Below are 46,929 nucleotides of genomic sequence, written 5' to 3' on the forward strand. Positions count from 1 at the left end.
GGTTCCACAGGTCCAGCGCTGCGGTACCCGTCGGAGCCGGCGCGACGACGGGGCCGTAGACGTGACGGTCACCGTCGAAAATCAGCGTGGGAACCCCGAAGCCCCCGCGGGCGACGACGGCATCGTGATCGGCCTTCACCTCGTCGTGGGTCGTCGGGTCGTCGATGGCGGCCTGCACGACGGACGGGTCGAGACCGAGATCGGCACAGATTTGGGCGGCCACTTCGGGACGATGGGGCTTACGTGATTCCTCGTGCAGCGCCCGACCGGCTGCCTCGTAGAAGCGGTCGCAATCGCTCATCGACGAACGGCGCAGCATCGCCGCGACGCGCATCATGCCCCAGCCATAGGACCAGTCGCGTTCCCACGGGTGTTTCTTTCCCTCTTCGCGGTTGATCTCCTCGAGAGAGAAGAATCGCCAATCGATCTGCAGCGGCACGCTCTCGCGGACCGTTCGAATCCACTTCGACGTCTGGTACGCCCAGGGACACATCACGTCGAAGTGAAATGCGATCGAGACGGGCTCAGCTGTGGTCAACGAAAACTCCTCGACGGTTACGACCGCTGGGTTTGGCGGGTCCAACCCCGAGGATATGTCGATTCACGCTCAGCCGAGGACGACCGGGAGTTGTTGGAGACGCCGCCAGAACGGCATCGGATGGACCTTCAATTCGGAAAGGTCCACGGCCAGATGCAGCTCGGGGAATCGGGTGATGAGGTTGCCGATCGCGACGCGCGTCTCCATCCGGGCCAGGTTGGCGCCCAGGCAGAAATGGGGTCCCTTGCTGAAAGCGATGTGGTAATTCGGCGTGCGGGTGATATCGAAGACGTCCGGATTCTCGAACACGTCGGGATCCCGGTTGGCCGAGGCCAGCAACGGGATCACCATGGCGCCGCGCGGGATGCTGACGCCGCCCAACTCGACGTCCTCGGAGGCGTAGTTGGGCTTGGTGCCCCCGATCGTGCCCGTGTAGCGCAGGATCTCCTCGACAGCAGAGTTGATGAGTTCCGGTTCTTTGGTGAGCAGGTCCAGTTGATCGGGGTGGGCCAGCAGGGCCGCGACACCGTTGGCGATCAAGTGGTAGGTGGTCTCGTAGCCGGCCACCACCAGCGTGAACACCATCGCGACAACTTCGTCCTCGGACAAGCTGTCACCATCCTCACTCGCATGGATGAGCCCGGTCATGATGTCCTCGGCCGGATCATTGCGACGTCGCTGAATGAGTTCGCGGACGAAGTCGATGACCGGCTCCATCTTGGCCGCCATCTGCTCCATCCCGAACTCGACCATCCCGTTCATGACCAGGTTCATCCCGTCATGGAAACGGCCCCGGTCAGCTTCGGGCACGCCGACCATTTCACTGATCACCGTGAACGGGATGGGCAGTGCGTAATCCTCCAGCACATCGATCTGCTGTCCAGGACCGAACCCCTCGAGCAATTCGCGGCTGATCTGCTCGGTGCGATCGGCCAGCCGGGCTGTCGCCTTGGGCGTGAACGCCCGGCTGACCAGCTTGCGCAGTCGCATGTGCTCCGGGTCGTCCATCAGGATCATGCTGTCGGTGGCGATGAACTGCAGCGCCTTGGGAATGGGCAGCGGTTCAGAACTCTCCACGACACGGCGGAACCGCTGGTCGGTGGTGAGGTCTACGCAGTCTTTGTAGCGGGACAGCAGGTAGACATCCTGGCCTCCCATATACGCGAGCTGAGTTCGGAGCACTGGTGCATCTCGGCGCAACCGCTCGTAGGTCGGGAATGGATCAGCCACGAACTCCGGGCTGTCCAGCGCGATCGAAGCGCCGCTCGACGCATCCTGGGTCGTGCTCATCGTTGACTCCTTGCGCTCATGACGCCCAGCGCCGGACCTCAGAAGGGGAGAGACACCTGCAGTCGATGTGATTTCACAGTACAGTGAAAGTTGCAGGTTTCGTTACACCTGCCGGGCAGCGAGTCCATCCCCCGGCCCCGCCGAGATCGCCAAATCCACAGCGTGCGGCTATCGCCTCAGGATGTGTTTTCAGAGTACAGTGAAAGTTGTGAGTGTGACCAGCAGTGATGCCAACGATGCTGCTTCAGATGCCGAAATAGACGCCGAAATAATGGAATTCGTCGATCAGCTCGGCGGGTACTTCGAGTCCAACGGCTTGACCCGCCTGGCCGGCCGGCTGCTCGGATGGCTACTGGTCTGCGATCCCGAACGGCAGTCCTCCGAGGAACTCGCCGTGGCACTGAATGCCAGCAGCGGCGGAATCAGCACCAATGCCCGCATGCTGATCCAGTTCGGTTTCATCGAGCGACTCGGCATCGCCGGTGATCGCCGCACCTATTTCAGGCTGCGGCCGAACGCTTTCGCCGCCGGAGAGCGACAACGTCTGCGCACCATGGCCGACCTGCAGACTCTCGCCGACGTCGGATTGCATGCGCTGCGCGACGCCCCACCCCAACGCAGCCGGCGCATCCAAGAGATGCGGGAACTGACTGCCTACATGGAAGCCCTGCTGACGGACGGGTTGGCGAAATTCCACAGCCAGACAACCGGGGACGCTACGTGAGGATGTCGGCGATCTGGACCGACAGGCTGACAAAGACTTTTGGCGACGTCACCGCAATCAGGAACCTGAACCTCGAGGTGGTTCGCGGCGAGGTGTTCGGCTTTCTCGGACCCAATGGAGCCGGCAAGTCCACCACCATCCGAACCCTGCTCGACCAGATTCGGCCCACCGGCGGGCAAGCGGAGATCTTGGGGATGCGCTGCCATGTCGACTCGCTACAGATTCGCCGCCGCATCGGATATGTCCCGGGAGATCTGGCGTTGTATCCGAAACTTACTGGTGCGCAAACACTTCAATACTTTGCCCGGCTGCGCGGCGGGGTCGACGAACGATACGTCGACGAACTCGCCGAAAGGCTCGGCGCCGATTTGACCCGCAAGGTCGGCGACTACTCCACTGGCAACCGACAGAAGATCGGCCTGATACAGGCATTCATGCATCGACCGGACCTGCTGATCCTCGACGAGCCCAACGCCGGACTGGATCCGTTGATACAACGGGAGTTCCACACGATGGTCGACGAGGTGCGCGAGGACGGACGCACCGTGTTTCTGTCCTCACACACCCTGTCCGAAGTCGAACGCGTCGCCGACCGGGTCGGCATCATTCGCGAGGGCGAACTCGTCGTGGTCGAGCGCGTCGATGAGCTCAAGCGAAAAGCCATCCGGCGCATCGATTTCGAGTTCGCCACCGAGGTTCCCTCCAGCTTGTTCGACGGTGTGCCGGGCGTGCGCGGCGCAGTGGTGGACCATTGCCACGCACAGGTATCGTTCGACGGGTCTGTCCATGACATCCTCAAGGCCGCGATGACCTGTGAGGTCGTCAACCTCAACAGTCGGGAATCCGACCTCGAAGAGGTGTTCCTCGCCTATTACCGCACCGGGGTCGACGAGGGCGCCACCCCGGAGAAGCAAACGCACCATGTCTAACCACACGCGGTCTAACCAGACGCGCCATGTCTAAGCGAACGCGCCATGTCTAAGCGAACGCGCCGTGTCTAACGCGGTGTTGACCAAGGATCTGGCCGAGCGCCGTGTGCCGGTTCTGGCCGTGGGCGCGGTGTTGGCAGTCTTCACGGTCGCGGCACTGGCGATCAGTGCCGGCCTGCAGGAGACGATAGACGACATCAGCGAGGGCTTCCCAGACGTGCTGAATGCGTTCATCGGCGCCGATGTCCCCGGCGGCTACGTGGTCGCCGAGGTGTTCAACCTGATCGCCCCGTTGACCCTGGTGGCGTATGCGGTGTTGACCGGAGCCTCCGCCGTCGCCGGCGAGGAGGAAGACGGCACCATGGATCTGCTTGCCGCACAACCGGTCACCCGCCACACCATCCTCGCCGAAAAGGCCGGCGGTCTGGGGATCGCGCTCGCGTCGATCATGGTGCTCTTCGGGGCCGCCGCGGTCGCCAGTTCGGCCGTTCTCGACATCGGGGTGGCAACGACCGGCATCGTGGCGACCTGCCTCCATCTGTTCATGCTCGCGGCCACGCTCGGTTCGCTGGCCTTCGCCATCGGAGCGGCCACCGGCCGCCCCAGCCTGGCCGCCGGCATCGCCGGCGTTGTCGCGGCGATCAGCTACGTCACCAACGCCATGCTGCCCATCGCGGGTCTCGATGGTTGGACCCGGCTCAGCCCCTGGCATTACTTCGCCGGATCCGATCCGCTGATCAACGGCTTCAACCTTGTACATTTCCTGGTGCTGGCAGGACTCATCGTCGCCGCTCTCGCGGTCGCGTTCGCGACTTTCGAGCGTCGGGACCTGAAGGGATGACCACTCTCGAGAAGGCCCCGCACCGGCACCGCCGCCCCACACCCCCGCCGGCAGATCGGGGCAGGATGATCGGCGCGCTGCTAACCAAGTCCGTCGCCGACCGACTCACCCTGTGCTGGGTCGTCGGGCTCCTGATGATCGCCATGGGCGCATTCGTGGGTGCGCTGTACCCACCGCTGCGGGAGACGTTTGCCGGCCTGCCATCGGATTTCGCCGATGCTATCGGCAAAGCACTTCCCGGCGGGGATCTCACCTCGGGGATCGGCTTCGCCAACGCCGAATTGATGTCGATCGTCGCGCCTGTCGGGGTCATCACTGTCGCGGTGATCTCCGCCGCGCGCGCGATCGCCGGGGAGGAGGAGGACAAGACCCTTGGCGTGCTGCTCGCCGCACCAGTCGGGCGGCTGACGTTTCTGTTCACCAAGACGGTCGCGATGATGATCCACGTTCTCATCGTCGGCGTGCTGCTCGCCGTCGGAATCGTGCTCGCCAATCTGATCGGAGGCCTGGGAATCACTGCCCAGGGCGTCGTGGGGGCTACCGCGCATACCGTGCTGATCGGGATCTTTTTTGGGATGATCGCCATCCTCATTTCAGCCGCAACCGGTAACCGGCGACGCACCAGCGCGGCTACCGGCGGACTGGCTGCCCTCGCCTTCGCGATCAGCACTTTCCTGCCACTCTCGGACAGTCTCGCCGGCGGTGCCAAGGTCAGCCCCTGGTACTACTTCAACGCTTCCAACCCGCTGGTCACCGGCGCCAACCCGGGCCACCTTTCCGTTCTGGCGGTGATGACCGTCATCCTGATGGTGGCAGCCGCCGTCATTTTCTGCCGCCGAGACCTACGCGGCTGATGAACAAGAGATACCGGCGCCCAACCGGTGCGGCTACCGCAGTTACGTGGCGCGCTGCAGTCGCGGAGACAACCTGCCCGGCGAGATCTCAGCACCCACCTCGAGGTCATCGGCCAGCGCGTCGGCGCAGCGGACGAGACCGACGGCATCGATCCGGTAGGGCACCCGCCCGGACTCGCCGATACGTCCGGCAGCACGCTTCAGAACTGTTGCCGCGCCGCGGATGTTGCCCCGCTGAATGTGCGTGATACCCACGGCAAGCTGGGCCAGACCCTGCCAGAGCGACCGCTCGTCCTCGGGCGCACTCTTCCACGCTGCTTCCAGGACTTCGTGTGCGTGGAAAGCCAGGCCGGCGTCGAGGAGGTGCTGCGCGTATCGCAGATATCCCTCCGGCGACAGGTCGAGATCGTCGGGAATCCTCGGCACGCCCTCCACCCCGTAGGGCAGGGGTCGTCCCAGCGCATCCCGTTCTCGGCTGTTGCTGGCCCGTCCCGATCGATCGCGATCACGCTCAGCCATCTCGCCATGGTTGCACTTTCCACTCGTGCGGGTGCAGGTCTGCAGTCACTCCGTTAGTTGTAGTAACGTGCCGGGCATGGGCTCGCCGCAGGTGTGGATTCTTGGCGGATATCAGAGCGATTTCGCGCGAAACTTCGACCGCGAGGGGCTCGGCTTCGCAGAGCTGACCGGCGAGGTCACCGACGCCACCCTCGAATCGGCCGAGTTGGATGGCGCGGACATCGAGGTCGTTCACGTCGCCAACGCGTTCGGCGAGTTGTTCGCCCACCAGGGCCATCTGGGCGCGATGCCAGCCACCGTGAACGACGCGCTCTGGGGTACCCCCGCCACCCGCCACGAAGCGGCGTGCGCGTCGGGCAGCGTCGCGGTGCTCGCGGCGGCTGCGGACCTTCGGGCCGGCAATTATCGGACTGCGCTGGTCACCGGAGTTGAGCTGGAGAAGACGGTGCATGGCGATACCGCGGCAACGATTATGGGCGCTGCCGCGTGGACCGGCCAGGAAGGCCAGGACGCGAAGTTTCTGTGGCCGAACATGTTCGAGTCCGTCGCCGCCGAGTACGACCTGCGATACGGCCTCGACGAGACACACCTGCGCGCAATCGCGGCGCTCAACTTCGCCAATGCCCGCGCCAACCCCAATGCCCAGACCCGCGACTGGGCCATCCCCGAGCCCTTGCCCGACGACGAAGCGTCCAACCCCGTCATCGAGGGCCGGTTGCGCCGGTTCGACTGCAGCCAGATCACCGACGGTGGCGCCGGACTCGTATTGGTCAGCGATGACTGGCTGCGGGATCATCCAAAGGCCCGGCCGCTGGGCAGGATCGACGGCTGGGGACATCGCACCGTCGGCCTGGGCCTGCGCCAGAAGCTTGACCGCTCACGAGACGACCCCGCCGAGCAGTACGTCCTCCCCCACGTGCGCACCGCGGTCCAGGATGCCTTCGACCGGGCTGGGGTCGCCCTCGACGCCGTCGATGGGTTCGAGGTACACGATTGCTTCACCCCCAGCGAATATCTGGCCATCGACCACATCGGGCTGACCGGCCCGGGCGAATCGTGGAAAGCCATCGAGAACGGGGAGATCGAGATCGGCGGCCGCCTGCCCATCAACCCCAGCGGCGGCTTGATCGGCGGTGGACATCCCGTCGGCGCCTCCGGGGTGAGGATGCTGCTGGATGCCGCGCGACAGGTCAGTGACTCCGCGGGCAACTATCAGGTCGAGGGCGCAAAGACGTTCGCAACGCTCAACTTCGGCGGCAGCACCGCCACCACCGTCAGCTTCGTCATCGGGAGACCCCAGTGAGCCTTACCACCCATCCAGAGGTCGTCGGCAAGTTCCTGTCCACGCTTCCCGAGCAGGACGATCATCCCTACCGCACCGGACCATGGCGACCGCAGACTTCCGAGTGGGACGCCGATGACCTCACCGTCGTTCACGGCGAGATCCCCCACGATCTCGACGGCGTCTACCTGCGCAACACCGAGAACCCGCTGCATCCGGCGCTGAAGAACTACCATCCGTTCGACGGTGACGGGATGCTCCACATCGTCGGGTTCCGCGATGGCAAAGCCTTCTACCGCAACAGGTTTGTCCGTACCGACGCATTCTTCGAAGAGAACGAAGCAGGTGGGCCGCTATGGCCGGGAATCGGCGAGCCCGTGGAGCTGGCACGTCGAGACTACGGCTGGGGCGCAAGGACTCTGATGAAGGACGCGTCCTCCACCGACGTCGTCGTCCACCGCGGCGTCGCCCTGACCAGCCACTACCAGTGCGGTGACCTATACCGCACCGACCCGTGCACCGGCGAGGCCCTCGGTAAGGAAGATTGGCGCGGCGACTTCCCGTCCGACTGGGGCGTGTCTGCCCATCCCAAGGTCGACGAGCGCACCGGCGAGCTGTTGCACTTCAGCTACAGCAAGCAGGACCCCTACCTTCGCTACGGCGTCCTGAGCGACGGCGGCGAACTCGTGCACAGCGTCGATGTCCCGCTGCCTGGACCGCGGCTGCCGCACGATATGGCATTCACCGATAACTACGTAATACTCAACGACTTTCCGATGTTCTGGGATCCAACGCTCCTCGAGCAGAACATCCACCTCCCGGGCTTCCACCGTGACATGCCGTCCCGGTTCGCCGTCATCCCGAGGCGCGGCGACGTGTCGCAGATCACCTGGTTCGAGGCCGACCCCACCTATGTGTTGCACTTCCCCAACGCCTACGAGGATGGCGACGAGATCGTGTTGGACGGGTTCTTCCAGGGCGATCCCGAACCCGCCGACGACGGACTGGGCGACAAGTGGCGAAGGCGATTCCGATTCCTGGCCATCGACCGTATGCAGACCCGACTGCACCGCTGGCGCTTCAACCTCGTCACCGGCGAGGTCCGCGAGCAGCAATTGTCGGACAGCTTCACCGAATTCGGCATGATCAACTCCGCCTACGCCGCACGTGACTACCGCTACACGTACGCGGCGACCGGTAAGCCCGGCTGGTTCTTGTTTGACGGCCTGGTTCGCCATGACCTGAAGACGGGCGCCGAACAGCGCTTCTCCTTCGGAGATGGGGTCTTCGGCAGCGAGACGGCGATGGCCCCCCGTGTGGGAAGTACGGCCGAGGACGATGGGTATCTGGTAACGCTCACCACCGACATGGCCGCCGACGCCTCCTACTGTCTGGTGTTCGACGCGGCTCAGGTCGAGGCTGGGCCGGTGTGCCAACTCGCTCTTCCCGAACGAATCTCGAGTGGTACGCACTCGACCTGGGCGGCGGGGCCCGACATTCGCCGCTGGCGGGAGACCGACAACGCGGCCAGCGCGATCGGCCTCTAGTTGACGCAAGGCCCCAACGCCGTGGCCCGGATGCTCGAGGTACTCGGCGACGAATGGACTCTCCGAATCATCCAGCACGCGTTGCTGGGTGCGACACGCTACGGCGATTTCGCTACTGCACTGCCCGTTTCCCACTCGGTGCTGACCGGCCGGCTGCACGCGCTGGTCGCCGGGGAACTCCTCACCCGCCGTGAATACCAGACCAATCCCCCACGTTCGGAGTATCCGGTGACGGCACGGAGTCGGTCCCTGTGGCCGGTGCTGACGTCGATCTGGGAATGGGAACGCCGCTGGGTGCCCGGCCATACTCAGCGGCTGCCCGGAATGCGCCACGAGGCGTGCGGCAGCGACTTCGCGCCACAGATTACCTGCGAGGAGTGCGGGGCGGCGGTGACCGAGAAAGATGTTGTGGCGCAGTGGGGACCGAGCGGATCCTGGAAGCGCTCCGTTCCGTCCACCACGAACCGCCGGCGTTCAGGCAATCGCCGCGGCAATGCGGGGTTGCTGTTTCCACAGACGATGAGCGTGCTGGGTGACCGCTGGGCGTTCGCGCTGCTGGTCGCCGCGTTCGTCGGCGCCGCCAGGTTCACCGACTTCCAGTCACAGCTCAGCGCTCCTCCCGGCACGATCGCAGACCGACTGTCGGTGTTCGGCGCCGAAGGGATCCTCGTCAGTACCGCCGGCCGGTACCGGCTGACCGAAAAGGGCCGTGCCTTCTTCCCGGTGCTGGTCACCGCGCTGCAGTGGGCACAGCGGTGGTATCCCGACCGCGAAGGTCCCGCGGTGGAAATCACACATTCGTTGTGCGGCCGGCACTTCAAACCTGTTCTCGTCTGCGACCAGTGCACAACGGCATTGCGGGGCGCAAAGGTCGCTCCGATCTAGCGACCACCAACATTGATTCGGGCTAGCCGGGCCTGGTGTGCGCGCAGATCGCCAATCGACCGGATATCGCGATCTGCGTACACACCTGCAGATTCACTGGAAGCGGTCCAGACGGAACACCAGGTTGTTGCGCACCGAGAGCCACTCGATGTCCAGGATCGAATAGACGACGGTGTCGCGCCGCGACCCATCGGGCAGGATCTGCTGACTGCGCAGCACTCCGTCGAGTTTGGCGCCCAGCCGTTCGATGCCGGCGCGACTGTTCGAGTTGAAGAAGTGCGTTCGAAATTCCACCGCAACGCAACCTAACTCCTCGAAAGCGTGGCCGAGCATCAGCAATTTAGTCTCGGAGTTGACCCCGGTGCGCCGTGCCGCAGCGGCGTACCAGGTATAGCCGATCTCGAGCCGACGGTTGGGGCCGTCGACGTTGAGATAACTGGACGATCCGACCAGGGTGCCGTCACGGCCGCGCACCACGAATGTCAGGCCGGTATCTGGTTTCTGCATCGCGAGACGCATGTCGACCCAGTCACCAGCGGCTCCCGCCCGGGGCGCGGCGGTGAACCACAGCCTGCCCAACTCGCCATCGGCGGCGGCAGCCTCGATCTCGGGAAGATGTTCGCGGGTAAGAGGTTCCAGCGTCACCCAGCGGTCGCCGACCAGGGATACGGGCTCGACGAAGCCGCTCACGGCAGCCTCCCGGTGGACGGCGCCGTAGATCTCCAGGCCGCCATCATCGTCCACACGGACAACAACGCCGCCACCAGCGCGACGGCACCCGCGATGTAGAGGCCATAGCCTGCCACTACCGGCGGGTACACATACAGTCGGTAGAACCAAGCTGCCAGAACCACGAGCGTCACCGAAATCGACATCGCAGCAGCCGAAGCCATCCGCTCTGAGATGCCACGAGCCGCCATCGCACCGGCGACGATCAACAGAGATGCCAGCAAAACGACGAACTGCCCGACCCCGAACCCGGGAGGCGGCGCCGGCATGGCTCCAGCGATCCCGCCGATGGCACTGGCGCGCCCGCCTCCGTCGGCTGCGGAAGTCAGCCAGGGGAACCAGGCGCTCACGGCAACTATCAGTGCGCACAGGGCCACCAGCCAACCGGGGCGTACGCGAGCCATCCACAGAGCCTACTAGGGTGAATTCGGTGACCGATCTTCCCGAATTGGTGCGTCGCCTGGACCTGTCCCCACATCCGGAGGGTGGCTGGTACCGGGAGACATGGCGCAGCGACCTGACTATCTCGCAGTCAGCTCTGCCGCCGGACTACGCCGGATGCCGCAGCGCAGGCACCGCGATCCTGTTCTTGCTCATGCCGGGCCAGGAGTCCGCGTGGCACACCGTGCGAAGCGCCGAGCTCTGGCTGTATCACTCCGGCGGCCCGTTGCTCCTGGAGTTCGGGGCCGAGCGGGAATCTGCGAGAACCCATCTGCTCGGAACAGACATCATGGCCGGGGAGTGCCCTCAGCTCGTCATCCCCCCGGGGGACTGGCAGCGAGCGCGCCCGCGCGGCGACCAGCCTTGTCTGGTCAGCTGCGTAGTGGTGCCGGGATTCGATTTCGCCGACTTCGAGCTGGGCGCTCCCAGCGACTGAGCGCCTCGTCATCGCCGCTCCGGCGATTTCGGTGCATTTCGTCACGCTGTCGGTGACCAAATGCACCGAAATCGCGCTACCGCGGGGCGTAGCCGATTGCAGCCTTGGTCTCCAGGTATTCGTCGAAGCCGAAACCGCTCCATTCACGCCCGTTGCCGCTCCGCTTGTACCCGCCGAACGGGGCGTTCAGATCGAAGGCGTGATTGATCGCCACCGAACCGGCCCGAATCCTTCTGGCGAGCGCGCGAGCGGCATCCAGGTCAGCTGCCGAGACATAGCCGGCCAGGCCGTACTCCGTGTCGTTGGCGATATCGACGGCCTGGTCAAGGTCGGCGTAGCCGAGGATGCACAGCACGGGGCCAAAGATCTCCTCCCGCGCGATCGCCATGTCGTTGGTCACGTCGGCGAACACGGTCGGCTTGACGTAGTACCCGGTATCAAGCCCGTCGGGACGCCCGACACCGCCCGCGACGACGGTCGCACCCTGATCGATACCCTGCTGGATGAGCCCCTGGATCTTGTCGAACTGCACCTTGGATACGACCGGTCCGATCGACTTTCTATCGTCGGGATCGCCGACGACGACCCGTTCGGCGACCTCCCTGGCGATCGATGCGGCTTCGTCCATGCGCGAGTTAGGCACCAGCATCCGCGACGGGGCGTTACAGCTCTGACCGCTGTTCAGCATCATCGCCGTCACCCCGGCGGCCACGCTCGTGGCGAAGTCCTCGTCGTCGACCACGATGTTAGGGCTCTTGCCACCGAGTTCCTGAGTCACCCGCTTGACCGTCTCGGCCGCGTTCTTGGCCACGTCGACACCGGCGCGGGTCGACCCGGTGAAGGACACCATGTCGATATCAGGGTGCCTTGATAGCGCCACCCCGACGCCGGGGCCGTCGCCGTACACCAAATTGTAGACGCCCGCGGGAATGCCTGCGGCGTCGATGATCTCGGTGAAGATCTGTGCGGAGTACGGGGCCACCTCAGATGGCTTGAGCACCATGGTGCAGCCGGTGGCCAGCGCCGGGAAGACCTTGCAGGCAATCTGATTGATCGGCCAATTCCACGGAGTGATGAGCCCACAGACGCCGATCGGTTCCTTGACCACCAACGTGTTGCCGTGCTGTTCCTCGAACTGAAAGTTCTTCAGCACGTCGATGGCTGTGGCCAGGTGCCCCAATCCCATTTTCACCTGAGGACCCGCCGCCAACGACGCCGGCGCACCCATCTCCTCACTGACCGCCTCGGCCAGGTCGGAGGCACGCTTCTGGTATTCGTCGAGGATTGCAGCCAGCACCTCAAGGCGCTCCCCACGGGTGGACTGCGACCACTTAGCGAATGCCCTGCGCGCGGCCTCGACGGCTTTGTCCACATCGGCCGCACTACCGATCGCGATGTGACCGGACACTTCTTCGGTCGTGGGGTTCTCGACGTCCAGGGTCCTCGTGTCGAGGGGATCGACCCATTGGCCGTCGATGTAGAACTTCAGATAATCGCGCATGGCTCTCAACCTTCTCATCTTTGGCAGCAGCGCTACGTCTGGCGCATTACTCGCTGTCTTCTGCATACCAGGTCGGGAACTCGTCGTACTCGGACGTCTCCCAGGAAATGCCCCGCGGGTCGATACGGTGACCAGTCATGGGCGTCGTGGGCGATCCGGCCCCTGCAGTGAAATGCAACCGGCACCCGCTACTGCGACAGCGAACCTGATGCCGGAACAGCCGCGCTAAGCGCCTCCGGCCTCGGGTGGGGTGAGCCCGAGTTCCGCGAGCACCGCAACGGTATCGGCTCCGAGTTCTGGAGCAGGCCCTTGCACCTGGCCCGGGGTGCGTGAGAACCAGGTCGGCACACCGGGGAATCGCACCTCCCCTTGCGGTGTGTCCACGGTTTCGAAGAGACCCACGGCGTTGAGATGAGGGTCGTCGAACAAGGCGTCCGGAGAGTTGAGCGGTGCTGCCGGGATCTCCAGCTCACCGAACAGTGCCAGCCATTCATCGGTCGTCCGCTGCGCCAGGGTCTCGGCTAACAGCCCGTACACCGTGTCGATTTGGCGTGCCCGCGATTCCAGGGTCGTATACCGGTCCGAGGCCCATGGCGGTTGCACCGCGGCGATGAAGGCGTTCCATTGCTTGTCGTTGTAGATCAGCGCGGCGATGTGACCGTCCTTGGTGGGGTAGGGCCGCCGATTCGGCGCCACCGTGCGGGGATAGACGGCCGGGCCGAGCGGGGGGTCGAACATGGCGCCGTTGGCATGTTCGACCAGCATGAAGGATGCCATCGTCTCGAACATGGCAACCTCGACTTCCTGTCCCTCACCAGTGCGTTCTCGGTGAAAGAGCGCCATCGTCGTTGCGTACAGCGCGGTCAGTCCGACTACCTTGTCGGCAATGACCGTACCGACGTAGTCGGCCTCCCCGGTGAGTTGCTCTTGGACGTAAGGCAATCCACATTCAGCCTGGATCGTGTCGTCGTAGGCGGGTCGGTCGCGCCCGGGCCCCCGCCGGCCGTATCCGTAACAATTCGTGTAGACGATCGCCGGGTTGATTTTCGCGACGTCGGAGTAGCTGAAACCCAGTTTGGCGACGGCCCTGGACCGCATGGAGTGGATGAACACGTCGGCGCGTTCGATCAGCGCGCGCATCGCGACCTTGCCCGACTCCTCCCGCAGGTTCAGCACGACGCTGCGCTTGCCGCGGTTGACGTTGACGAACACCCCGCTCAGCCCCGGCACCGGTCCGACCGAAATGTGGCGCGTGTTATCGCCGTGTGGTGGTTCGACTTTGATGACCTCGGCACCCATGTCGGCCATGATCTGTGTGCAGTAAGGACCCATCACCATCGCGGTGAGGTCGACCACTCGGACTCCCGCCAGCGGTCCGCGCACCGATTCAGACATGGACCGTACCTACGGGAACACCGGCCGCGAGAGGCGGAAGGCGCCGTGCAGGCGCACGTCGACTGTCCATCGAGATCATGGTAGGTCACCGCGGCAGTTGCGTAACGCTGCGGCGGAACTCCATGGCTACTTCCGCCATGTCGTTACGCAACTCAGTTGGCTCGTTGCGCTCAAGTCGGAAGCTTCTGCGGAGGGACCTTCGCAACTTCTGCGGAGGGGGCTCCGCAATGGGAGGGCTCCACAATCCTTCACAATGGGGGGCTCCGCCCCATTCTTTTGCCGGTGAACGCTCCGTAACATGACGCTATGGCAGTCTTGGACTCCCCCATTCCGCGCTTTCACCTCGCGATGCCAGTCGACGACCTCGCCGCGGCACAGCGGTTCTACGGGGAGATCCTCGGTCTCGAGCAGGGCCGCAGCGCCGCCACATGGGTGGACTGGAATCTGCACGGCCACCAGTTCGTGACCCATCTGGCGCCTGACCGGATGGCGCCCGTTCACAACCCGGTCGACGGACACGACGTTCCAGTACCGCATTTCGGTCTGATCTTGAACATCGGGGAGTTCCACAAGATGCGCGACCGACTGCAGGACGCCGGTGTCGAGTTCGTCATCGAACCGCACGTCCGCTTCGCTGGTGAAGCAGGTGAGCAGTGGACGATGTTTCTTCTCGATCCCGCTGGGAATGCGCTCGAGTTCAAGGCGTTCGCCGACGACTCGCAGATATTCGCGTCTTAGGAGGCACAGACGATGCATGTGGTGATCGCCGGCGGACACGGAAAGATCGCACTCATTCTTGAGCAACTGCTCGCGCAACGCGGCGACAAGGTGGTGGGTCTGATCCGAAACCCGGCGCATTCGGCCGACGTCGAGGACGCGGGCGCCGAGGCCAAGGTGGTGGACTTCGAGGAGACAACCGCCGACGAGGTCTCCGCCCACCTGGGTGGTGCCGACGCGGTGCTCTTCGCCGCGGGGGCCGGCCCCGGAAGCGGCGCGGCGCGCAAAGAGACCGTCGATCGGGACGCGGCGATCCTGCTTGCCGATGCCGCACAGCAAGCCGGGGTCCGACGGTACGTGATGATTTCGGCCATGGGAGCCGACGCGGAGGCGCCCGACGATCTCGGCAACCCCGTGTTCGTCGCCTATCTGCGCGCCAAAGGTGCTGCGGACGAATACATCCGAAGGTGCGCGACGCTCGACGCGACGATCGTGCGGCCGGGCCTACTCCGTGACGAGCCCGGAACCGGGCGGGTGACGATTGCATCCGAGACCGGACACGGCAGCATTCCCCGCGAAGACGTCGCGGCGGTTCTGCTCGCAGTGCTCGACACACCAGCCACCGCCGGTCAGACGTTCGAGGTGATCTCCGGTGAGACCCTCATCGCTGAAGCCGTCTCCACGTCAGCCGCGAATCAGATCTCTGGTGACCACTGACCCACGGCGCACCCCAGCCCGCCACCGTGTTCATGAATGACGCCGCTCGTACCCGCGAGCGCGCACGCTCAGACTGCGCTCGCGTGGCATGAACGGGCTAGCGTTGTCCGGCGTCGCCGTCTGATCCGCCAGCGTCGGTGTTGTCCTGGACGGCCTTCCTGGCGGCCTCCTGGACCTTGTCGACGGTCGAAGCGTATTTGCCCTGCGTTTTCTGGTCGACCATGTCGCCGGCTTTATCGATCACCGTGTCGACCTTGTCGGCGTTGTTCGACAGCAAGTCCTTGGCCTTGTCAAGAAATCCCATGAGCACAATCATACCGCTCGCGCTGGCGCCACAATCTGCGGCGGTCACCGAGCAGGGCACCCTGCACCCACCAAATCACCTCGACGGCAACGGCACCTAGCAAGCCCATGCCCAGCGCTACCGACATGGTGACCAAATTGGACGTGTTCAGCATGAAAAGCTCACGGGCCATGGGGATGCTGAAGATGATGACATAGGCCAGAGCGGACACCGCGACCAGAGCCAACCGCCACCATTCGTAGGGCCTGGCCACCACCGCCAGTACCCACAACGCGGATACCAACAGCGTGATCAACGCCGCGGTAGACGCCTGCGTCTGTTCGATCTCGGTGGCCGCCCGACCTTGATACGCCAACAAGTAGGAGGTGAATGTCGCGATGCCGACGACGAGTCCCGATGGCAGTGCCGACGTCATCACCCGCCGCACGAAGCCGGGACGCGCGCGCTCTTTGTTCGGGGCCAGCGACAGGACGAATGCCGGGATGCCGATGGTGAACCAGGCCACGATGGTGACGTGAATCGGCTGGAAGGGAAAGAGCAGCGGGTCGGTCCCGAACCACCTGGCCGACAGCCCGGCCAACCCGACCAGCATGGCAAGCAGTACCGAGTAGACGGTCTTGGTCAGGAACAGGTTGGAGACGCGTTCGATGTTCCCGATGACGCGCCGACCCTCACCCACCACGTAGGGCAGGGTGGCGAACTTGTTGTCCAGCAGCACGATCTGCGCCACAGCGCGCGACGCCGAGCTACCCGAGCCCATCGCGACACCGATGTCGGCGTCCTTGAGAGCCAGCACGTCGTTGACACCGTCGCCGGTCATCGCCACGGTATGCCCGCGCGACTGCAGCGCGTGCACCATGGCACGCTTCTGGTCGGGCCGCACCCGACCGAACGTGGTGTAGTCCTGCAGTGTGTCGGCAAGCTGGTCGGGCTCGGTGGGCAGCTCACGCGCGTCCATGGTCTCGCCCTGCAGTCCCAGCGAACTTGCCACCGCGCCCACCGACACGGCGTTGTCTCCCGAAATCACCTTGACCGAGACGTGCTGTGTGGCGAAGTAATCCAGCGTATCTCGAGCATCGGGACGGATCCGCTGCTCAAGGACCACCAGCGCGGCCGGGGTGACCGCACCGGGCGCGGCGGGGTCGTCAACGTCCACGTCGATGGAACCGAGTAGCAGCACGCGCAAGCCCTGCGCACCGATCTGTTCGGCTTGTTCGGCGACCGCTGATCCTGAATCCAGGAGCACGTCGGGCGCACCGATCACCCAGTTACCGTGCCCGCCGTAGGAAGTGCCGCTCCACTTGGTCGCCGACTTGAAAGGCGCTGTGGCGGTGGCGATCCAGCCCGGCGGTGTGCGGTAAACCTCTGCGATGGCCGCCATGCTGGCGTTGGGGCGCGGGTCGTCGGCAGCCAACTGGGCAAGCGTGGCCGCCACGACGCCGATATCCGGGTCGCGTCCGTCCCGCCCGAGGTGCGCTCCGTCGACCTCCTTCAGATCGCTGATCCGCATTCCGTTCTCGGTCAACGTTCCGGTCTTGTCGGCGCACACTACATCGACGCGGGCCAGCCCCTCGATCGCCGGGAGTTCGTTGACCAGGCACTGTTTGCGGCCCAACCGGACCACGCCGACCGCGAACGCGATCGAGGTCATCAGCACCAGCCCTTCCGGGACCATCGGCACCAGCGCTCCGACCATGCGCAGCACGGATTCACGCCAGCCGGCGTTGGTGGTGAACAGCTGCGTGTAGATGATCAACGCACCGGCAGGAACCAGCAGGTAGGTGATGAACCGCAGAATTGTGTTGATGCCACTGCGCAGTTCGGATTTCACCAGGGTGAACTTGGAGGCCTCCTCGGCGAGTTGGGCGGCGTATGCTTCTCGGCCGACTTTGGTGGCCCGGTAGGCGCCGCTGCCGGCGACCACGAAACTGCCCGACATCGCCTGGTCATCGACATCTTTGGCGATCGGGTCGGCTTCACCGGTCAGCAGGGACTCGTCGATCTCGAGGTTGGCCTCCTCGAGGATCACTCCATCGACGACGATCTGGTCGCCGGGGCCCAGCTCGATGACATCGTCGAGCACCACCTCACTGGGCATGAGCGGGACGGTGCCGGATTGTCTGCGCACCAAGGGTTTCGCCTGACCGACGATGGCGAGTTTGTCCAGCGTCTGCTTAGCGCGCAACTCCTGGATGATGCCGATCCCACTGTTGGCGATGATCAGCAGGCCGAATGCGCCGTTGATCACCGAACCCGTGCACAGCACGATGATGAGCAGTACCCCGAGAATCGCGTTGATCCGGGTGAAGACGTTGCCGCGGACGATCTCCGAGACGCTACGCGCCGCACGGGTGGGTACGTCGTTGGTCAGGCCCTCCGCGACCCGCTGAGCAACGTCGGCCGGGGAAAGGCCAACGGCGAGTGCGGCACTCATCGGGTAAACGTCCCCTTGCCGCCCTGGTCGTAGTATTCCAACGTCAGCCAGTCGCCGTCGAACGTCGCCTTCGAGATCGTGCCCGGCGGCGCGTTCTCGGTGACCAGCGAGAACGTGAAGACCTCACCGTCCCAGTGCTTCAGCGGCACCACCAGCTTCGGTCCGAGTGCCAGCTGCAGGCCGCCGTCCCGCGCCGTCACTCGCGCGGGACCCCAGAAACCGTTGGCGTACTGACCTGCATAGCTCGCCAACGGCGCGGGCGGGGTGGGGTCGGCCGGCGGCTGCTTGCCGACGAGCGAGCCGAACGGTTGCTCCATCTCCTCGAAGGCTTGCGCGTAACGCGGATACCAGTCCTGGCGGACCTCCCCGAACTGGACCACATCGGCGAACTGCGCGGTCAGCGTCTCCGGCACCCCCGACGCTGTGCCGTTGGTCAGCGCCACAATCGCCACGTCGGCTGACGGCAGCATCAGGAAATTGGTTCCCGAACCTAATAGGAAGGCACCCGAATGACTGATCTGCATGCGGGCTGCGGCCGTCGTCCCCACGTTGAACCCATAGCCGTAGAAGCCGGACCTCATGGCCGGTTCGGTCGCGCGACCGGATACGACCTGCGGGGTCAGCGCGGGGAGCAGCGCCTCAGGGTCGACGATCTGTTTTCCCTCGTAGGTACCGTTCGCGAGCACCATGGTCAGCCAGTTGGTCATATCGTTGAGCGAACTGCTCACCCCACCCGCCGGTGCCTGAGCCTGCGGGTCGCGAACGTACTCGGGCCGGTACTGGCCATCAATGCGGATATGGCCGACGGCACGGTTGGGGCGCACGATGAAGTCGTCGAACCGCGAGCTTGTCACCGACATCCCCAGCGGCCGGTAGAGCACCTGCTCGCTGAGGTCTTCCCACGATTCATTCCTGGCAGTGGCGACGGCCTCGGCACCCGCCGTGAGCCCGAAGTTGGTGTAGGCATAGGAGGTCCGGAACGGGTCGAGCGGGAAGTCACGCAGCTTCTGCAGCACCAGGCGTCGGTCGTAGCCGAGGTCCTCCAGCAGGTCCCCCGCGTGGTCGGGCAGCCCAGAGCGGTGCGCGTACATGTCGCCGACGGTGACCATCTTCGTCACAGCGGGGTCCGACAACGCAAACCAGGGCAATTTGTCGACGATCGGAGTGTCCCAGCGGATCTCGCCCTCGCCCACCTGCTGCGCGACCACTGTCGCCCCCAGCGGTTTCGACAGCGAGGCCAACTGAAAGACGGTGTCGGGGTCGACCCGGTTGTCCGGCCCATCAGGCAGCTCCGTGTTCTTCACCCCGAAACCCTTGGCATACAGAGTTTCTCCCCCGTGTACGACGGCAACCGCCATGCCCGGGATTCCCGATTTGGCCATCAAGTCCTCGACCATGCCGTCCAGCGTGTCGACCGCGTTCTCGACGGCATTCTCGGGCAGCGCCTGCGCTGTCGCCAGCGGTGGTGGCGCTTCGGGGGAGGACTGACTCTCCGGCGGCGCCGGGACTATGGGGTCGCCAGACTCGGCTCTGTCGGCGCCGCACCCGGCGACCAGGGCGACCACCAACGCAAGCGCGGCCGCGCGGGCCGTTGGGTTCATGATCAGCACCGTAACGCGTCGCGCCGGTCTACATCCGCCACCACGGGTCCAACGTCGACTCGACAGCATCCCGCCCACCCAGGACCCGGCCACCCGGTATCGGTACCGCGATACGTACCCGCTCCGCTTCCGCCGCGGCACAGAGACGTTCGGCCGGTTCCGCCCACGGGTGTGGCGCCAATCGGAACGTGGCCCAGTGGATCGGCATCAACAGGCCGCTGTCGGCGTCGGCCAGATCGAGGTGAGCGCGCACGGCGTCCTCGGGATTCATGTGAATGTCGGTGAACGCCGGATGGTAGGCGCCGATCGGCAGCAGCGTCAGGTCGAAGGGGCCGTACTCGGCGCCGATCTGGGCGAAACTCTTGGTATAGCCGGTGTCCCCGCCGAAGAACGCGCGGTGCGTCGGTCCGGCCACCACCCAGGACGCCCACAGCGTGGCGTCGCGGGCGAACAATCGGCCGGAGAAATGTCGTGCGGGTGTGCAGATCAGCGTCAGCTCACCGATCCGGTGACTCTGGTACCAATCGAGTTCGATGATCCGACTGTCGGGAATTCTCCATTTGCGCAGATGCGCGCCGATCCCCAGCGGTACGACGAAGGGTGCGCGCTGGGTGCGGGCCAGGGCGACGATCGTGTCGATATCGAGGTGGTCGTAGTGGTCGTGGCTGATCAACACCGCGTCCACCGCGGGAAGCGCCTCCAGCGGAACCGGCACTTCATGCATCCGCTGGGGGCCCACCGATCGCGACGGCGAGCAACGTTGACTCCAGATCGGGTCGGCCAGCACCCGGTATCCGTCGACCTCGATCAACGCGCTGGAGTGCCCATACCAGCTGGCTGCGGCCAGCGCTGGCGCCGTATCCGCCCGAGGCTTTTCGGCCAGCGGGATGGGGCCGGGCGGCTTGCCGAGCGAGCCGGCGTTCGCCAGGTCACGCAGCAGCGTGCGCTGCAGTTCACCATCCATTCTGATGCCGGACGGTGCCTCCAGGTTGGCGAAAACCCCGTCGCGGTAGTGCGGCGACTGCTGGGCCACCGCTGAGATCTCGGCCGGCGTGGCGCCCAGGGCCGCCGGAGTGCCCTGCAATGCCTTCAGCACCCATCCACCGGCCAGCAACGAGGCCGTCCCGAACCCGAAACGCAGCGCTGCCTTGACCACCATCAGGCACCCTGGAACCGCGGAGCGCGCTTCTCGATGCGCGCCACCTGGGCCTCAATCACGTCCTGGCTGGCCCATGCGCGGTCATACAACTGCTGGTGCTCGGGCCATGGGTCTTCGTAGGCGCCGTCGTCGTTGAGCACCCGCTTGGCGTGCTGCAGCGCCAGCGGCGCGAATCCGGCGATCTCGGCTGCCCAGGCCTGCGCCTCGGCCAGGGTGCCGATCCGGTTGGCCATGCCGGTCTGCAGCGCGACTTCGGCGGTCAGCCGCTCCGCCGCCATCAGCATGCCCCGTGTGCGGCCTGCCCCGACCAGCGACGTCAGTCGACGGATACTCCAGTTATCCAGTGCCAGGCCGTATTTCGCGACCGGGAACTGGAAGTACGCGTCGGGCGAGACGACTCTCAGATCGCAGATCATCGACAAGATGACGCCGGCCCCGATCGCAGGTCCGTTGATCGCGCCGATCACCGGGACAGGCGCCTGGTCTATCGCGATGTTCAGCGCCTTGGCCTTCTCAGGCAGGTGCTCGGCCACGCCCGCCGGGTCGGTCAGGTCGGCGCCCGAGCTGAACACGTGCCCCTGGCCGGTGAGGACGATCGCCCGGACATCTTCGCCGGCGGCCCTCTCGACTGCCTCGCGCAGGGCGTCGACGAGTTCAACGTTCAGCGCGTTGCGGCGCTCGGGCCGCTGCAGCTCCAGCGTCATCACATGGCCGTCGCGGGTGACTCCAATCATGGGTCCACCCTATTAGCCTTTCCCTGTGAGCCGGATCGGTGCCCTGGCGCTGCGCGACGCGCTGCTCGACGATGGGTCTTTCGTGAGCTGGGATGGGCCGCCGCGAAACGTCGCGATGTCGGAGCTGTACCGCAAAGAACTGGCCGATGCTGCGGCCGCCACCGGCCTCGACGAAGCCGTGGTGACAGGTGTGGGCCGGGTGTTGGGCCGTCCCGTGGCACTGGTGGCCTGCGAGTTCGATTTTCTGGCCGGGTCGATTGGGGTCGCCGCCGCGGAACGGATCACCGCCGCGGTCCGGCGGGCCACAGCTGAGCGGCTGCCGCTGCTGGCCTCACCGAGTTCCGGGGGCACCCGGATGCAGGAGGGGACGGTGGCGTTCCTGCAGATGGTCAAGATCGCAGCCGCAGTCGAACTGCACAAACGGGCGCACCTGCCCTACCTGGTCTATCTGCGCCACCCCACCACTGGCGGGGTGTTCGCCTCCTGGGGCTCGCTGGGTCACGTCACCGCCGCCGAACCCGGTGCAATGATCGGGTTCCTCGGTCCACGGGTGTACGAACACCTCTACGGCGAAACGTTCCCGTCCGGCGTCCAGACCGCGGAGAACCTGCAAAGCCACGGCGTCATCGACGCGGTCGTGCCCCTCGAATTGCTGCGCTCCACCCTTGATCGCACGCTGAGAGTCGTCTCCGACCTGCCCGGGAATCCGCCACCGGCACCTGAACCCGAGACCCTTCCGGACATCCCGGCGTGGGCGTCGGTGGAGGCGTCGCGGCGTCCCGAACGGCCCGGTGTCGGCCACCTGTTGAGGTATGGCACCACCGACCGGGTACTGCTGTCGGGAACCGAACGGGGCGAGGCCGCGACAACAGTGCTCGCGCTGGCCAGATTCGGCGGTCAGCCGGCAGTAGTGCTGGGCCAGCAGCGCGTCGTCGGGGGCTTGGTGGGCCCGGCCGCACTGCGGGAGGCCCGCCGCGGTATGGCGCTGGCGGCCGGCCTGGAACTGCCGCTCGTGCTGGTTATCGATACCGCCGGGCCGGCGTTGTCGGCAGCGGCAGAGCAGGGCGGCCTGGCAGGCGAGATCGCCCGCTGCCTTGCCGATCTCGTCACGCTGGACACCCCGACTGTCTCGGTGCTGCTCGGACAAGGCAGCGGCGGACCCGCTCTGGCGATGGTGCCCGCCGACCGGGTGCTGGCCGCGCTACACGGCTGGCTGGGGCCACTACCCCCGGAGGGTGCCAGCGCGATCGTTTTCCGCGACATCGACCACGCTCCGGAATTGGCTGCCGCACAGGGCATCCGGTCGGCTGATCTGCTGCGCAACGGCATCGTCGACGCGGTCGTGCCCGAACACCCCGATGCCGCCGATGAACCCGAGATGTTCACCAGGCGACTGTCGGACACCATCGCCAACGAATTGCATCGACTTCGGGCGGTGCCCGACCAGCAGCGATTGGCCGCCAGATTCGAGCGGTATCGGCGCATCGGACTGGGCCCCTGACGTTCGGACTGCCCCACCGCGAAGAAGTCCGAGTAGCCGGCGCCGAAGATGCACCTTCGTTGGTTCGCAGAAACAGGTGGTTCAAAATGACAAGTGGTTCAAAGAGAAAGGCCGTGCAGGTACCCGATAATCGACTCGGCGACGGCGTCTGGCTGCTCGGGGAACAGGGCGTGGCTGGCATCCTCGATCACCGTGGTGCTGATCCGGGTGCCGTACCGAGCCCGCAGGTCGCCCCACTCGGAGCGTTGGTGAAAGGGGTCCAGGGCGGGAATGATCTCAAGCACCGGTCCGTGTCCTGCACCCCAGTACCGGGCCGGGTCATCGCGGCGGACGCAATCCACCTGCATCCCCAGTGTGTGCGGATACCAACCGGTCAGCCAAATCGAGGCGTCATGGTTGGGGGAGAAAAAAGCCAAGCGCAGCGCGGCCAGTCGCTCGTCGTCGGAAAGCGATAGGTCACCTGCCCGCATCGGCGCCGAGTTGATCTCCGGGGCAACGGTTTTGCCTGCCGCCGACGCCAAGATGACGGCCGCGACCTGCTCCGGGTGATACACCGCAGTCGCGCGGGCGACGAAGTTGCCGAAAGCGTGGCCGAGAACGACAGCGCTGCCGTCTGCCAGCGCAGCGATCACTGCGGCGATGTCGCTGGCCATGTCTTCGAAACTCACGCCGTCCATTGGCCCCACCGATCGAGCCACTCCACGGGGTTGGGGCCTCAGCACCCGGAAGCCGGCGCCGACGAGTGCCGCAGTCACGGCGTCGTAGTCCTGACCACCATCGCGACCGTAGGACGGAATGATGATCACCGACGGCCCGTGGCCAGCGACGTACGTTTCGATGGCCGCCGCACCGGTATCGACGATCTGGCTACCTCCCGACTGCGAATCAGCCCCCGGCATGCCCATCAGCCCCCGTCTGCCTCGGCGACGAATGCCACGAGGTCTGCGCTGTCGGCCACCAGACACCTGACCCTGTCGATGATGTCACCGTTGACCCAGTCTTTCTGGCTGACGTTCTGTAACAACATGAACGACCGCCGGCGCAGGTGGTCGGCGTGCTCATGGTCGACGTACGCGGAGTAGCCGCGAGGCATGGCGCGCAGTGAATCGTCGTCGGACAACGCTCGGCCGCGCTCAGTCAGTCCGGCCAGCACGTGGGTGAACTCGTCTGCCCGCTCGATGATCTGATCGCGGATGGGAGCCAGGCGGGACGGGCTGAGTTGGTGGTAGCCGCACGCAACGAACCCGCCCCCATCGGCGAGGTGCAGGTAGGCGACCCCGGCGTTTTCCCGTTTGTCGCCGGTCGGGGTCAACAGTCCGCCGACCGCCGTCTTGTATGGCGATTTGTCCTTCGAGAAACGCACGTCGCGGTTGATCCGGAACATCGTCTCGCGTCCGCCGTGTAGTTCCCACGGCCCGCCCGCGGTCGCTTCGGCGGCGGCCTCGAGCGCCCCCACGAACGGCTCGCGCACCTGGCTCTGGTATTCGTCGCGGTGCGCCTCGAACCAGACCTTCTCGTTGTTATCGGCCAGGCCGCGCAGGAAGGCGAAGGTGGTTTTGCTGAATCCCAGCGTCGCGGTCATCACGACATCCCAACACCTGAGCAGGGATCCTGTCGAGGTTCCCCGGCCACAATGTTTGATCCCGGGACAAATGGTTGAATCAGTTGTCGTGAGCGAATTGAATGTGACGTGACCGAATTGAACGGGGCCCAGGTCCTGGTCGTCGGCGCGACCGGAGGCCTCGGCTCTGCCATCGCGCGCCAGTTGGTACGCGCCGGCGCAACACTGACCATCTCCGGCCGCAGTCGCGACGCGCTGCAGGCGCTCGCCGACGAGCTCGGCGACGCGGTGCAGACGACCGTGGCGACTGACCTGACGCTGCCGGGCTCCCCCAGCCAGATCGTCGAGCGGGCGACCGCAGACGGCCGCACCCTCGACGGCGTCGTTTACGCCGCCGGGGTGGTGGCGTTCGGGCCGCTCTCCGAGTTGGACGACGACATCCTCGACGAGCTCCTGCTCGCGAATTTCGTCGCACCGGTGCGGCTCGCCCAAGCCGTGCTCCCGTCGCTGCGCAAAGGCGCTTTCGTCGTGAACCTCAGCGCCATCGTCGCCGAGTCGCCCACCGCCGGGATGGCAGCGTACTCGGCAACCAAAGCCGCGCTCACGGCGTTCGACACCGCCATCAGGGTCGAGCTGCGTCGCAGCGGCATCAGGGTTGTCGACGCCCGGCCGCCGCACACCGAAACCGGACTCGCGGGCCGGCCGATCAGCGGGACCGCACCGCGCCTGCCTGCTGGACTGGCACCCGATGCGGTGGCCGAGCGCATCGTCCGCGCAATCCGCGACGACGAGCGGGACCTCGGGCCGGGCGCATTCGCGACGGCCCGCGACCGCGGATCTGACGGGTAGGGCCGCCGCGATGGACCACCCAGCCGACGGCAAGGCCGATGCCAGTCTGCTCACCGGCGTATCCGAGACCGCGTTGCTGACGCTCAACGGCAGGGCGTACCAGGCGCGGCATCCGGACGCGATCATCGATGACCCGATGGCAATCCAACTCGCTGACGCCATCGACTGCGACTACGAGAAGTTCGGCCGCAAGGGGCAAGAGATGGCCTTGCGCTCACTGGCCTTCGACAGGTGCACGAAGCAGTACCTGAGCGAACATCCCGCCGCCACCGTCGTAGCGCTGGCCGAGGGCCTCCAGACCAGCTTCTGGCGACTGGACAGCGCTATCCCTGATGCTCGTTTCCATTGGTTGACCATCGATTTCGCGCCCATCATCGAACTGCGCCGGCGACTGCTCCCGTCATCTCCCCGGATATCTGCCCTCGCACAGTCAGCACTGGACTACAGCTGGATGGATGGGGTCGACACAGACAGCGGTGTGTTCATCACCGCCGAAGGTTTGTTGATGTACCTGCAACCCGAAGAATCGATGGGTCTCATCGCCGAGTGTGCGCAACGCTTCCCAGGCGGGCAGATGATTTTCGATCTACCGCCGGTTCTCCTCAAGAAGCTTGCACCGAAGGGCATTCGGGCATCGCGACACTACCGCGTTCCGCCGATGCCGTTCAGCCTCTCACCACGTCAACTGGCAGGCCTGGTCGACACTGTGCCGGGTATCCGTGCGGTGCACGACCTGCCGATACCGAAAGGTCGGGGCCTGATTTTCAACACGCTGTTTCCCGCATTTTGGCAGTTGCCCGCGATCAGACAGGGCCGCGGCGCCTACACGCTGCTGGAGTTCGGCTGACCGGAGCGGGCCTACGGTGAGTTTTCACGCAATGGCCAGGGCCGCCAGCATCCCCGCGCAGGTAAGCAGGCTCAACGGCAGCCGCAGCAGGCTGCGTCGGGTCCACCGGAGCGCCGCTGCCTCGTCGACATTCGCAGGGTCCCGCCGTTCGAACTCCACCGCCTTGGGGATGAGGTCGAACACCGACCAGATCCGCATCGTGACATGGCTGACCAATGCCACCAGCAGTGCTGCGCGAATGCCGGCGTCACCCCAGGAAACGATCATTGTCACGACGAGCAGCAGCTCGAACAGGGTGTGCACAGGCAGCCAGAAGCGCATCCTGGCGATGCCGCCGTTGCGCGATTGGATGATGCCCGGCCGCTTGGGCCAGAACGGGTCGACCGCGAGCGCCTCGTAGATCCCGCCACCCAGCGAGATGCCGGCCAGAAGGGTTGTGATGGCGATCAGAACCAATGTCGGGGTGCCCACGCCGCCCAATTATCCTGACTGCACCATGACCTCGATCCACCCGTTCCGAATTGCCCTCCCCGATGATCTCCTGGCCGACCTCAAAGACCGGCTGCAGCGCACCCGCTGGCCCGACGCCGAATGCGTGGACGACTGGGGCCAGGGCATCCCGTTGAGCTACACCCAGGAGTTGGCCGAGTACTGGGCGAACGAGTATGACTGGCGGGCAAGGGAAGCCGCGCTGAACCGGTTCGACCAGTTCACCACCGATATCGACGGTCTACCGATCCATTTCATTCACCAGCGCTGCGCGCGCGAGGATGCCTTTCCGCTGATCCTCACCCACGGCTGGCCAGGTTCGATCGTCGAGTTCCACAAGGTGATCGAACCGCTCAACGACGCCGGTTTCGACATCGTGTGCCCCGCGCTGCCAGGCTTCGGATTCTCCGGGAAGCCGACTGCCACCGGCTGGGGGGTCGAGCGCATCGCTGAAGCGTGGGACGCATTGATGGTGCGACTGGGGTACCCACGATATGGCGCGCAGGGCGGGGACTGGGGTGCCGCGGTGACCACCCAAATCGGCCGAAACGGCGGCCACTGCATCGGCATCCACATCAATATGCCGCTCGGTCGTCGGCCAAAGAATCTCGGTGCGCCGACACCCGAGGAGACTGCCGCACTCGAGCGTCTGGGGTACTACCAGAAATGGGATTCGGGCTACGCGAAGCAGCAGTCGACCCGACCGCAGACATTGGGCTACGGCCTGGCCGATTCGCCGGTCGGGCAGCTGGCCTGGATCGTCGAGAAGTTCGGGTCGTGGATGGACTGTGACGGTCATCCGGAGAACATCCTCAGCAAGGATGAGTTGCTCGACAACGTGATGATGTACTGGGCCACCGGCACCGGCGCCTCATCGGCCCGGCTGTACTGGGAGAGCTTCGGCAGCTTCGCGCGCGGTAACCCAGTCACGCTCCCGACCGGCGTAGCGTCGTTCCCGAAAGAGATCCTGCGCTCGCCGCGGCAGTGGTGCGAGCACAACTACAACATCACCCGTTGGACAGACATGCCGCGTGGCGGCCATTTTGCCGCCTTCGAGCAGCCGGAACTGTTCGTCGAGGACGTAGGCGGCTTTTTCGCCGAATTCCGCGCTTCGAGCTAATCGTCCCGCGGGCTTCAGGCCAAGGACTGCGCCCAGGACCGGTGCAGGGCGGCGTAGTGGCCATCCTCGCGGGAGGCGAGCTCGTCCGGCGCGCCGTCCTCCACGACCAGGCCGTGTTCCAACACCAGGACGCGGTCGGCGATCTGCACTGTGGACAATCGATGCGCGATCACCAGTGCCGTGCGATCGGCCAACACCGTCTCCAACGCGCGCTGCACCATCCGTTCACTGGGGATGTCCAGCGACGACGTCGCCTCGTCCAGGATCAGCACCGCAGGGTCCGCCAGAAACGCGCGCGCGAACGCCACGAGTTGCCGTTGCCCCGCCGAGAGCCGGCCGCCTCTCTTGGCGACGTCAGTGTCGTACCCGTTGGGCAAGGAATCGATGAAGACGTCCGCACCGACGGCCACGGCGGCAGCGTAAACCTCCTCGTGGGTGGCGTCCGGCCTGCCGAAGCGAATGTTGTCCGCAACCGTCCCGCCGAACAGGAAGTTCTCCTGCGTCACCATCACCACGTGACGGCGCAGCTCGGCCTGTGCCAGCTCGCGCAGGTCCACCCCGTCGATTGTCACCGAACCTGACACCGGATCGTAGAACCGCGTCACCAGCTTGGCGATCGTCGATTTGCCGGCACCGGTGGTGCCGACCAACGCGACCGTCTGCCCGGCAGGCACCCGCAGTTCGAGGCCCGGCAGAACCGGCCTGCCACGCGCATACCCGAACTGCACACCGTGAAAGGCGACCTCGCCGCGGACAGCCCCCAACGTGACAGGTTCTTCCGGATCATCGATGTCCGGCTTCTGCGCCAGCACGCCGGCGAGCTTCTCCAGCGCCGAGGCTGCGGACTGGAATGTGTTGAAGAACTGAGAGATCTCCTGCATAGGCTCGAAGAACATCCGCAGGTACAGCAGGAACGCCGTCAGCGTGCCGATCGTCATCTCCCCGTGCAACACCCGGTAGCCGCCGTACAGCAGCACGACGCCGGTGGTGATGTTGCCAACCAGCTTGACGCCGGGCATGAACACCGCCAGCAGCCTGAATGTTCTCTCGTTGATCACCCGGTACCGGTCGGCGACCTCGGAGAAGATCTCCTGATTCCGCGGCTCACGCCGATACGCCTGCACCGCTTTGATGCCCGTCATGGTCTCGACGAACTGCACGATGACCAGCGCGGAGATTTCGCGGACCTCACGGTAGGTCAGGGACGACTCTCTGTGGAACCACACGACCAGCAGAATCAGAACTGGGAAACCGGCCAGACACATCAGACCGAGTTTGACGTCGAGCACTATCAGCAGAACCGCGGTGCCGAATAATGTCAGTACCGCAGTGATCAGACTGTCGAAACCAGTCTCCAGCATGTCCTGGATCGCTTCGACATCGTTGGTGGACCGGCTCACCACCCGCCCGGAGGTGTAGCGGTCGTGGAACGCGATGTCCAGACGGCCGAAATGACGGAAGACCCGCCTACGCAACTCGAGAAGCACCTTTTGACCGATTCGTCCCGAGCGGCGCAGGAAGTACATCCGACTGGTCGCCTGCACCACCACGACCCCGCACAGCGCGGCGACGATCGTCATCAGCGTGTCCGCCGGACCGCCCGCGACCAGCGGCGGGATCCCGTCGTCGATGCCCTTCTGAACCAGCAGCGGAACCGACAGGCGGGCAGCGTTTTCCACCACCACGACCACGGCGAGCACAACCAACGTCCAGCGATAGGGCCGAAGCAGCGATCCCAGCAGCGCGCGGGCCTCCCGCGGTAGCGGCGCCGTCTCGTCGATGGGGAGGTCGCCCTGCTCGTCGAACTCGCCGCGCCAACCGGCTGCGGGGGTCACAGTCGTCTCTGCATGATCTCGCGATCGAGACGGACGCCGCGCTCGTCGCTTTCCACTGTCCGCGCAAGCAGTTCATCCTGGCCGTTTAGGCCGCGCGCACGCCGCTCATCGTTCTCTTCCCAGGCGCAGTCACGCTCAGCGCCGTCGTCGAGTTCGTCGTCGGCAGCCAACAGGTACCGGTATTCGGGTACTTGGGAGAGCAACTCGGCGTGACTGCCGACATGGGTAATAGTGCCGTTCTGCAGCAGGGCAACCCGGTCGGCGAGCAATACCGTCGACGCCCGATGGGCCACCACGATCCCGGTCACCGAATGCAGAACACGACGCAACGCCTTTTCGACCACGGCCTCGGTATGGATGTCCAGTGCCGACAACGTGTCATCGAGCACCAGGATCCTGGGTGCGGCCAGGATCGCCCGGGCCAGCGAAAGTCGTTGCCGCTGACCGCCAGACAAACTCATGCCCTGTTCACCGATCCGGGTTTGCAACCCGAAGGGTAAGTCGTAGACGAACTGCGCCGCGGCGACATCGATGGCTTGGTGCAGTTCGTCATCGGTGGCTTGGGGGCGGCCCAGCCGCAGGTTCTCTGCGACCGACATCGAAAACAGCGTCGGATCCTCGAACGCGGTGGCCACCGCCCGTCGCAATGCGTCCAGAGAGAACTCGCGGATGTCCTGCCCGTCGATGCGGATCTCCCCTTCGGTCACGTCGTACAGCCGGGAGAGCAGCCCGGCCAGCACCGATTTGCCCGACCCGGTGGAGCCGACGAGCGCGAGCGTCTCACCGGGTTCCACCGTGACGCTGACGTGACGCAGGGCCCACTGGTCCAGCCCATCAAAGTCGGGAAACTTGAAGCCGACGTCCACGAGTTCGAGGCGCCCGCCCTGCGGGGTCTGATCTCGCGGGCCGTCGAAGATCTCGATCGGCGCGTCGAATATCTCGGCGATGCGGTTGGCTGCGGTGAATGATTCCTGCGTCATCGAGAGCAGGAACCCCAGCGACGCGATCGGCCACACCAGCGACAGCATCATCGTGATGAAGGCAACGAGGGTGCCCATCGTGACGTGGCCTTCGCCGGCCGCGTAGGCGCCGAAGCCGAGCACGACGATCAGGGTCAGGTTCGGGATGATCTCCAACAACGTCCAGAACTTGGCCGACACCGAGACTCGGCGCACCTGGGTGTCGTACAGATCGGTCAATTGGTCGTCGAAGCGGTCGTAGACGTAGTCCTCGCGGCCGAACGACTTGACCACGCGGAGACCCAGGGCGGCCTCTTCGACATGGGTTGCCACGTGCCCGGCCTGGTCCTGGGCGCGGCGAGACAACCGGGTGTACTCCTGCTGGAAGTGCAACACGGTCAGCGTTATCGGCACGATCGAGACCAGCACGACCACGCCCAGCGGCCAGTACATCGCGAGCAGGATCGCGGTGACGACGACGATCTGCAAAACGTTGAGCATCAGGAAGATGAGACCGAACGACATGAACCGACGAATCGTGCTCAGATCGTTCATGATCCGCGACAGCAACTGACCGGACTGCCACCTGCCGTGAAACGACATCGGCAGGGTTTGCAGTCGTGAATACAGGTCCTTGCGGATGTCGGCCTCGACGCCCATCGTGGCGCGGGCCACCAACCAGCGGCGGATGAACCACAGCACCGCCTCGGTGACGCCCACCCCCATCGCCGCGGCGCCGAGCAGCCAGAGCTTCTGCTGGTCCTGGTTGCGGACCGGACCATCGATGACAGCCTTGGTCATCAGTGGGATCGCCACGGTGGCGGCGAGGCTGGCCAGCGCGACCACGATCATCGCTGCCCAGCGGACCCGGTAGGGCATCAGATAGGGCAACATCCGCCACAGATCCGCGCTGGGTCCGACCCGCCGGGAGCGCGGCGCGATGGCGGGCGCCGTGCGTAGCCCGTTCCGAGATTCAGTCACTTAGTAGATCTTCCCATTGCGCGCAAGCGGTTATCCCGAGCGTTTCCGCACTCGTGAATTCGCCGTCAACCTCAACATCGGATGAGGTCAAAGCCTTCCCGGTGGGCGATCGATGACTGGCACGCGAGGACCATCGGGCGCAGCATCCCGCGAGTGAGCCGATTCATCGGGCAAGATTGCTTACATGGACAGTGGTGTGGGCTCGCTCAGGGTGCTCGTGGTCGATGATGATCCCGACGTCCTCGCCTCCCTCGAGCGGGGACTGCGGTTGTCCGGATTCGAGGTCTTCACCGCGGTCGACGGGGCGGAAGCACTGCGCAGGGCCACCGAGACCCGACCCGACGCGATCGTGCTCGACATCAACATGCCGGTGCTCGACGGCGTCTCGGTGGTGACCGCGCTTCGCGCGATGGACAACGATGTGCCGGTCTGCGTGCTGTCGGCCCGCTCCTCAGTCGACGACCGGGTCGCCGGGCTGGAGGCCGGCGCCGACGACTACCTGGTCAAGCCGTTCGTGCTGGCCGAGCTGGTGGCGCGGGTCAATGCGCTGCTACGCAGGCGTGGGTCGACGGCGACGTTCTCATCGGAGACCATCACGGTCGGCCCGCTCGAGGTCGATATCCCCGGCCGGCGCGCCCGAGTCAACGGGGCCGACGTGGACCTGACCAAGCGAGAATTCGATCTGCTGGCCGTGCTGGCCGAGCACAAGACCGCGGTGCTCTCCCGCGCGCAGCTCCTCGAACTGGTCTGGGGTTACGACTTCGCCGCCGACACCAACGTCGTCGACGTCTTCATCGGCTACCTTCGGCGCAAACTCGAGGCCAACGGTGCGCCACGGCTGCTGCACACAGTTCGCGGCGTGGGATTCGTCCTCAGGCAGCAATAGGTCCCGTGTCTGCGCTGTCCCGGACGCTGTCCCGGATCTTCCGCCGCACGCCGTCGCTACGCACCCGCGTCGCGCTGGCCACCGCGATCGGGGCGGCGATCGTCGTCGTGCCCGAGGAAGAACGCACGATCGTGTTCGAGAAGTTCTCGCGCGGGACCACGGCGTCGCATTCAGGTTCGGGCCTCGGACCTTGCCCTGGTAGCCCGACAGGCTGAATCACACCGAGGCACTGCCTCGTTGGAGGCCAGCCCGATGGGCGGGGTCAGACTGTTGCTACGCCTACCCGGCCCTCATGAGCACAGCTTCGACAGAGCTACCGCGTGGCCAGCAGGTCGATAACGAAGATGAGCGTTTTACCGGAAAGGCGGTGCCCCCCGCCGGGTGGGCCGTATGCCTGGGCGGGCGGGACCGTCAGCTTGCGCCGACCGCCGACATTCATGCCGGGAATGCCGTCCTGCCAGCCTTGGATCAGACCCCGCAGCGGGAACTCGATGGACTCGCCACGGTTCCAGGAGCTGTCGAACTCCTCCCCGGTGTCGTATTCAACGCCGACGTAGTGGACCTCTACGTTCGCGCCTGGGACGGCTTCGGCGCCATCGCCGAGAACGATGTCCTCGATCACCAATTCGGTCGGAGCAGGGCCGTCGGGAAAGTCGATCTCAGGTTTGCTACTCATCGCCTCCACCGTAGTCGGGTGGGGACGGGCCGCTACTACATACCTCTGAGCTGGTCGCTCATTGCGAACCCGCCGGCGGGCACGACACCGACATGTAGGCCTTCGGAGCCGCGACTGTATTGATATTCGTGACGACGCACTGCGAAAGCGGCACGACGTTGGGAGCACCGTTAACCCAGTTGATCGTCACTTGGTAGCCCTGGCGTTCGAGTTCTGCCCTAGTATTCGTGGGCGACTCGGAGCCGGCGATTGGGACGGAGTCGCCGTTTGGCTCGGCGGCGGTGACCGGCGCGAGGGCGACCGATGCGACTGACGCCGCAGCAATCAGCAACGGGGCAACGTAGAGCCTCTTCAACGACGTGCTCTCAATCGACATGGCAATCCTCCTCAGCCGCGCAACTCCCGCACCGGGAAGTCACGACCACAGGCTAAGTATCCCATTCCTGCCATTAACTATTTGCCGGTTCCTCACATACCGTGCTCTCATGGCTGCTCCGGCGGCGGAGGCACAGCCAAGGGCAGTGGTTCCACAGGAGCTGGCTCCACAGGGGGCGCGTTGTCGGACAACGGTTTACCCACCTGCTCCAGTGGCATCTGGCCGAGCAGCCCACCCTTCAAACCACCTTCGCGATAGGTACCGTAGAGGCGCTTCAGGTAGTCGATACGACCACTGGCAGCATTCTCCTGCCCGGGCTCCACCCCGAATATCTCGCCCTCGCCGGGAGCGGACGGCACCAGGTTCTGCGGGAGCAGGTACTGGTTGTTCAGGGCATTCAACGACGGCGCCGCAGCAGGGCCATCCCCGGGCGGCGAGGGCACGGGGGCCTGCGCCAACACGAACTCGTCTGCGGTCCGGCCGGACAGGTCCGGCGGGGCCGGCAATCCCCCGATACTCACGGGAGCCCCGTGCTGCGCCAACGGAAACAGAATGGATGCCGGCGGCGGGGGTCCCGGCGGGTCGGCCGGCGCGGCCGGGGCCGGACCATCGATGGGCACTGGCGGAGGCGGGTCGGCCAAGGCGGTTCCAGCAGTTGTCAGAACTACGACGAACCAGAACACACCCAGGACAGTGGCAGCACCTCGCCGGACACCCTGCGCGCGCCTGCCGCTATCCATGATCAGAGCCTCCCCCGAGCATTCAGACAGCTTTGGTAGCGCCGTAGTAGGCGACGATGTCGTCGGCGTTATTCGTAGAACTGGTCAACACCGCGTAGGACCGCATGAATGACTGCCCGATGCAGCCATCGATCTTGATGTGGGAATCTTTGATCGTGACCCGCGGATCGGTACCCGTGAAAACCTTGTGGACCAATTGAACGTTGATGACCTGACCAGGCTGGGGGTAGACCTCAATCGCGGCCCTGAGTGGAAAGCGCGTGCCGATATCGAAATCCAAGCCCAAATCGGTTCTGAAACCCGCCGAACCATTGAGTTTCACGACGTTCAACGTGATACCGCAACCGATCTGGTAGCCGACCTCGAGCGTTCCACCATCGAGTTCAGTTGTGCCCGAGCCGTCCACGCTACCGGTGAAAGTACCGGCGACCACGTATTCGCGCGACGACAACGCGGTGGTCAACGGGGCGACCGCTACCTGATATTCGTCTTTGCCGGCAACTGTCAGTTCCCAACCGTCCGGCGTCTCGACGATCCCCGGTTCTTCCGAGGGCACGGATCCGTCCGGGGGCGGCGGAGCGGCATTCGCCACCGACGCCACGTCGGGATCCGGGTCAGGCTGAGCGAAACCGCACGGCGCAGCACCTACCGCGAACAACGTGCCGGCCGCCGTCAGAACAGCCAGCCGACATGACACACGGCGCCGGGTACGCGCTACAGCGGGCACCGGTTCACACCGCCTTGATTTCACCGACATAGGTGACGACATCATCGGTGTCGGCGGTGGAACTCGTCAACGTCGCATACGACTGCAAGAAAGACTCTCCGACGCAATTGTCAACCTTGACCCGAAGTCCGGTGATGGTGATCCGGACCTCATCGCCGGTGAAGTTCTTTTGGCCGACGGGTAGGACCTCCACAATTCCGGGTCGGAGATTGACCTTTACCTCACCTTCGACCGAGAACCCCTGAAGCAACGGGTTGATAATCGTTTCCGTACCGGCCTCTCCAATCATTTCGACGGGTCCACCGACAATCCCGCAGCCGATCCGGTAGCCGGCTTCCAGCGACCCGCCGGTGAGCTCGGTGGTGCCGCCGCCCGTCACCGACCCGGTGAACGTGCCACTTACCAGATATTCGCGCGAAGACAGAGCCGTCGTCAGCGGGGCTACCGCCTCCTGGGTCTCGTCCTTTGCCCCCACGATCAACTCCCAACCATCCGGAGTTTCCAAGCGCCCGGACTCACCGGATTGCACCGATGTGTCGGGGGGTAACGCCTCGCCAGCGGGTGTCGCATCTGGCGGCGAAGCGGGGTCAGCGAGCGCCTCGGCGCTCGGCCCGTCGTCCGCAGGAATCGGCTGACCAATCGCGGACGCCGTTGCCAATACCACCGTTGCCAACATCGCCAGCGCAGCGAGAACCGCTGAAGCGGGGGCACGACGACTTAGCATGTGCGAGGCCCTTCATAACCCGGTCCGACGGTTCCCAGGATGGCGGATTCGGATGTCGGAGCGGCAAGGATTCCACCGTGACTTTTCCGAGGCGTAGCTTGCTACATGTGGCTGCCGATCGTCAACAATCGCACATTTTGACTGTTCATGCTTCGCGACGTTTGACTAGTGGCCACTCGACGTTGTGTTTCCCTACACCTCCGCGACGCCTGACGCTTCAATGGTCATGTGTTCGCACGAGTGAAGCTACCCGGGCAATGGAGGCAGGAGTGACGTGCATACTCCAGTGACCTGGCCATTCTGCCGGCCTCAGGGTCCGCTGTGCGCGACGGCGGCTATCGCGTGCGTCATCGGTTTGGCTTCCGCAACCCCCGCCCACGCCGACGAGATCCCGGGCGGCCCGGCGGCGGCGGCAGCCTGTTCCGACTTCGCCCGGGCACTGGACCTCGCGGCGGCCAATTACTCAAGCTTCGCCAACGCGCTCGCCATCGGAGAAATCGATCCGAACTACACAGACCCGATAGTGCGAACCAGCAACATCACCGGCAGGACAGCGCTGCGGCTCGCGGCGGCAGACGCGCTGAGCGCATCACTGACCCCGGGACTCCACCCCGAGGTCGCTGCTCCGATGCGGTCGTGGTCCTACAGTTCGACAAAGCTGCTCCTGCTGATGGGGATGCGTGCCAACGTCGACCGAATCAACAACGCCGCCACCGAACTGAACAGCGACGCGTACGACGCGAGGATGGCATGCGCCCAAACCGACACGCCGGTCTGACGCCCCGACGAGCCCGATCATGGCATCGACAGAAGCCCAGTTTGACGCGGTCATCGTGGGCGGCGGGCACAACGGACTGGTAGCTGCCGGTTATCTGGCCCGCGCCGGACAACGAGTCCTACTGCTGGAGCGCCTCCATAAGGTCGGCGGGGCTGCGGTTTCAGCACACGTCTTCGACGGCGTCGACGCGCGGTTGTCGCGCTACTCGTATCTGGTCAGCCTGCTGCCCGCGCGCATACTGGAGGACCTCGACGCGCGGGTTCAGTTGGTGCGCCGCCGCTATTCGTCCTACACCCCCGATCCAGCCTCGGCCGGGCGCACCGGACTACTGATCGGGCCGCAGAGCACTTTCGGCGCCGTCGGCGCGGCGGCCGACGAGCAGGCCTTCGGCGACTTCTACCGTCGGTGCCGACTGCTCACCGAGCCGCTGTGGCCGACGCTCACCGAGCCGCTGCGCACTCGCGAACAGACACGCCGGCTGGTAAGCAGTCGCAGCGCCGAAGCCGAGGCTGCCTGGGAGGCGCTGATCTGCTCTCCGATCGGCCACGCGATCACCGATGCAGTGGGCAGCGACCTCGTGCGCGGCGTGATGGCTACCGATGCGCTGATCGGCACGTTCGCGCGCGCCGACGCGGAATCGCTGACGCAGAACGTGTGCTTTCTGTACCACCTGCTCGGCGGCGGCACCGGCGACTGGGATGTCCCGGTCGGCGGCATGGGCGAGGTCAGCGCAGCGCTGGCCACCGTGGCCGCCGCTCACGGTGCCGACATCGTCACTGGCGCCGACGTTTACGCGATCACGCCCGACGGCGACGTGCACTACCGGCATGGCGGCCAGGACCGCGCCGTTCATGCCCGCTTCGTGCTGGCGAACGTGACGCCCACGGTCCTGGCTCGATTGACGAGTAGCCCAGAGCCGGAGCTGACCCCGGGCGCCCAGGTGAAAGTCAACCTCATGCTGCGGCGCCTACCGCGCCTGCGAGACGCTACTGTCACCCCGGAGCAGGCATTCGGCGGAACACTTCACATCAACGAGGGCTACCGTCAACTCGACACCGCGTTCAGCCGGGCCGAGGCCGGCGATGTGCCAGATCCGCTGCCCTGTGAGGTGTACTGCCACTCGCTGGCCGACCCCACCATCCTGTCGGAGGAATTGCGCGGCTCCGGTGCTCAGACGTTGACGGTATTCGGCCTACACACCCCGCACCGGTTGGTGGTCGACGACCCCGAACGGATGCGCGGCCGGCTGACGTCGGCGGTGCTGGATTCGCTCAATTCGGTCCTGGCCGAACCGATTCAGGATGTCCTGATGCAGGATTCGAGCGGTCGACCATGCATCGAGACCAAGACCACCGCTGATCTCGAGCAGACACTGGCGATGACGGCCGGCAACATCTTCCACGGCGCGCTAGGATGGCCATTCGCCGAGGACGACGAACACCTGGACACACCCGCCCGGCGCTGGGGTGTGCAGACACCCCATGACCGGATCATGTTGTGCGGCTCAGGTTCTCGTCGCGGCGGCGCTGTATCGGGCATTGGCGGGCACAACGCCGCGAGGGCAGTGCTGGAGAGCTAGCGGGTATCTTCACTTTCGGCCCGGGGCCCGGCGATCAGCGGGGCCAGCCGTTCGGCCGAACGGAGTCCGCGCGGCGATGTCGAGTAGAGGCCGAGCGCGAAGATCAGCACCCCTACCGCGGCGAACAGCAGCCATAGCGGCCGGGAGGTGCGGGCGAAATCGATGGTCGGATCCGCCAGAGCGGCACCGGCAACCGAACCACACAACGCCACACCGATACTCACGCCAACTTGACGACTGGCTGAGGCGATCGCCGAGGCGGCGCCGGCACGGTCTGTCGGCATTCCGCTGACCGCCTCGTTGGTGATGGGCGCGTTCACCATCGAAAAGCCGACGCCGAACACTGCGAAGACCACCAGAAGTTGCCACACCGGAGTAACCGCGCTGAGCTGGGTCAGCAACAGTGTGGCTGCGGTCATCAGAGTTCCGGCGATCAGCAGCGACGGCCGGGCGCCGAAGCGGCCGACAAGCCGACCTGACAGCGGGGCGAAGATCAGCGCGCCGACGGCGAGCGGCAGATACATCAGACCCGTGTTCATCGCCGAGAATCCACGCTCGCCTTGCAAATACAGCGACATCATGAACAGGAACGCACCCCATGCCGCGAACGCGGCGACGGCGATGATGGTCGCCGACGAGAACGGGATGCTGCGAAAGAACCGAAGATCGATGAACGGATCTTCATGCCGGGTTTCGTAGCGGACAAAAGCCACGAGAGACAGCGCGGCGACGACGCCGATGATCGCGACGTCCGGTTCGCTCCAGCCCCGTGCCGGACCCTCGATGAGCACGAACACCATGCCGAACAGGAATGTCACCCCGAGTGCCTGTCCCACCGGGTCCACGCCGCGCATGGACTCCGACTTGGATTCGGGTACGAAAATGGCAGCCAGCAGTATCGCCACCGCGCATATCGGCAGATTTATCCAGAAAACCGCACGCCAGCCGACATACTCGATCAGCGCGCCGCCCACGATCGGCCCCATTGCCATGGAGATTCCAACAACACCACCCCAGATGCCGATCGCCCGCGCCCGTTCCACCCGTCCGGTGAAAACCTGAGTGATGATCGACATCGCGACCGGATTGAGCATCGAACCGCCGATCGCCTGTAGCAACCGGGCAGCTATCAGGGTCTCGATGTTCGGCGCCAGGCTGCACAGCAACGACGCGACCGCGAAGATCGACAGACCCACCTGGAAGGTGCGTCGTCGGCCGAATCGGTCTGCAGTGGCGCCCGACAACAGCAACAGCGAAGCCAGCACCAGCGTGTAAACGTCGATCACCCACTGCATCTGCGTCGGCGTGGCAGACAAGTCGGCGCGGATGCTGGGAATCGCGACGTTGACGATCGTGGCGTCCATCGACACGATCAGCAGACTCAAACAGCACGAGGCCAAAACGATGACCTTGCGCCGCGGGCTCAGCGACTCGGAAGGCTTCACTCAGACGGCACTTGTCGAGCGAGGAACTTCCACGGCCGACAGGTGCGGGCCGCTAGACGGACCCGGCATTCACCGGTTGTCCAACCCGGGGTAGTCGCGTTCGGTGTACCCGGTGTAGATCTGGCGCGGGCGGCCGATCTTGTTGGGCTCGCCGTGCATCTCCCGCCAGTGGGCGATCCATCCGGGCAGCCGGCCCAGCGCGAACAGCACGGTGAACATCCGGGTCGGGAAGCCCATGGCCCGATAGATCACGCCGGTGTAGTAGTCGACATTCGGGTAGAGCTTGCGTTCGACGAAAAAGTCGTCGGTCAGGGCGATCTCTTCGAGCGACTTTGCGATGTCGAGCAATTCGTCATTGACGCCGATCTTCGCCAGGATCTTGTCGGCCTGGTCCTTGACGATGCGCGCCCTGGGGTCGTAATTCTTGTATACGCGATGCCCGAAGCCCATCAGCTTCACGCCGTCTTCGCGGTCCTTCACCTTCTTGACGAATGACGCGACATCGCCGCCCTCGCTGCGGATCTTGGCCAGCATCTCCAACACCGCCTGGTTCGCGCCACCGTGCAGTGGGCCCCACAACGCGTTGATACCGCCGGAAATCGAGGTGAATAGGTTGGCCTGCGACGAACCCACCAGCCGCACCGTCGATGTCGAGCAGTTCTGTTCGTGATCGGCATGCAGGATGAACAGCATGTCGAGTGCCCGGACGATCTCCGGGTCGACCTCGTAAGGCTCGGCCGGAACCCCAAAGGTCATCCGGAGGAAATTCTCGACCAGGGTCAGTGAGTTGTCCGGGTACAGGAACGGCTGCCCCTCGGACTTCTTGTACGCATACGCAGCAATCGTCGGCAGCTTGGCCAACAGCCGGATGGTGGAGAGCTCGACCTGACCGGGATCAAACGGGTCCAACGAGTCCTGGTAGTAGGCGCTCAGCGCGTTGACCGAACTGGACAGCACCGGCATCGGGTGAGCGTCGCGTGGAAAGCCATCGAAGAACCGCTTCAGGTCCTCGTGCAGCATGGTGTGCCGCTGGATCTGGGTGGTGAACTTCTCCAGCTGCTCAGCGGTCGGCAGCTCACCGAAGATCAGCAAGTAGCTGACCTCGATGAACGTCGACTTCGCCGCCAGCTGCTCGATCGGGTAACCACGGTAACGCAGAATCCCGGCGTCACCATCGATGTAGGTGATGGCACTCTTGGTGGGGGCGGTGTTGACGAAACCGCCGTCGAATGTGGTGTAGCCGGTTTTGGCCAGCAGCGACCCCAGAGCGATGCCGTCGGCTCCCTCCGTGGCGTGGACGATGTCAAGGTCGAGCTCGCCACCTGGGTATTTGAGGCTGGCGTGCTGTTGCCCGGCTTCGGCGTTATCGGCCACTGGGTTCCCTTCGTCGCTGTCGGGAGTTCGGAAGTCTGCTTACAGAAGGTAGTCGCCTTGCGGTAGTCACGCCGACGGGGGTCAGACCGGCTGGCCAAGACCCGCCATTTCGCCGGCGAAGTCGGCATAGGTGGCTTCGAACGCATCGATGACGTCGTCGACGCTGACAGGGGCCGCGGCGGTGCCGTCCTCCGCCAAATCCCGCACCGCGGTGATCAAGAGCGCACCCCATACTGCAGCCAACAGCTTGACCCTTCGGTCGTCGATGCTTGTCCCCAACCTCTGGGCCATCACCGCGTCGACGGCGTTGCCCCGGTACTCGACCGCGGACTGCCGCAGCGCAGCCGACGACACGGTGATCCGCAGGATCTGCAACAGGCGATCCGCCGACAGGGCACCGGCGGGGGCCAGCTTGGTGGCCTGCGCCATCGCCAAGTAGGCGCGCCGCAGGGCTTCGAAGCTGCCGAGTTCGAGGGGCTGGCTGGCTAGCTCGGCGGCTGTTTTGGCAAGCACCTCGTCCAACAACGCAATCGCGATGGCGTCCTTGGTTGCGAAGTAGCGACTGAAGGTGCGCGGTGACACGTCGGCGGTGGCGGCAATCTGGTCGACCGTGGTTCGGTCAAAGCCTTGCCGTTCACACAGGCCCATCGCCGCATCGATCAGCGTGGCGCGGGTTCGGCGTTTCTTGCGCTCGCGTAAACCAAGGGCCGGTTCCCCCCTTGCTTCCGCCACAACCCGGATGTTATCGGGTCAGGCCGCTGATCGAAGGAGAAACTTACAGCTGCCGACATTTGCCGATCATCCATGAAATCGACTGCGCTTCCGACCCGTCAGCCAGACCACTGCGCGGAGGAGGCTCGGGTCAGGGCTGAAGCCGTTCGACGAGCGAGCCACGAACACGAATCCTGTTGTGCAACCGGTTCTCCCGACCCTGCCAGAATTCAACCACCTCGGGAGCGATCAGGTAGCCACCCCAGTGTGGCGGCACCGGGACGTCATCGACATCGGCGAAGCGCTCGGTGACTTCGGACAACTGTTGGAGCAGTGCATCGCGTGACGTGATCGGCCTACTCTGCAGAGAGGCCCACGCCCCCAGCTGAGATCCCCGCGGCCGGTGCGCCCAGTACTCGGCGGTCGACTCCGGCGCGACCTTCACGACCGGTCCACGGATGTGCACCTGGCGTCCCAACGCGTACCACGGGAAGGTCGCCGACGCGTACGGGTTGGCAGCCAGCTGCTCGCCCTTGGCGGAGTCGTAGTTGGTGTAAAACGAGACGCCGGATTCGTCCACGCTCTTGCACAACACGGTGCGTGTGACGGGTCTGCCCTCGGTGTCCACGGTGCCGACGACCATCCCGTTGGGCTCGGCGATACCCGCCTGCTGGGCGTCTGCCATCCAGCTGCCCAACAGCGCCACCCAGCCGACCTCCAGCCAGTCGGCGTCAAGATCACCGCTGCCGTCCTTCTCCACAGATCCGTACTCCACCCGCATTCGGGCCAGATGCTCAGAAGTGCCCACGCGACAACGCTACGCCGGGGCAACAGAGTCGGCTCCGCGGACGGGGCCAGACTGGCCGATCTGCCGCGCCAGCCGGGTGCAAGAATCGGTGTATGACTTCAGTGCCGAAGGATTTCGCTCCCGGGTTGGCGGGCGTGGTGGCGTTCGAGACCGAGATCGCCGAACCCGACAGGGACGGCGGGGCCCTGCGCTACCGCGGTGTCGATGTCGAGGACCTCGTCGCGAACCGGGTCACCTTCGGCGACGTGTGGGGGCTGCTGGTCGATGGTCGGTTCGGGCGCGGCCTGCCGCCGGCCGAACCGTTCCCGGTGCCTATCCACAGCGGCGACGTCCGGGTCGACGTCCAGGCCGGTCTGGCGATGCTGGCGCCGATCTGGGGCTTCCCACCGCTCCTGGACATCGACGACGAGACCGCACGCAACCAGCTGGCCCGCGCCTCGGTGATGGCGCTGTCCTATGTCGCCCAGTCCGCCCGCGGCATCTACCAACCGGCGGTGCCACAGCGCACGGTCGACGAACGCGATACCGTGACCGCGAGATTCATGACCCGGTGGCAGGGCGACCCCGACCCTCGCCATATCGAGGCCATCGATGCCTACTGGGTCAGCGCTGCCGAGCACGGCATGAACGCGTCCACGTTCACCGCGCGCGTCATCGCCTCGACTGGCGCCGACGTGGCCGCCGCGCTGTCCGGCGCAATCGGAGCGATGAGCGGACCGCTGCACGGCGGTGCGCCGGCGCGAGTGATCCCGATGATCGAGGAAGCCGAACAGAGCGGCGATGCGCGCGCAGTGGTCAGGGGCATCCTGGACCGCAAGGAAAAACTGATGGGCTTCGGACACCGTGTCTACCGGGCCGAGGATCCGCGAGCGCGGGTGCTGCGCGCGACCGCCAAACGGCTGGCGGCATCGCGATACGAGGTGGCGGCCGCGCTAGAGCAGGCCGCACTGGCCGAGTTGCGGGAACGCCGACCCGACCGGGCGATCGAGACCAACGTCGAGTTCTGGGCGGCGGTGATCCTCGACTTCGCGCAGGTGCCGCCGCGGATGATGCCCGCCATGTTCACCTGTGCACGGACCGCGGGTTGGTGCGCACACATCCTCGAGCAGAAGCGGCTGGGCAAGCTCGTGCGCCCGGCGGCGCCCTATGTCGGACCCGCGCCGCGCACGCCCGAATCGGTTCAGGGCTGGGAGTTGCTCGGCCTGCCATGACCCGAGGATCGGTCCGCACCGCCGCCCGACTGAAAGCTCACCGACGCAGGTTGGCCAGCAGGCGCCGGCCCACTGGCGGTGCGGGTGCAGTGGCTGCGGCTTCGAGCAGGTCAGCGACCGTCGTGAACTTGTTGCGAGGTCGCTGCCCGCAACCGCGGGCGATCTCCGCGTCGTCGATGGCTTTCCACCCGGCGGAGTCGATCACCGCAATTCGCCGGTCCCGCAGGAACCGGTCCAGCGCGCCGGCCCTGCGCACCGGATCGACCAACAGGCCGTCGTTGTAGTCGGCGACCAGGTTGTGCACCGTCTCCGCGGCACACGACTTGTTGGTTCCGATGAAGCCTGTCGGACCGCGTTTGATCCACCCCGCCACATAGCTACCGCGCACGCGCTCCGAACCGCCCGGTTCGATGACCCGTCCCCCATCGTTGGGGACCACCGCGGCCACGTCGTCGAATGGCAGGCCGCGAATCGGCTTGGCGCGGTATCCGATTGACGTCAACACCAGGCCAGCTGACATCTCCAGGCACTCGTCTGCGCCGGTCACCGCGAATTCGATGCCAGTGACCTGCCCGGCGCTGGCGGTATCGGCCAATACCCGCTGCGGCGTCAAGCCATAGGCGAGCCGAATAGGGCGCCCGGACGACGCTGCTCCGGCCTCGTCCAGTGTTGCCAGTATCTCGAGTTTGTTGCGTGTCAACGGGTCGGTTTCGTCGGCCAGGTCGCGGATCACGAGATCGTGGTCGCCGGATTCGAGCACGACGTCGTTGGTCGAGACGAGGCCGATCAGCTCGGGCAGGGTGAACGCCGAGGCAGCCGGACCGCGGCGGGCGGCGATCACCACCTCCTGGACCTGAGAATTTCGCAGGGCCGCCAGTGCGTGATCCGCGATGTCCGTGTGCGCCAACGCATCCGGGTCGGCGGTCAGGATCCGTGCGACGTCCAGAGCGACGTTCCCGTTGCCGACGACGACAACGCGTTCACCGCTGAGGTCGACGGACAGATCGGAGTGGTCGGGATGCCCGTTGATCCAGCCGACCACTTCGGTGGCCGTGCGCGCACCGGGCAAATCCATGCCGTCGACCTCGAGGCGGCGGTCGTCGGGCGCGCCGACCGCGTACACCACTGCGTGATGGTGTTCGAGAACTTCGCCGTGCGTCAGATCCGACCCCACCTCACAGTTGAGATAGAAGGAGAATCCGGGCATCCGGGCAATTCGGTCGAAGAGCCGTGTCACCCTCTTAGTGCTCTGATGGTCAGGCGCCACCCCAGCCCGTACCAAACCGTAAGGTGTCGGCAGCTTTTCGAATACGTTGACCCGGACACCCTGCTGTGTGAGCAGCTCGTCGGCAGCGTACATGGCAGCAGGGCCTGAGCCGACGATAGCGACCCGTAACGGGCCATTCGACCGCCGATACACGACAGGAGCCTCGAACACCGGCGCCAGCTTGGACGTCGGTGGCGCCTTGGTCTCACGGGCCGGGTAGAACGCGGCGTTCAATTCGACGAATGGCAGCTGCGACTCAGTCAGCCGGGTGTCGGGGGCGATCGCGCCGACTGGGCAGGCAGCCACGCAGGCACCGCAGTCGACGCATGCTGCCGGGTCGATGTAGAGCATCTCGGCGGTGGCGAATCCCGGCTCGTCCGGTGAGGGGTGGATGCAATTCACCGGACATGCGTAGACGCAGGACCCGTCACTGCAACACGACTGGGTGATGACGTGAGGCATTGGGCTTCCTTGTCGGGCTTCCTTGTTGGAGTTGCTACCGGGTCGGATGTGCTACCAGGTCGGATTTGCTACAAGTGGGGTATTGCTACGGGTGCGAGGCGGCCGAGCGCCTAAGCGGCGGTGACGTCGTGGCGACGCGCGGGCTCGCTGCGATACCGGTTGGGCCGGCCGTCGATCTTGCACATCCGCCAAATCAGCCTGGCAACCGGATTCATCAACCCAGTTTCCTCACACAACATCCGGACATCGCCGAACATGTCACGCAGGAACTGTCGCGACTCGGGCGCCGAGAAGAAGAGTTCCTTCTTGACCGAGCGCGGGATGTCGAATTCCTTCCAGAACGACTTCGGCGGCTTCACGATCGCCTGACAAAGCACCCTCATGATGATCGGCACGTGCAACGACAACCAGAAGCGCTTGCGGCGCGCCATCTTCGGGACCCGCCGACGCAGGTACTCGTGCGCGAATGAGATGTGCCGGGCCTCCTCGGCGACGTGTATCGCCATCACGCGCTCCATGATCGGATGCAAGGCCAACCCCTCCCGCAGCACGTTCTTCTGGGTGTGGTCGATGGGCTCCTCACCGGCGAGTACACCGAAGAAGAACACGATGGGCAACGGGCCCGCGGCCGATGGGATGAACTGCGACAGCCACTTCAGCGTCCGCGGCATCCCTGGCACGTCAACCCCGATGCGGTTCACCATCTCCTGGAACATCATGGTGTGGTTGCACTCTTCGACCGCCTCGTGCAAGCAGTACCGATATTCGGGAGAACCATTAGGCACCCAGAACACGTAGTTCATCAGGCCGCGGATCAAGATCGACTCGAACTGCAGGCCCACCTTGCTGATATTCGACTGGCGCCACATCCCGATCTCGATCTGTCGCTCGATCGACTGCGACTTGTACCAGGGATGGCGACCAATCGGGTCGGTGCCGGGCAGAATCCACCGGGGGTCGTCCGGGATCACCGCGAACTCAGGGGCGTCCCAGTCGATGTCGGTGTAAGGATTGAAATTGCGGCGCACCGACCCCTCGGACAGGGTGCTCAGCATGTCGACGTACGCCCGGTTTTCCGGCCCGCTGCCGATTTCCATGTTCTTGCGCCAGCGCCGGATGATAGGTGTCCTGTCAGTCTTGACAGCCATATTGAGCCTCCCACGAGCTTTACATCTACACCCCTACTGTCTAAAGACAGTACCCGTGGTCCCAGGAATTAAACAGGGCGTTTCCCAATGTGTGACATCGCTGGGTTATCTGCGTCACATGTGATCAGGGTCACATGTGACGCGGATGGAGCACTCGGGCGGACCGTCGGCCTGCCCGCCAACGGTCCCCGCATCCAGACCGCCCGATCGCCCGTCTTAGGCTTGCCACCATGGCCGACGCCTCGACTACTGACACAGCCCTCGTCATCCCGCCCGAACTCAAACCCGCCGACGGCCG

Annotated in this window: 46 protein-coding genes and 1 pseudogene; 19 read left to right on the forward strand and 28 right to left on the reverse strand. The window is 65.1% G+C overall.

Annotation, left to right across the window (positions count from 1 at the left end; translation table 11 throughout):
- A partial coding sequence (locus ACPGXI_RS10240) for a DsbA family oxidoreductase (RefSeq protein ID WP_526652443.1) occupies positions 1 to 538 on the reverse strand: 538 nt, incomplete at its 3' end.
- A gap of 69 nt (positions 539 to 607) precedes the next feature.
- Complete coding sequence (locus ACPGXI_RS10245; RefSeq protein ID WP_526652445.1) at positions 608 to 1,828, reverse strand: cytochrome P450 family protein; 1,221 nt, start codon at positions 1,826 to 1,828, stop codon at positions 608 to 610.
- A gap of 181 nt (positions 1,829 to 2,009) precedes the next feature.
- Here ACPGXI_RS10245 and ACPGXI_RS10250 point away from each other — a divergent pair, with 181 nt between their 5' ends.
- The 4 genes from ACPGXI_RS10250 to ACPGXI_RS10265 all read left to right on the forward strand — a co-directional run bounded on the left by ACPGXI_RS10250 (position 2,010) and on the right by ACPGXI_RS10265 (position 5,176).
- Entirely contained in the window at positions 2,010 to 2,552 is a 543-nt protein-coding gene (locus ACPGXI_RS10250; protein WP_526652447.1) for a GbsR/MarR family transcriptional regulator, read from the forward strand.
- Positions 2,553 to 2,554: 2 nt separating this feature from the next.
- Positions 2,555 to 3,481, forward strand: a complete 927-nt coding sequence (locus ACPGXI_RS10255; protein ID WP_526652449.1) for an ABC transporter ATP-binding protein — start codon at positions 2,555 to 2,557, stop codon at positions 3,479 to 3,481.
- Positions 3,482 to 3,545: 64 nt separating this feature from the next.
- Positions 3,546 to 4,322 (forward strand): ABC transporter permease subunit, encoded by a 777-nt coding sequence (locus ACPGXI_RS10260; RefSeq protein WP_526652451.1) that lies wholly within the window; start codon positions 3,546 to 3,548, stop codon positions 4,320 to 4,322.
- A complete protein-coding gene (locus tag ACPGXI_RS10265) occupies positions 4,319 to 5,176 on the forward strand; it encodes an ABC transporter permease subunit (protein WP_526652453.1) in 858 nt (285 codons plus the stop codon). Before ACPGXI_RS10260 ends, ACPGXI_RS10265 begins: the two co-directional genes overlap by 4 nt.
- Before the next feature lie 42 nt (positions 5,177 to 5,218).
- On the opposite strand, the gene ACPGXI_RS10270 is transcribed toward ACPGXI_RS10265, so the two are convergent.
- Positions 5,219 to 5,695, reverse strand: coding sequence for a DUF309 domain-containing protein (locus tag ACPGXI_RS10270; protein ID WP_526652455.1), 477 nt, complete (start codon positions 5,693 to 5,695; stop codon positions 5,219 to 5,221).
- A gap of 76 nt (positions 5,696 to 5,771) precedes the next feature.
- On the opposite strand from ACPGXI_RS10270, the gene ACPGXI_RS10275 reads away from it, so the two are divergent.
- The 3 genes from ACPGXI_RS10275 to ACPGXI_RS10285 are packed head-to-tail and all read left to right on the forward strand — an operon-like array spanning position 5,772 to position 9,409.
- Positions 5,772 to 6,998, forward strand: a complete 1,227-nt coding sequence (locus ACPGXI_RS10275) for an acetyl-CoA acetyltransferase (protein ID WP_526652457.1) — start codon at positions 5,772 to 5,774, stop codon at positions 6,996 to 6,998.
- Positions 6,995 to 8,524, forward strand: coding sequence for a carotenoid oxygenase family protein (locus ACPGXI_RS10280; protein ID WP_526652459.1), 1,530 nt, complete (start codon positions 6,995 to 6,997; stop codon positions 8,522 to 8,524). The genes ACPGXI_RS10275 and ACPGXI_RS10280 overlap by 4 nt, the downstream gene beginning before the upstream one ends.
- A complete protein-coding gene (locus ACPGXI_RS10285) occupies positions 8,525 to 9,409 on the forward strand; it encodes a winged helix-turn-helix transcriptional regulator (RefSeq protein ID WP_526652461.1) in 885 nt (294 codons plus the stop codon).
- A 93-nt stretch (positions 9,410 to 9,502) separates the two neighbouring features.
- Here the strand turns inward: ACPGXI_RS10285 and ACPGXI_RS10290 are convergent, their stop codons facing one another.
- Positions 9,503 to 10,099 carry a GNAT family N-acetyltransferase gene (locus tag ACPGXI_RS10290; protein WP_526652463.1) on the reverse strand — a complete coding sequence of 199 codons (597 nt, stop codon included), beginning with the start codon at positions 10,097 to 10,099 and terminating at the stop codon, positions 9,503 to 9,505.
- Positions 10,096 to 10,542: a hypothetical protein gene (locus ACPGXI_RS10295; RefSeq protein WP_526652465.1), complete on the reverse strand. Its 447-nt coding sequence runs from the start codon at positions 10,540 to 10,542 to the stop codon at positions 10,096 to 10,098. The genes ACPGXI_RS10290 and ACPGXI_RS10295 overlap by 4 nt, the downstream gene beginning before the upstream one ends.
- Before the next feature lie 26 nt (positions 10,543 to 10,568).
- Between ACPGXI_RS10295 and ACPGXI_RS10300 the strand changes: the two genes are divergently transcribed.
- Complete coding sequence (locus ACPGXI_RS10300; protein WP_526652467.1) at positions 10,569 to 11,015, forward strand: cupin domain-containing protein; 447 nt, start codon at positions 10,569 to 10,571, stop codon at positions 11,013 to 11,015.
- Between the two features lie 76 nt (positions 11,016 to 11,091).
- On the opposite strand, the gene ACPGXI_RS10305 is transcribed toward ACPGXI_RS10300, so the two are convergent.
- Together ACPGXI_RS10305 and ACPGXI_RS10310 are read right to left on the reverse strand one after the other, a co-directional pair.
- Positions 11,092 to 12,516 (reverse strand): aldehyde dehydrogenase family protein, encoded by a 1,425-nt coding sequence (locus tag ACPGXI_RS10305; RefSeq protein WP_526652469.1) that lies wholly within the window; start codon positions 12,514 to 12,516, stop codon positions 11,092 to 11,094.
- A 225-nt stretch (positions 12,517 to 12,741) separates the two neighbouring features.
- Positions 12,742 to 13,911 (reverse strand): CaiB/BaiF CoA transferase family protein, encoded by a 1,170-nt coding sequence (locus tag ACPGXI_RS10310; protein ID WP_526652471.1) that lies wholly within the window; start codon positions 13,909 to 13,911, stop codon positions 12,742 to 12,744.
- A gap of 306 nt (positions 13,912 to 14,217) precedes the next feature.
- On the opposite strand from ACPGXI_RS10310, the gene ACPGXI_RS10315 reads away from it, so the two are divergent.
- Complete coding sequence (locus ACPGXI_RS10315; RefSeq protein ID WP_526652473.1) at positions 14,218 to 14,649, forward strand: VOC family protein; 432 nt, start codon at positions 14,218 to 14,220, stop codon at positions 14,647 to 14,649.
- A 12-nt stretch (positions 14,650 to 14,661) separates the two neighbouring features.
- A complete protein-coding gene (locus ACPGXI_RS10320; RefSeq protein ID WP_526652475.1) occupies positions 14,662 to 15,345 on the forward strand; it encodes an NAD(P)H-binding protein in 684 nt (227 codons plus the stop codon).
- A 97-nt stretch (positions 15,346 to 15,442) separates the two neighbouring features.
- On the opposite strand, the gene ACPGXI_RS10325 is transcribed toward ACPGXI_RS10320, so the two are convergent.
- From ACPGXI_RS10325 to ACPGXI_RS10345, 5 genes are read right to left on the reverse strand one after another with little or no spacing between them, the layout of a single operon-like run.
- Positions 15,443 to 15,649, reverse strand: coding sequence for an Rv0909 family putative TA system antitoxin (locus ACPGXI_RS10325; protein ID WP_526652477.1), 207 nt, complete (start codon positions 15,647 to 15,649; stop codon positions 15,443 to 15,445).
- Positions 15,636 to 18,083, reverse strand: coding sequence for a cation-translocating P-type ATPase (locus ACPGXI_RS10330; RefSeq protein WP_526652479.1), 2,448 nt, complete (start codon positions 18,081 to 18,083; stop codon positions 15,636 to 15,638). Before ACPGXI_RS10330 ends, ACPGXI_RS10325 begins: the two co-directional genes overlap by 14 nt.
- Complete coding sequence (locus ACPGXI_RS10335) at positions 18,080 to 19,684, reverse strand: serine hydrolase domain-containing protein (RefSeq protein WP_526652481.1); 1,605 nt, start codon at positions 19,682 to 19,684, stop codon at positions 18,080 to 18,082. Before ACPGXI_RS10335 ends, ACPGXI_RS10330 begins: the two co-directional genes overlap by 4 nt.
- Before the next feature lie 28 nt (positions 19,685 to 19,712).
- Positions 19,713 to 20,843 (reverse strand): MBL fold metallo-hydrolase, encoded by a 1,131-nt coding sequence (locus ACPGXI_RS10340; RefSeq protein WP_526652483.1) that lies wholly within the window; start codon positions 20,841 to 20,843, stop codon positions 19,713 to 19,715.
- Positions 20,843 to 21,577 (reverse strand): enoyl-CoA hydratase, encoded by a 735-nt coding sequence (locus tag ACPGXI_RS10345; protein ID WP_526652485.1) that lies wholly within the window; start codon positions 21,575 to 21,577, stop codon positions 20,843 to 20,845. Before ACPGXI_RS10345 ends, ACPGXI_RS10340 begins: the two co-directional genes overlap by 1 nt.
- 25 nt (positions 21,578 to 21,602) lie before the next feature.
- On the opposite strand from ACPGXI_RS10345, the gene ACPGXI_RS10350 reads away from it, so the two are divergent.
- Positions 21,603 to 23,078, forward strand: coding sequence for a carboxyl transferase domain-containing protein (locus ACPGXI_RS10350; RefSeq protein ID WP_526652487.1), 1,476 nt, complete (start codon positions 21,603 to 21,605; stop codon positions 23,076 to 23,078).
- 98 nt (positions 23,079 to 23,176) lie between these two features.
- Here ACPGXI_RS10350 and ACPGXI_RS10355 read toward each other — a convergent pair whose 3' ends face one another.
- The gene (locus ACPGXI_RS10355) at positions 23,177 to 23,983 is read right to left on the reverse strand and encodes an alpha/beta fold hydrolase (protein ID WP_526652489.1); all 807 of its coding nucleotides are present in this window, start codon (positions 23,981 to 23,983) and stop codon (positions 23,177 to 23,179) included.
- The gene (locus ACPGXI_RS10360) at positions 23,983 to 24,660 is read right to left on the reverse strand and encodes a DUF2461 domain-containing protein (RefSeq protein ID WP_526652491.1); all 678 of its coding nucleotides are present in this window, start codon (positions 24,658 to 24,660) and stop codon (positions 23,983 to 23,985) included. Before ACPGXI_RS10360 ends, ACPGXI_RS10355 begins: the two co-directional genes overlap by 1 nt.
- A 108-nt stretch (positions 24,661 to 24,768) precedes the next feature.
- Between ACPGXI_RS10360 and ACPGXI_RS10365 the strand changes: the two genes are divergently transcribed.
- Positions 24,769 to 25,488: an SDR family NAD(P)-dependent oxidoreductase gene (locus ACPGXI_RS10365; RefSeq protein ID WP_526652493.1), complete on the forward strand. Its 720-nt coding sequence runs from the start codon at positions 24,769 to 24,771 to the stop codon at positions 25,486 to 25,488.
- Positions 25,489 to 25,498: 10 nt separating this feature from the next.
- Positions 25,499 to 26,335 carry a class I SAM-dependent methyltransferase gene (locus ACPGXI_RS10370; protein WP_526652495.1) on the forward strand — a complete coding sequence of 279 codons (837 nt, stop codon included), beginning with the start codon at positions 25,499 to 25,501 and terminating at the stop codon, positions 26,333 to 26,335.
- Between the two features lie 24 nt (positions 26,336 to 26,359).
- On the opposite strand, the gene ACPGXI_RS10375 is transcribed toward ACPGXI_RS10370, so the two are convergent.
- Positions 26,360 to 26,806, reverse strand: coding sequence for a hypothetical protein (locus tag ACPGXI_RS10375; RefSeq protein ID WP_526652497.1), 447 nt, complete (start codon positions 26,804 to 26,806; stop codon positions 26,360 to 26,362).
- Positions 26,807 to 26,831: 25 nt separating this feature from the next.
- Between ACPGXI_RS10375 and ACPGXI_RS10380 the strand changes: the two genes are divergently transcribed.
- Complete coding sequence (locus tag ACPGXI_RS10380; RefSeq protein ID WP_526652499.1) at positions 26,832 to 27,944, forward strand: alpha/beta fold hydrolase; 1,113 nt, start codon at positions 26,832 to 26,834, stop codon at positions 27,942 to 27,944.
- Between the two features lie 14 nt (positions 27,945 to 27,958).
- Here ACPGXI_RS10380 and ACPGXI_RS10385 read toward each other — a convergent pair whose 3' ends face one another.
- Together ACPGXI_RS10385 and ACPGXI_RS10390 are read right to left on the reverse strand one after the other, a co-directional pair.
- A complete protein-coding gene (locus ACPGXI_RS10385; RefSeq protein WP_526652501.1) occupies positions 27,959 to 29,779 on the reverse strand; it encodes an ABC transporter ATP-binding protein in 1,821 nt (606 codons plus the stop codon).
- A complete protein-coding gene (locus ACPGXI_RS10390) occupies positions 29,776 to 31,719 on the reverse strand; it encodes an ABC transporter ATP-binding protein (RefSeq protein WP_526652503.1) in 1,944 nt (647 codons plus the stop codon). Before ACPGXI_RS10390 ends, ACPGXI_RS10385 begins: the two co-directional genes overlap by 4 nt.
- Positions 31,720 to 31,894: 175 nt before the next feature.
- Between ACPGXI_RS10390 and prrA the strand changes: the two genes are divergently transcribed.
- Together prrA and ACPGXI_RS10400 are read left to right on the forward strand one after the other, a co-directional pair.
- On the forward strand, positions 31,895 to 32,605 hold the full coding sequence (gene prrA, locus ACPGXI_RS10395) for a two-component system response regulator PrrA (RefSeq protein ID WP_526652530.1): 711 nt from the start codon (positions 31,895 to 31,897) through the stop codon (positions 32,603 to 32,605).
- Between the two features lie 107 nt (positions 32,606 to 32,712).
- Positions 32,713 to 32,944 (forward strand): annotated as a pseudogene (locus ACPGXI_RS10400) (ATP-binding protein); the annotation flags it as partial.
- Here ACPGXI_RS10400 and ACPGXI_RS10405 read toward each other — a convergent pair.
- The 5 genes from ACPGXI_RS10405 to ACPGXI_RS10425 all read right to left on the reverse strand — a co-directional run bounded on the left by ACPGXI_RS10405 (position 32,919) and on the right by ACPGXI_RS10425 (position 35,848).
- Positions 32,919 to 33,281 (reverse strand): FKBP-type peptidyl-prolyl cis-trans isomerase, encoded by a 363-nt coding sequence (locus ACPGXI_RS10405; protein ID WP_526652505.1) that lies wholly within the window; start codon positions 33,279 to 33,281, stop codon positions 32,919 to 32,921. The pseudogene ACPGXI_RS10400 and the gene ACPGXI_RS10405 sit on opposite strands and share 26 nt — an antisense overlap.
- Before the next feature lie 58 nt (positions 33,282 to 33,339).
- Complete coding sequence (locus ACPGXI_RS10410; RefSeq protein WP_526652507.1) at positions 33,340 to 33,657, reverse strand: hypothetical protein; 318 nt, start codon at positions 33,655 to 33,657, stop codon at positions 33,340 to 33,342.
- 107 nt (positions 33,658 to 33,764) lie between these two features.
- Positions 33,765 to 34,397 carry a hypothetical protein gene (locus ACPGXI_RS10415; RefSeq protein ID WP_526652509.1) on the reverse strand — a complete coding sequence of 211 codons (633 nt, stop codon included), beginning with the start codon at positions 34,395 to 34,397 and terminating at the stop codon, positions 33,765 to 33,767.
- A 22-nt stretch (positions 34,398 to 34,419) separates the two neighbouring features.
- On the reverse strand, positions 34,420 to 35,124 hold the full coding sequence (locus tag ACPGXI_RS10420; RefSeq protein ID WP_526652511.1) for an MspA family porin: 705 nt from the start codon (positions 35,122 to 35,124) through the stop codon (positions 34,420 to 34,422).
- 4 nt (positions 35,125 to 35,128) lie between these two features.
- The gene (locus ACPGXI_RS10425) at positions 35,129 to 35,848 is read right to left on the reverse strand and encodes an MspA family porin (RefSeq protein ID WP_526652513.1); all 720 of its coding nucleotides are present in this window, start codon (positions 35,846 to 35,848) and stop codon (positions 35,129 to 35,131) included.
- Positions 35,849 to 36,122: 274 nt separating this feature from the next.
- Between ACPGXI_RS10425 and ACPGXI_RS10430 the strand changes: the two genes are divergently transcribed.
- Both ACPGXI_RS10430 and ACPGXI_RS10435 read left to right on the forward strand, forming a co-directional pair.
- Positions 36,123 to 36,626 carry an Rv2240c family protein gene (locus ACPGXI_RS10430; RefSeq protein WP_526652515.1) on the forward strand — a complete coding sequence of 168 codons (504 nt, stop codon included), beginning with the start codon at positions 36,123 to 36,125 and terminating at the stop codon, positions 36,624 to 36,626.
- Positions 36,627 to 36,645: 19 nt separating this feature from the next.
- Entirely contained in the window at positions 36,646 to 38,205 is a 1,560-nt protein-coding gene (locus tag ACPGXI_RS10435) for a phytoene desaturase family protein (RefSeq protein ID WP_526652517.1), read from the forward strand.
- Here ACPGXI_RS10435 and ACPGXI_RS10440 read toward each other — a convergent pair.
- From ACPGXI_RS10440 to pdxH, 4 genes are all read right to left on the reverse strand, one after another.
- A complete protein-coding gene (locus ACPGXI_RS10440; protein ID WP_526652532.1) occupies positions 38,202 to 39,632 on the reverse strand; it encodes a DHA2 family efflux MFS transporter permease subunit in 1,431 nt (476 codons plus the stop codon). The genes ACPGXI_RS10435 and ACPGXI_RS10440 overlap by 4 nt on opposite strands.
- Positions 39,633 to 39,719: 87 nt before the next feature.
- Complete coding sequence (locus ACPGXI_RS10445; RefSeq protein ID WP_526652519.1) at positions 39,720 to 41,024, reverse strand: citrate synthase; 1,305 nt, start codon at positions 41,022 to 41,024, stop codon at positions 39,720 to 39,722.
- A gap of 81 nt (positions 41,025 to 41,105) precedes the next feature.
- The gene (locus ACPGXI_RS10450) at positions 41,106 to 41,756 is read right to left on the reverse strand and encodes a TetR family transcriptional regulator (RefSeq protein WP_526652521.1); all 651 of its coding nucleotides are present in this window, start codon (positions 41,754 to 41,756) and stop codon (positions 41,106 to 41,108) included.
- Between the two features lie 130 nt (positions 41,757 to 41,886).
- Positions 41,887 to 42,543 carry a pyridoxamine 5'-phosphate oxidase gene (gene pdxH, locus ACPGXI_RS10455; RefSeq protein ID WP_526652523.1) on the reverse strand — a complete coding sequence of 219 codons (657 nt, stop codon included), beginning with the start codon at positions 42,541 to 42,543 and terminating at the stop codon, positions 41,887 to 41,889.
- A gap of 92 nt (positions 42,544 to 42,635) precedes the next feature.
- Here pdxH and ACPGXI_RS10460 point away from each other — a divergent pair, with 92 nt between their 5' ends.
- The gene (locus ACPGXI_RS10460; protein ID WP_526652525.1) at positions 42,636 to 43,754 is read left to right on the forward strand and encodes a citrate synthase; all 1,119 of its coding nucleotides are present in this window, start codon (positions 42,636 to 42,638) and stop codon (positions 43,752 to 43,754) included.
- Between the two features lie 37 nt (positions 43,755 to 43,791).
- Here ACPGXI_RS10460 and ACPGXI_RS10465 read toward each other — a convergent pair whose 3' ends face one another.
- Together ACPGXI_RS10465 and ACPGXI_RS10470 are read right to left on the reverse strand one after the other, a co-directional pair.
- Complete coding sequence (locus tag ACPGXI_RS10465; protein WP_526652527.1) at positions 43,792 to 45,483, reverse strand: FAD-dependent oxidoreductase; 1,692 nt, start codon at positions 45,481 to 45,483, stop codon at positions 43,792 to 43,794.
- A gap of 110 nt (positions 45,484 to 45,593) precedes the next feature.
- Entirely contained in the window at positions 45,594 to 46,631 is a 1,038-nt protein-coding gene (locus tag ACPGXI_RS10470) for a diiron oxygenase (RefSeq protein WP_526652529.1), read from the reverse strand.
- Positions 46,632 to 46,929: the final 298 nt, after the last annotated feature.

Origin of the sequence: Mycobacterium sp. (genome assembly GCF_049608025.1) — a bacterium.
Taxonomy (GTDB): domain Bacteria; phylum Actinomycetota; class Actinomycetes; order Mycobacteriales; family Mycobacteriaceae; genus Mycobacterium.

Bases quoted from the DNA above. Each gene is read 5' to 3' on its own strand.
- ACPGXI_RS10245 (WP_526652445.1), bottom strand. From the start codon at position 1,828: ATGAGCACGACCCAGGATGCGTCGAGCGGCGCTTCGATCGCGCTGGAC.
- ACPGXI_RS10250 (WP_526652447.1), top strand. From the start codon at position 2,010: ATGTGTTTTCAGAGTACAGTGAAAGTTGTGAGTGTGACCAGCAGTGAT.
- ACPGXI_RS10255 (WP_526652449.1), top strand. From the start codon at position 2,555: ATGTCGGCGATCTGGACCGACAGGCTGACAAAGACTTTTGGCGACGTC.
- ACPGXI_RS10265 (WP_526652453.1), top strand. From the start codon at position 4,319: ATGACCACTCTCGAGAAGGCCCCGCACCGGCACCGCCGCCCCACACCC.
- ACPGXI_RS10270 (WP_526652455.1), bottom strand. From the start codon at position 5,695: ATGGCTGAGCGTGATCGCGATCGATCGGGACGGGCCAGCAACAGCCGA.
- ACPGXI_RS10275 (WP_526652457.1), top strand. From the start codon at position 5,772: ATGGGCTCGCCGCAGGTGTGGATTCTTGGCGGATATCAGAGCGATTTC.
- ACPGXI_RS10295 (WP_526652465.1), bottom strand. From the start codon at position 10,542: ATGGCTCGCGTACGCCCCGGTTGGCTGGTGGCCCTGTGCGCACTGATA.
- ACPGXI_RS10305 (WP_526652469.1), bottom strand. From the start codon at position 12,516: ATGCGCGATTATCTGAAGTTCTACATCGACGGCCAATGGGTCGATCCC.
- ACPGXI_RS10310 (WP_526652471.1), bottom strand. From the start codon at position 13,911: ATGTCTGAATCGGTGCGCGGACCGCTGGCGGGAGTCCGAGTGGTCGAC.
- ACPGXI_RS10315 (WP_526652473.1), top strand. From the start codon at position 14,218: ATGGCAGTCTTGGACTCCCCCATTCCGCGCTTTCACCTCGCGATGCCA.
- ACPGXI_RS10320 (WP_526652475.1), top strand. From the start codon at position 14,662: ATGCATGTGGTGATCGCCGGCGGACACGGAAAGATCGCACTCATTCTT.
- ACPGXI_RS10325 (WP_526652477.1), bottom strand. From the start codon at position 15,649: ATGGGATTTCTTGACAAGGCCAAGGACTTGCTGTCGAACAACGCCGAC.
- ACPGXI_RS10330 (WP_526652479.1), bottom strand. From the start codon at position 18,083: ATGAGTGCCGCACTCGCCGTTGGCCTTTCCCCGGCCGACGTTGCTCAG.
- ACPGXI_RS10335 (WP_526652481.1), bottom strand. From the start codon at position 19,684: ATGAACCCAACGGCCCGCGCGGCCGCGCTTGCGTTGGTGGTCGCCCTG.
- ACPGXI_RS10340 (WP_526652483.1), bottom strand. From the start codon at position 20,843: ATGGTGGTCAAGGCAGCGCTGCGTTTCGGGTTCGGGACGGCCTCGTTG.
- ACPGXI_RS10345 (WP_526652485.1), bottom strand. From the start codon at position 21,577: ATGATTGGAGTCACCCGCGACGGCCATGTGATGACGCTGGAGCTGCAG.
- ACPGXI_RS10355 (WP_526652489.1), bottom strand. From the start codon at position 23,983: ATGGGCATGCCGGGGGCTGATTCGCAGTCGGGAGGTAGCCAGATCGTC.
- ACPGXI_RS10360 (WP_526652491.1), bottom strand. From the start codon at position 24,660: ATGACCGCGACGCTGGGATTCAGCAAAACCACCTTCGCCTTCCTGCGC.
- ACPGXI_RS10370 (WP_526652495.1), top strand. From the start codon at position 25,499: ATGGACCACCCAGCCGACGGCAAGGCCGATGCCAGTCTGCTCACCGGC.
- ACPGXI_RS10380 (WP_526652499.1), top strand. From the start codon at position 26,832: ATGACCTCGATCCACCCGTTCCGAATTGCCCTCCCCGATGATCTCCTG.
- ACPGXI_RS10405 (WP_526652505.1), bottom strand. From the start codon at position 33,281: ATGAGTAGCAAACCTGAGATCGACTTTCCCGACGGCCCTGCTCCGACC.
- ACPGXI_RS10410 (WP_526652507.1), bottom strand. From the start codon at position 33,657: ATGTCGATTGAGAGCACGTCGTTGAAGAGGCTCTACGTTGCCCCGTTG.
- ACPGXI_RS10415 (WP_526652509.1), bottom strand. From the start codon at position 34,397: ATGGATAGCGGCAGGCGCGCGCAGGGTGTCCGGCGAGGTGCTGCCACT.
- ACPGXI_RS10425 (WP_526652513.1), bottom strand. From the start codon at position 35,848: ATGCTAAGTCGTCGTGCCCCCGCTTCAGCGGTTCTCGCTGCGCTGGCG.
- ACPGXI_RS10435 (WP_526652517.1), top strand. From the start codon at position 36,646: ATGGCATCGACAGAAGCCCAGTTTGACGCGGTCATCGTGGGCGGCGGG.
- ACPGXI_RS10460 (WP_526652525.1), top strand. From the start codon at position 42,636: ATGACTTCAGTGCCGAAGGATTTCGCTCCCGGGTTGGCGGGCGTGGTG.
- ACPGXI_RS10465 (WP_526652527.1), bottom strand. From the start codon at position 45,483: ATGCCTCACGTCATCACCCAGTCGTGTTGCAGTGACGGGTCCTGCGTC.
- ACPGXI_RS10470 (WP_526652529.1), bottom strand. From the start codon at position 46,631: ATGGCTGTCAAGACTGACAGGACACCTATCATCCGGCGCTGGCGCAAG.